Consider the following 55,794-nt stretch of genomic DNA (forward strand, 5'->3'; position numbering starts at 1 on the left):
GTCATCCGGGCGGCCAGGGCGTCGGTGGCCTCTGGCGTGCCGAGGGCCTGTGCGGCGTCCTTGATCGGACGGTATCCGGTGCAGCGGCAGAGGTTGCCCGAGAGCGCGTGGAGATCGAACTCCTCCCGTCCGGGGCGGTAGTATTCGGCGGCCATCGAGCAGATGAAGCCGGGTGTGCAGTAGCCGCACTGGGATCCCCCGCGCACGGCCATCTCCTCGGCGACGGGGTGGATGTGGTCACCGGCCGAGAGTCCCTCGGCCGTGATGACCTCCTGGCCGTCGAGGGCCGCGGCCGGCAGGAGACAGGAATTCACCGACGTCCAGCGGGTCGTGCCGTCGCCGTCGGGTCGCGCGATGAGGATCGCGCAGGCTCCGCATTCGCCTTCCGCGCAGCCTTCCTTGGCTGCGGTCAGGCCCTCGCCGCGGAGGAAGTCGAGGGCATTGGTATGGGTGGGGCCGTCGAAATCGTGATCGGTGCCGTTGACCGAGATCCGACAGGCCGGGCGTTCCGTGGTCGACGCTGACATCGCACTCACCTCCTGCGCCTCAGCGAGGAGGCGCACAGTGCATGGTTGGAACAGTTGCGCTGGCTCTCCGAGACTTCTGGTTATCCATGCGAACAGCAGCGGAGAGCGGTCGGCGGGGCATCATCGCCCCGCGGGCGTCAGTCGCCGTGGGCGATCTGCCCTTTCCCCCACGCGGTGTGCTCCGTCACAGTGCTCATCCTCCCAAGATAGCCGAAATGGGACCGCGAACGAAGTAGAGGACGAATCCGGCCGAGACGATCCACAGCAGCCAGTGGACGTGCTGTCCGCGACGGCTGAACGCGTGGATGAGGGCCCACGAGATGAAGCCGACGCCGATGCCGTTGGCGATCGAGTAGGTCAGCGGCATCGTCACCATGGTGAGGAAGACCGGCAGCGAGGTGCGGAAGTCGCTGAGGTCGATCTCCCGGATCTGCGTGACCATCATGGCGCCGACGACGACGAGGGCGGCGGCTCCGGCCTCCATCGGGATGACGCCGATGAGCGGGGCGAAGAACATCGAGAGGAGGAAGAGCACGCCGGTGACGATCGCTGCCAGTCCGGTTCTCGCGCCTTCGGCGATGCCGGCGGCGGAGTCGACGAACACCGTGTTCGACGAGGCGGACGCGCCACCGCCGGCGACGGCGCCGAGGCCCTCGATGACGAACGCGCTGCGGATGCGGGGGAACATGCCGTCCTTCGTCTGGAGTCCCGCGCTGCGGGCCAGACCCGTCATCGTGCCCATCGCATCGAAGAAGTTCGTGAACACGAGGGTGAAGACGAGCATCGTCGCAGCGAGCACGCCGATGCGCTCGAAGGCCCCGAAGAGGTCGAACGCGCCGATGAGCCCGAAGTCGGGCAGCGCGACGATCTGGTCGGGCAGCTGCGGGGCACTGAGGTTCCAGCCGGCCGGGTCGGGGTTGACCGGGTCGCCGACGGTGCCGAGCTTCGCGAACGCCTGGATGATGATCGCGGCGATCGTCGCGACGATCATGCCGATGAGGATGCCGCCGGGCACCTTCCTCGCGACGAGGACGCCGATGAGGATGAGGGCGCCGATGAACACGAGCGTCGGCAGCGAGGTGATCGACCCGTCCTGTCCCAGCTGGACGGGCGGACCGGCCGGGGTGCGGGTGACGAATCCGGAGTTGACGAACCCGATGAACGCGATGAAGAGGCCGATGCCGACGGTGATGGCGATCTTGAGCGCGTGGGGAACCGCGTTGAAGATCGCCGTGCGGATGCCGGTGGCGCCGAGGAGGACGATGATGATGCCGTTGATGATGACGAGCCCCATCGCCTCGGCCCAGGTCACCTCCTGGACGACGGAGACGGCGAGGAAGCTGTTCATCCCCAGGCCGGCGGCGAGCGCGAACGGCAGCCGGGCGACGACGCCGAAGAGGATCGTGATGAGTCCCGCGACGAGCCCGGTGACGGCCGTGAGCTGGGCGAAGTCGAGCGTGCCGCCGGCGACGTCGGCGGAGCCGCCGAGGATGAGCGGGTTGAGCACGACGATGTAGGCCATCGCGACGAAGGCGACGATGCCTCCGCGGATCTCCTGCTTGACCGAGGAACCGCGCTTGGTTATCTCGAAGAATCTGTCCAGTGCGCCTGAACTGCGGGCGGCGGCGTCCGTGTCCTGCCGCTGGTCATCGTCCGACACTTCTTTGTCTGCCATTGTCATGGACCACCTCACAATGTTCGATTTGGTCGACTGCGACATCGTCGTCGCAGTCCTGCGCCTTGAACGTGCGCAATGAAAGAGAAACACCCTTCCATGATGCGGAAAAGTATTTCTATTTCATCCCGACAGTCTCGCGTCTCACGGTCGGTGTGTCAATCGTCACAGGCGAAGTGCAACCCATTCGAGACCCCGGCCGTGACCGGCCCGGACACACGAAAACCCCCGGCTGACCAGGGGTTTTCATTGGCGGTGGCGGTGGGATTTGAACCCACGGTACGGGGTTACCGTACACAACATTTCGAGTGTTGCACCTTCGGCCGCTCGGACACGCCACCGCCGACAACAATACAGTCGGTGCCGGGAGCGGGCCAAATCGGATCGGGGTGAGTGCGGTCACGTCCCCCGCCTGGCGGTGAAGAAGTCGGTGAGCAGGGCCGCCGCTGCGCTCTCCTGCACTCCGGAGTAGACCTCGGGGTGGTGGAGGGCCGCCCGATCGCGCGGCAGGTCCCACACCGATCCGACAGCTCCGGCCTTCTCGTCGAAGGCGCCGAAGACGAGGCGCGCGACCCGGGCGCCGATGAGCGCCCCGGCGCACATCGCGCACGGCTCGAGGGTGACGACGAGAGTGCACCCGTCGAGGCGCCACCGCCCGGTCGTCGCGGCGGCCTGCCGCAGGGCCAGGAGCTCGGCATGGCCGAGCGGATCCTCATCGACCTCCCGCCGGTTGTGGCCGGTCCCGATGACCCGCCCGTCGGGGTCGAGGACGACGGCCCCGACGGGAACGTCGTCGTGCGCGGGCGCCCGGGCGGCCTCGGCGAGGGCGAGGGCCATCCACGCGGAGAAGTGGGCATGCCCGCCGAAGCCGAGCTCATCGGCACGGGTGACGTGGCTCAGCGGGCGGCCTCGAGCTGATCGGCGAAGCCGACGGTCTCCCCGACGTGGGCGACGACGCGCGCCGGATCCGAGGGGTACTTCTCGACCTGCTCGATGAGGTCGGCAGGGGCGAGTCCGCGGTCGGCGAAGATGTCGGCGTCGCCGCCCCATTCGCCGTCGCCGTCGAAGTCGAGCATCTCGACCTCGTCCTCGACGTCGTCGTCCTCGTCATCGGCGTCCGGCTCCTCCTCGTCGAGCCCGAACTCCTCCTCCGGTTCGGCTTCGTACGCGTCGTCCGGGGAGTCGAGGTAGTCGGCGAAGATCTCGGCGAACGGGCTGAGCTCGACGGCGCCGAGATCCGAGATGAAGACCTTGACCTCGTTGTCCGCGGCGAGGCGGACGAGTCCGAACCATTCGTCCTCGTGTTCGATGACGGCCACGGCCTCTCCGTCGTCGGTTCCCGCACTCCGCATCATGTCGACAAGGCTGTCGAGGTCCGTGGCGTCGCGGACGTCGACATCGAGAGCGCGGAATCCGTCGCTCGACTCGGCAAGGATCTCAGTGAAGTAGGACATGACTCCATTGTGGCCTCTTCCCCCGGCTTTCACCACAGCCGATTCCCGTACCATCTGAGTATGCGCCTTCACGTAGCCGACCACCCCCTCATCGCCCACAAGCTCAGCGTTCTCCGAGATGAGAACACCGACTCCGCGCGCTTCCGGCAGCTCACCGAGGAGCTCGTCATGCTGCTCGCCTACGAGGCGACCAGGTCCCTGGCCGTCGAGGACCGCGCGGTCACGACCCCGGTGGCGACGTTCACCGGGACCCGGATGGCCGAACCCCGTCCCGTCGTCGTCCCGATCCTGCGGGCGGGCCTCGGCATGCTCGACGGGATGCTGCGCATCCTCCCCACCGCCGAGGTGGGCTTCCTCGGGATGGTCCGCGACGAGGAGACCTTCGAGCCGACCGCGTACGCCGATCGCCTTCCCGATGACCTCAGCGGGCGGCAGATCTTCGTCGTCGACCCGATGCTCGCCACCGGGGGGACGCTGGCGATGGCCATCGACTTCCTCCTGGCCCGCGGTGCCCGCGACGTCACCGCCGTCTGCCTCGTCTCCGCACCGGAGGGCGTCGAGCGCATCGAACGCGACTACGGGGCCTCGGCGAACGTCGAGATCTACACCGCGGCCCTCGACGAGCGCCTCAACGAGCTCGGCTACATCGTGCCCGGCCTCGGCGACGCCGGCGACCGGATGTACGGCATCGTCGACTGAGCGGATTCGTCACAAACCGTCACATTCGTCTCAGAACCCGGCGATCCTTTGCCCGGGCGGACGCGTGTGACGAATAATGAAGGCATGACCTCTGCGAATCACGAAGCGCGAATGCGCACGGCATCGATGTGTATGCCCTGCGTTCGTCGTCGGTGATCGCCCTTCCGCTGTCCGGCTGCGAACGAGTGCAGACACGTCGCGCAGCGGACTCCATCGCATCACCCAGAGGACAGACATGCCGAATCCCGAACCGAACTACGTCCACCCCCGCAGCGCCGTCGCCGTGCGCCGCGCCGGAGCCAGGCTGAGCGCCGTGGACCCGCAGAACCCGCCGCACACCTTTGGGCCCTCCGGGGTCGTGCCCTCGCCGAAGGCGGCGCGCGGCATCATCGTCTACATCGGCCTCGACGAGTCGAAGGCCGCCGCGGACGGCACGAATCTCTCCGCGATCGCCGGTGAGCTCCAGGCGTACGCGAAGGAGCTCGCCTCCCAGGCCGAGACCCAGGCCGTCATCGCCCTGGCCCCGGAGGGCCGCGGCAGCGACATCGACGCCGTGCGCGCCGTCGCCAACGGCTCCCCCGCCGCGTCGGGAACCCCGGCCGGCACCCATGGCCCGGTGCGCTCGCGCATTCCCAACCGCATCCATCCGCCGGCCCTGCGCGAGACCGAGGCCGGTCCCGCCGAGCGTCTGCGCATCGACATCCCGCGCCGCGAGGTCCGCATCGACGGCGATCTCGTCGATGTCACGACGAAGGAGTTCGACCTCCTCGCCACCCTCGTCTCCCATGCCGATGAGACGCTGCCGCGCGAGGCCCTCATCGCCGCCGTGTGGTCGGGGGCCGAGGAACCGGACGAGCGCACCGTCGACGTCCACATCCGCCGTCTGCGCCGCCGCCTCGGCGAGCACTCCTCGGTCATCCGCACGATGCGCGGCGCCGGATACCGCTACGACACACATCCCGACGTCACCGTGTGGTCGGCCACCGCCCATCGGTGAGCCGGCCCATCGGTGAACGAGCACTGAGACGCACGTCGCACGACCCGCCCAGCAGGAGGCCAGGGTTCGCGGTTAAGATTCCTAATCGATGAATCAGGCATATCCCAGGCCCGGGCGCGCACGGAAGTCCGCGAAGGGCATCACCGCACTCGTCGTCGGCCTTCTCTACGCCGCGTTCCTCGTCCTCCACGAGCTGGTGCCCGCCCGCGGCGGCATCGCCCTGCTCGTCGAGAGCGTCCTGCCGTGGACGGGGCTGATCATCGGGCTCGTCCTGCTCACGATGCTCTTCCGGTTCTCCGTGCTCTCGGTCATCGGCGTGCTCGTCCCCGCGCTCGTGTGGGGCGTGATGTTCGGCGGACCGCTCCTGCCGGGCCGCGATGCCGGCACCCCGGACCTCACCGTCGCCACGCAGAACGTCGGGGCCAGGCTGCCGGAGCCGACGGCCACGGCGCAGAACATCGTCGCCGCCGATCCCGACATCGTCACGATGCAGGAGCTCGCGTCTTTGTCCGGGCAGATCATCCAGGACGAGCTCAACGCCTCGTTCGCCCACTCGGAGGTCGTCGACACCCTCGGGGTGTGGTCGAAGTGGCCGATGTCGACGCCGGAGGAGATCGACCTCGGGCTGCAGTGGCCGCGGGCCTTCGCGACGACGATCGCCACCGATCACGGCGACATCAGGTTCTACGCCGTCCACATGCCCTCGGTGAGGCCTGGCCAGGAGGGGATGCGCAACGCAGCCCTGCGCCGTCTCTCGACCGTCATCGAGGGCGATGACGCGGAGCAGATCATCGTCGCCGGCGACTTCAACACCGCCTCGACGGACCGGAACTTCGACGAGCTCGTCCCGCCGCTCAAGGACACCCGCGTCGAGGCGCGCGGGGGCTTCGGCTTCACGTGGCCGGCGCGGTTCCCCGTCACCCGCCTCGACCACATCCTCTACCGCGGGTTCACCGCGACCTCGGACAGGGTCCTCGGCGAGGGCACGAGCGACCACCGCGCGGTCATCGCCGGACTCGATCTCGCCTGAGACTCGATCTCGCCTCACCGGCGCGCGGGCTCAGCTCGTGCACTGTCCCGTCGGCACCGGGGTCGTGTTCGCCACGCCGGCCTGGAGTTCGTCGCGGATCTCGGCGCGGGTGAGCGCGTAGCCGGTCTCCTCATCCGTGGCCGAGCGGGCGAAGACCATGCCGACGACGTTGCCGCCGGAGTCGATGAGCGGTCCCCCGGAATTGCCCTCGCGGACGATGCCGCGCAGCGAGTAGACGTCACGCACGACGCTGCTCTGGTCGTAGATGTCGAGGCCGCGGGCGTTGATCTGCTCGCGCACGCGGGTCGGGGAGATCGTGTAGGGCCCGTTGGCGGGGAATCCGACGACGACGGAGTCGTCCCCGGGTCCGAGCGGACTGCCGAACTCGAGGGCGGGAGCATCGAGTTCGGGGACCCGGAGGACGGCGACGTCGGCTTCCGGATCGAATTCGACGACCTCGGCGGAATAGGGGCGCCCGGTCCCGCCGACCTGGACGGCGAGACTCGTCGATCCGGCGATGACGTGGGCGTTCGTCGCCACGAGGCCGTCGTCGTAGACGAAGCCGGAGCCCTCGGAGCCGGCCCGACACGTCGTCGTCGTGGTCGTGATCTTCACGACCGACTCCTCAACGCTGCGACCGACCTCGACCATGTCGGCGTCGGGTTCGCCGACCCCGCGGATCTCCTCGGTCTGCCCGGAGAAGACCTGCGGGAAGCCCGTGGCGCGCAGGGTCGAGGCGAGATCGCCGAGCGCGCTCTGCGAGGAGTACGGGATCGTCCGGTCGATCGCGGCGATGACCCCGGAATCGGCGACCCACTGGTTGGGCCCCACCAGCGGGGTGGCGCGGATGAAGCCGGCGGCGAGCCAGACGACGAGGACGTAGACGACGCCGGCGGTCACGGTGCCCCCGATCGCGTCGATGCCCCGTCCGAGCTCGGAGTCCATGGCGCGTTTGATCCACGTGCCGATCCCGTTGCCGGCGAAGGCGAAGAGGACGCTGAGCACGAGCGGCATCGCCGCGAGCAGCGCGACGACGCCGGGATTGCCCATCGCCGAGGTGCCGGCGGAGAGGTTCTCGACGAGCGGGGAGAGCAGTCGTCCGGCGATCCATCCGACGACGAAGCCGACGACCGTGCACAGCCCGACGACGAAGCCCTGCCGGAACCCGGCGAAGAGGGCGCCGATGCCGAGGAGGACGATGATGATGTCGACGATGATCACGACACGGCCTTCGCCTCGGCGCGGGAGGCGGACAGCAGCCGGTCGCGGGCACCGGCGAATTCGCGGAGCTCGAAGTTCTCGATCTCCTTCTCACGGCTGCCGCCGATGCCGGCGAGCAGGCGCATGCGCGTCGTCGACAGCTTCCCGGCGAGCCGGATCATCGTCGCCATCTCCGCCTTGCCGCCGGGGAACGAACCAGCCCACCGGCGGCCGTACTTCCGGCCCTTCCACGTGCCGAGCATGTCCGCCTCGGCGTGGGAGAGCCACCCGGAGTTCGCGTAGTCGCCGAGCATGTTGAGCGTGTGGAGGCGCTCGCTGCGGCGCAGCAGCAGCCCGAGGACGACCCAGCAGGTCGTGAGGATGAAGCTCAGGACGATGAGTCCGACGATCTGGGCGATCGGGCTGATGAGCTGGAGACCGGTCATCGACCCGTTCCAGATCGCGTGGAGGCACATGCCGATGAAGAGTCCGGGCAGCCACATGAGGACGACGGCCCACCACGGCCATTTGCGGGCGGCGAAGCCGATCGTCACCCCCGCCCAGCTCGAGAACGCGGTGTGGAGCAGCGGCGAGCACAGGCAGCGGAGGACGAAGGTGATCCACAGCCCCGAGGTGCTCTCCTGCCACGCGGTGCCGAGGTAGAGGACGTTCTCGGTGAAGGCGAAGCCCGCGCCGATGAGGGCACCGTAGACGAGGCCGTCGAGGGGGCCTTCGAAGTGCCGGCGGGCGGCGAGGACGAGGACGACGAGGAGCGAGGTCTTCATCGTCTCCTCGACGATCGGGGCCTGCACGACGGTGGCGAAGACGTCGGGCATCCCGCCGACCCCGACGAGGAAGAGGGCGACCTCGCTGACGAGGGAGACGAAGAGGGTGAGGATGACCGAGGCGACCGCACCCCAGAGGAGGCAGAGGCCGAGGAGGATCTTCGGCTGCGGCTTCCATCGGTCGAGCCACAGGACGTAGGCGATGATCGCGACGAGCGGGATCGCCGAGAGCCCGATGAGGGCGAAGAGCCTGGCCCCGAACTGGAAGCCGCCGGCGACGGCCATGACGAGGAGGCCGAAGACGAGGGCGCACACCGCGAAGATCGCGATCGCGAGGCGGATGACGTTCGTCGTCGATCCGGGTTCCTCGGGCGGCTGAGTGCGGCGGACCGCTCCCGTCCACGGGGTCTCCGACACCCGGTGATCGGGGGTCTGCATGGACGCGCGCACCCGCATCTCCTGTGTCACGGTCGGGGCGAAGCGCGGCTGTTCGTAGACTCGGCGGGGCCCCTGCCCCGGGTGCGGGATCCCCGGCTGCGAGTCGACCGGCCGTCCGTGGTGGACCGGGGGGCCGGGATAGACGGGTCGACCGGCAGGATCGCCGCGGCGCTGCTGCGGTCGTCGGGTCTGCTCCTCCTGCGGACGCGGGCGGAAGCGCTCATCGCTGCGCCGCGGATCGACCTGGGGAGGCCGGACGAACCCGGGTGGCCCTGCCATGGGCGGCCGTCCCGGGAACTGCTGCGGGCCCATCGCCTGCCGCGGTCCGGGCTGCGGGTTCCCGTGCGGGCCGGGGCCCTGGTTCGGGCCCGCCTGTCTTGGGCCGACCTGTTCCGACATAGTCCGTCCTTCTCCATGGGGCGCTCGAAGCCGCTGTTCAGAGCGTTGACTGCCCCATCAGTCTACGGTCGAACACTGACACGCACCCTAAAGCGACGTGTCCGTTCAGCAACAGCCGACACCGGCCACTTGCGTGCATCTGACTGTGGATTCCCGGCGCCGAGGCGGGGCGGCCGGGCCGTGGTCGCCGCCCGGTTCCGCGGGGCGAGGAGCCCGCGGGCCGCATCCTGCCGCGCCGCCGACTCGTGTCCCCAACTGTGAACGTGACTTGTCCGCTCGCGCTCGTTCTCCTGTGGACGCCGGCACCGGTTTCCACAGGGGCTTGCCGGGGTCTGGTCAGGACTCTGTCGTGCGGCGTCCAATCGGGGCATGAAAACTCGCAGACGACTCACGCCCCGATCCGCCCTCGTCCTCCTCATCGTCGCCGTCCTCTCGTGCGCCGGGCTCTCCCCCGGGCCCGCGCACGGGGCGACGGCCGAGCTCGGCGAGGTGCCGATGCTCAGCAGCGCCGACGCCTACGGTCCCGGAATCTGGCACGAAGCGCCCGAGGGGAAGACCTGGTACGGGGCGTATCGGACGTTCCCCGACACGTTCGCGTACTGCATCGACGCGGGAAAGCAGTCGCCGCTGCCGGAGTACTTCGCCGACGCGACGGCGCAGGAGGTCACGGCACCGGTCACGGCGTGGGCCCTGGCAACGTACGCGGATTCGCCGGATCCCGATGTGCAGGCGGCGCTGAGCGCGATCGCCCGGGCCGATGAGCGCATCGACCACGATCACACGGTCCCGCCGCAGGAGCCGGGCGAACTCGGTGCGGCGTTCGAGGGGGCCGCCGAGCAGTACGAGGCGATCACGGCCGAGGCGACGAGGCTGGCGGGACCCTACACGCTGACCGTCGCGCTCGAGCCGGTCCTCGACATCCCCGTCCTCGAACCCTATGCCGCGAACGAGGGCGACTTCGCTCGCGCCCCCGCAGACCCGACGCCGTCGTTCCCGACGACGAACCGGGTCACGCTCACCGCCGCCCTGACGACGGCGTCGGGGACCGCGGTGCCCGATGTGCCGATCACGCTCGAGGTCACCGGCGCCGATGGCCCGGCGAGTCTGACGAGCGGGACGGCTCCGGCGACGACGACGCTGACCGCCGAGGGTCCGGGCACGGTGAGGGTGAGCGCCTCGGCGAGCGTCGCCCCGGACACCGTCGCCCTCTGGGAGCCGACGTCGGGCACCCGGGTGCAGCGGGTCATCACGCCGGGCGAACCCGTCACGCTCACCGACTCCGCCGAGGTCGACCTCACCTCGCAGCCGCGGGTGGTCACGGAGATCTCGGAGGTCAACCCCTCCCCCGGGGACACGGTCACCGACACGTTCACCGTGTCCGGTCTCATCGGCGACCACACCGTCGACGTCGTCCATGAGCTGTGGGCGACGACGTCGAAGCCGGAGGTGGGGAAGCGGAACGACGACGCCGAGGTGGTCGGATCCGTGACCTCGAAGGATGTCGGCAACGGCACCCACGAGTCCCCCGGCATCCGGATCCCCGCGGACTTCCGCGGGTGGGTGTACTTCACCGAGACGATCGCCGCCGACGACTCGACGAGGGAGTGGACGGGCATCCACGGCCAGCCGAAGGAGACGGGCTTCACCCCGTGGACCCCGACGGCGCAGACGCAGGCCCGGCTCGACGGCGACACCGTCAGCGACGAGGTCGCGGTGAGCGGGCTGCGGCCTGGCGCCGAGGCGAGGCTGACGGTCACGGCCTATCGCACCGACGACGAACCGGAGCAGTCGGCGACGCCGTCGGGCACCGAGATCGCCGCCCAGGACATCACCGTCGTCGCCGATCAGGAGGGCAGCGCGACGGTGAGCACGGAGCCGATCGACATGCCCGTCGGCTGGGTGACGTTCGTGACGACGATCGCCGAGGACGACGTCCACCGGGGCTGGACGAGCGAATGGGGCATCCCCGCCGAGACCGTGGAACGGGTGGCGGAGGGCACCGCGAGTCCTCCCCCGACCGCGCCCTCGCCGCCGGAGCAGCCGGCGCCGCCGGAGGAACCCGCGCCTCCGGAGGAACCCGCGCCTCCGACTCCGGTCGCAGACCGGCCTCAGGCCCCAGGGCCAGCCTCAGAGCTGCCGCGCACGGGAGCGGCCGGCCACGGCATGCTCATCGGCGCCGGCATCGTCCTCATCGGGGTGGGAGCGGCGACGCTGCTCGTCACCGGTCGGCGGAGACGATGAGGCCACCGGCGCGGAAGAGGTCGCGGAGGCGAGCCTCGATCGAGGCGGTGCGCTCGTCCAGCGCGGTCAGGGATGCCCCGGCATCGCCGAGGTCGCGGAGGGCGCCCAGTGCCTGACGCACCTCGGGGATCCGGTAGCCCCCGGCGCGAAGGGCGGCGGTGATCCTCGCATCACGGATCGCGAGACTCCGATAGAGACGGGCCCGGACACCGCCGGAAACGACCCGCTCGGGGTCGATGAGGCCCTCGGACTCCCAGAACCGCAGCGTCGACGCCGGCACCCCCAGTGCCTGAGAGAGCTCGGTGATGGTCATCGGATCCTCGCCGCCCGTGTCCGCTGCCACTGTGAGGAGGGCGTCTCGAGCTGCGAGCACCTGCTTCCGCTCGGCGTCGAGTGACGCGGCGTGCTCGCCCAGTGCCGCGGCGATGTCCACCTCAGATGTCCGGTCGCGCCGCATCATCAGCGCGGCGGCGTCGACCGGTCCGATCGCTGCCGCAAGAAGCCGGTAGGCACCGAGCGCGCGCAGGTGAACCTCGGTGAAGGTCCGGTAGCCGTTGGGCCGGCGCTCAGCCGCTGGGATCACCCCGATCGTCTCGAGGCGACGCACCTGCTGGACGGAGCACCCCGAGATCTCGGCCACCTCGGCGGTGGAGAGCGGTCTGTCCATGGTCACCCCATTCGACCTCGCAAACCCGACATAAGCACTTCAAGGACACACTTCACCCATGAGTATGCACGATCTGCTTGAGACGATTCGCACGTTCGACGGAGTGCTCGAAGTGGCCCCCTCTGCCGGCGGCCCGTACCCCGAGATCTCGTGGGGCGATCACTACTTCTACTACGCCCCGGACGGCGTGATCCCCCACCGAGTCCAGCCCTACGCCACGGTCGTGACGAAGGACTATCCCGACGACACGGCGTCACAGCTGCAAGGTCCCGACCGGTGGAGGGTCAACATCCACATCGGTCGGGACCGCGCCAGGCGCCTCCTCGGCGACGGCGGCGACTGGGACTTCGCAGCGACCGACACGCTCCTCCCCCACCCGCTCTACGGCAGGCAGGGATGGATCGCCGTCGTGACTCCCGGTCAGCGCACGACGGCAGCGGTCGTCGAACTCCTCGACGCCGCTCACCGAGAGGCGAAGCACCGGTGGGATCGCCGCTGACTCAGTCCCGGCCGGACCACTCCTCAGCCCAGCGGCGGGCACCGGCGACGAGCAGGCTGACATCGGCGCCGACGAGGACGAAGGACGCCCCCGCATCGAGGTAGGCCCGCGCCTGCACCGGGTCGAAGGCGTTGACGCCGACGGGTTTGCCCGCCGCGCGCACCGCCTCGAAGGTCGCGCGCACCGCCGCGGTGACATCGGGGTGCGTCTGCTGACCGAGCAGCCCCATCGAGGCGGCGAGGTCGGAGGGCCCGACGAAGACGGCGTCGACGCCGTCGACGGCGGCGATCGCCGCGGCGTTCTCCACGGCCGTGGCCGACTCGATCTGCACGGTCAGGGACACGAGCTCGGCCGCCCGGGTGAGATAGTCGGGCACGGTGTTCCAGCGCGACGCCCGCGCCAGGGCGGAGCCGACCCCGCGGACCCCGGCAGGCGGGTAGCGCACGGCCCGGGCCGCCTCCTCGGCGTCGGCGACGGTGTCGACCATCGGCACGAGGAGGTTCTGGGCGCCGAGGTCGAGGTGCTGCTTGATGAGCACCCGATCGCACACGGGAACGCGGACGACGGGGGTGGCCGGATAGCCGTTCATCGCCTGGAGCAGGCGGGTCGTCGTCTCGAGCCCGATCGGCGAGTGCTCACCGTCGATGAGCACCCAGTCGAGCCCGGAGGACGCGGCGATCTCAGCGGCCACGGGCGACCCCGAGCTCACCCACATCCCCGCGAGGTGGTCACCGTCGGTGCGCCCGCGGAGCCGGTCGGCGAACGTCGGCGGCAGGTCTAGGCGAAACGGCATGTGATGACTCCCAGTTCTCCGTAGTCGGCGTGGACGGTGTCGCCGGGGTGGACCCACATCGGTCGCGTGAACGAGCCGGCGAGCACGGTCTCGCCCGCCCGCAGGCTCTCCCCGTGGTCGGCGAGCTTGTTCGCCAGCCACGCGATGCCGCGGCCCGGATGGTCGAGGACGGCAGCGGCGACACCGGAATCCTCGATCGTCTCGTTGCGGTAGAGCAGGGCGGACACCCAGCGCAGGTCGACGGCGTCGACGGCCACCGGCCGACCGCCGAGGACCATCGCGCCGAGGGCCGCATTGTCGGAGATCGTGTCGACGATCGTGCGCCCCTCCATCTCGATGCGCGAGGAGAGGACCTCGAGCGCCGGGACGACGTACTCGGTCGCCCGGAGCACGTCGATGAGCGTGACGTCGGGACCGGTGAGGTCGGCACCGAGGACGAACGCGAGCTCGACCTCGATGCGGACTCCCGAGTACTGCGCGTGGTCGATGACCGCACCGGTCTCGTAGACCTGGTCGGCGAAGATCGTCCCGTAGTCGGGTTCGGTGATGCCGGTGGCCTGCTGCATCGGCTTCGACGTCAGACCGATCTTGTGCCCGACCATCCGCCGTCCCGCGGCCTCGCCGCGCCGGCGCCACTCCCGCTGGACCGCGTACGAGTCCTCGACGGTCATGTCCGGGTGGGCGGCGGTGAGCAGACCGATCTTCGACCGCGTCCTCTCCGCTTCCGCGAGCTCATCGGCGATGCCCTCGATGACGGCGTCTTCGAGCATGTCCCCTCCTCAGAGCTGGTGGCCGAGCTTGAATTCCTCTTCGCCGTCCTCGGCGCCCGAGCGGGCTCCGAAGTCGGATTCGGCGTCCTCCCGGCGCGTGTAGGAGAACCCGTCGGCGCCGATCGTCACCTCCAGCTCGGAGTCGTCGGTGCGGGCGGTGAGCGGGACGGGGTTGCCCTCGAGGTCGAGGACCGTCGAGGCGTCGGTGTACCACGAGGGCACGACCGGGTTGCCCCACCAGTCACGACGCTGGTTGTCGTGGACGTCCCACGTCACCCGCGGGTTGTCGGGGTCGCCGGTGTAGTAGTCCTGGGTGTAGATCTCGATGCGGTGCCCGTCGGGATCGCGCAGGTAGAGGTAGAAGGCGTTCGACACCCCGTGCCGGCCGGGTCCCCGCTCGATCGAGTCGGACATCCGCAGCGCGCCGAGCTTGTCGCAGATCGCGAGGATGTTGTGCTTCTCGTGGGTGGCGAACGCGACGTGGTGCATGCGCGGTCCGTCGCCGCCGGTCATCGCGGTGTCGTGGACGGTGGGCTTGCGGCGCATCCACGCCGCGTAGACGGTGCCCTCGTCGTCCTGGATGTCCTCGGTGACGCGGAAGCCGAGGTCCTCCATGTAGTTCACGGCGCGCGGCACGTCCGGGGTGACCTGGTTGAAGTGGTCGAGGCGGACGAGCGCACCGGGCGAGTAGAGGTCGTAGCGCCAGGCCAGGCGCTCGACGTGGTCGACGTCGTAGAAGAACTCGTAGGGGAAGCCGAGCGGATCCTGCACGCGCACGGAGTCGCCGATGCCGCGGACGAAGCCGTCCTTGCGCCGCTCGACGGGGCAGCCGAGCTCACGGTAGAACGCCTCGGCGGCGTCGACCTCCTCCGGGCTGCGGACCCGGAACGAGAACGCGGCGACCGCGGGCACGGGTCCCTTGCGGAGGACGAGGTTGTGGTGGATGAACTCCTCCATCGACCGCAGGTAGACGGAGTTCTCGTCCTCCCAGGTGACCTGCAGGTCGAGGACGTCGACGTAGAAGTCGCGGGAGGCCTGGAGATCGGTGACGACGATCTCCATGTACGCGCAGCGCACGACGTCGGGCGCGGGAACGGTGGGGGTGGTGATGGGGTCGGACATGGGTTTTCCTCTCACTGCTTCCCGAAGACGGGATTGTGGACCTCGCCGAGGTTGATGTGCACGGCCTGCTGGTCGGTGTAGAAGTCGATCGAGCGGTAACCGCCCTCGTGGCCGAGGCCCGAGGCCTTGACGCCGCCGAAGGGGGTGCGCAGGTCACGGACGTTGTTCGAGTTCAGCCACACCATGCCGGATTCGACGGCCTGCGCGAAGTTGTGGGCGCGCTTGAGGTCCGAGGTCCAGATGTACGCGGCGAGCCCGTACTTCGTGTCGTTGGCGAGCTCGAGCGCCTCCTCGTCGGAGGAGAACTTCGTGATCGCGACGACGGGGCCGAAGATCTCCTCCTGGTAGATGCGCGCATCGGGGGTGACGTCGGCGAAGACGGTGGGCTGGACGAAGTTGCCGTCCTCGAAGCCCTCGGGGCGTCCGCCGCCGGCGACGAGGCGGCCCTCCTCCTTGCCGAGCTCGACGTAGGACATGACCTTCTCGTAGTGCTCGGGGTGGACGAGGGCGGCCACCTCGGTGTCGGGGTCCGAGGGCAGACCGACCTTGACCCGCTTCGCCTGGGCGGCGTAGCGCTCGACGAACTCGTCGTAGATCGAGTCCTCGACGAGGATGCGCGACCCGGCGGTGCAGCGCTCCCCGTTGAGGGAGAAGACCCCGAAGATCGTCGCGTTGACGGCGGCGTCGAGGTCCGCGTCGGCGAAGACGACGGCCGGGGACTTCCCGCCGAGCTCCATCGACAGGCCCTTGAGCCACGGGGCGGCGTTGGCGAAGATCGCCTGACCGGTCGAGGACTCACCGGTGAAGGAGATGAGCGGCACGTCGGGGTGCTTGACGAGGGAATCGCCGGCGAAGCCCTCTTCGCCGAAGCCGTTGACCATGTTGAACACGCCCGTGGGCAGGCCGGCCTCTTCGAAGATGCCCGGCCACAGAGACGCCGAGAGCGGGGTGAACTCGGCGGGCTTGAGCACGACGGTGTTGCCGGTCGCCAGCGCCGGGCCGAGCTTCCACGATTCGAGCATGAACGGGGTGTTCCACGGGGTGATGAGCCCGGCCACGCCCTTGGGCTTGCGGTTGACGTAGTTGGCCTGCCGTCCGGGCACCTTGTAGGCATCGTCGGTCTGGGCGACGATGAGGTCGGCGAAGAAGCGGAAGTTCTCCGCTGCCCGGCGGGCCTGGCCCTTGGCCTGGGTGATCGGCAGCCCGGAGTCGTAGGACTCCATGGCCGCGAGCTCGTCCTCGCGGGACTCGACGATGTCGGCGATGCGGTTGAGCACGCGGGCCCGTTCGCGCGGGAGCATCGTCGGCCACGGACCCTCTTCGAAGGCCTTCTTCGCCGCGGCGACGGCGCGATCGATGTCGGCCTTCTTGCCCGAGGCGGCCTTGATGTAGGGCTGGTTCGTCACAGGATTGATGACGTCGAACTCGTCGCCGTCGAGGGAGTCGACGAACTCGCCGTCGATGTAGTGGCGAATCTTCTCCGGCAGGTTGGCGGGAGCACTGGTGGACGCAGTCATGACTTGTCCCTCTCTGTTGCTGTGGTGGCTTCTTGGTAGCTGTGCAGGGTGGCGGTGCGGTGGGCGCGGACGACGCGTTCGACCTCATCCGCCGAGGCGGCCGCCCGGATGAGCGCGATGATCCGGGAGTGCTCGTCGACGGATTCCCGCGCGCGTTCGGGAACGAAGGAGAACGTCGAGTTGCGCAGGTGCGCGAGCCGGTCCCATTCGACGCCGACGAGCGTGCGGAGGCGATCGTTGGGGCAGCGGGCGAAGAGCGCGGCATGGAACTCGTGGTTGAGCCGCGTGAACTCGACCGGGTCGAAGTCGTCGAGCAGGGCGAGCATCTGCTCGTTGAGCGCCTCGGCGGCGGCGAGGTCACCGTCGGTGATGTGGGTGAGCGCCTGCGCCGTCGCCGCGCCCTCGAGGATCGCGACGGCCTCCATCGACTGGACGTACGACCCGTGGTCGACCATCGCCACCCGCGCCCCGACGTTGCGTTCGAAGGTGACGAGACCGTCGGCTTCGAGCCTGCGGATCGCCTCCCGCACGGGCACGACGGAGGTGTCGAGGTCGACGGCGATCTGCGAGAGCACGAGCTTGTCACCGGCGTCGAACGTGTGGTCCCCGATGCGCTCGCGGATCCAGTTGTACGCGAGCTCGGCCTTGCTCAGACGCTGGCCGAGCGGGGCGGCCTCGGCGGTCATCGTGAGCTCTTCCATTCCTCGAACTTCGCCTTCCACTCACCGGTCGGCGGGAAGAGACCGTCGACGGGGTTGCCGGCGGCGACCTGATCGGCGACCCAGCCGTCCTCGGTCTCTTTCTCCAGCGCTGCGTCGACGACCTCCTCGGCGAGGTCACGCGGGATGACGATGACCCCGTCGTCGTCGCCGACGATCACATCGCCGGGCAGGACGGTGGCGTTGCCGCAGGCCACGGCGACATCGGACTCCCACGGCACGTGCTTGCGGCCGAGCACCGCGGGGTTCTTCGCGGTCGCGAACACCGGGAGGATGCCGGCCACCTCCGCAGCGTCGCGGACGCCCCCGTCGGTGACGACCCCGGCGGCGCCGAGGGACTTCGCCCGGAGGGCGAGGATGTCACCGAGCGTGCCCGATCCGGACTCGCCGCGGGCCTCGATGACGATGACCTCACCGGGCTTGAGGGAGTCGAAGGCGCGCTTCTGCGCGTTGTAGCCTCCCCCGTGGGATTTGAAGAGGTCCTCCCGGTTGGGGACGAAGCGCAGGGTCTTGGCGACCCCGACGAGCGTCGTGCCCGGCTTCAGCGGACGGACCCCGTCGATGACGACGTTGTTGAGGCCGCGGGCGCGCAGCTGCGCGGACAGGCCCGCGGTCGGCGCCTTCTCCAGCTTCTCGCGCAGCCCAGCGGGCAGGGATCCGTCGTCCTCGGGCGGGAGGCCGGCCTCCTCGCGGGAGCCCCACGCATCGGCGGCGAGCGCCTCGGTGACGGCCGGAGTGCTGCCGAGCGCTGCGTCGAAGTCGCCGGGACCCTCGACGACCTCGGTGCGCAGGCGCCCCGAGCTCAGCTGCTCCCCCGACGCCGAGGAGGCGCCGGTGACCTCGACCTCGACGACATCGCCGGGGGCAACGACGGTCGACCCGGCCGGGGTGCCGGTGAGGATGACGTCCCCGGACTCGAGCGTGAAGTGCTGGCTGAGGTCGGCGATGATCTGGGTGAGCGGGAAGATGAGCTGGTCGGGGCCGGTGCCGTCGTCCTGGACGAGGGAGCCGTTGACCCACGTCCGGATCGTCAGCTCCTGCGGGTCGACCTCGGCGGCGGGGATGAGGTTCGGACCCAGCGGGGTGTAGCCGTCGCGGCTCTTCGAGCGCACGTTCGACCCCTTGTCGGGGGTCTTGAGGTCGTAGAGACCGAAGTCGTTGGAGGCGGTGACGCCGGCGACGTGATCCCACGCCTCATGCGCGGTGACCCGATGGGCGGGGCTGCCGATGACGACGGCGATCTCGCCTTCGAACGCGAGCAGCTTCGTGCCGGCGGGGCGCTCGATCGTCGCTCCGCTCGGGGCGACCGAGCTCGAGGCCTTGAGGAAGTACGAGGGTGCGGCGGGGCGCTTGCCGCGCTGGGCCGAACGGGACTCGTACGCCACGTGGACGGCGATGATCTTGCCGGGGCGGGAGGGCACTGCAGTCGACATCGAAACCTCGTTCTCTCGTCGTTGATTGATTGAATCGTATACGATGCCTTGCCGCTGGACAAGGGGTTGTCCTGATTTCCTGGATTCGCGTGCTTGATCGTATATGAACTGATACGATCTCAATCACAGTGTGCGTGATGGATCACTCGAGACGCACGAGGGTGTGTGAGAAACCGGAGGCTGATATGCACTTCCATCAGAACGGCTACGTGTCCGCGGATCCGCGGATCGAGGAGGCGGCGGGGTACGGCATCGACCGACCCGAATCCCTGCCCGACGAGGTCGACGTCCTCATCGTCGGCAGCGGACCGGCGGGCATGGTCGCCGCTGCACAGCTCGCCCAGTACCCCGAGGTCAACACCCGGATCATCGAGAAGCGCGACGGGCGCCTCGTCATCGGCCAGGCCGACGGCATCCAGGCGCGCTCGGTCGAGACGTTCCAGGCGTTCGGCTTCGCCGAGGAGATCATGCGCGAGGGCTACCACATCACGGAGATGGCCTTCTGGAATCCGGATCCCGAGAACCCCGATCACATCATCCGCACCGGCCGGCCCAAGGACGACGAGACCGGCGTCAGCGAGTTCCCGCACCTCATCGTCAACCAGGCCCGCGTCCTCGACTACTTCGCACAGTTCGCCAGGCAGTCCCCGGCCCGCATCGAACCCGACTACGGCATCGAGTTCGTCGACCTCTCCGTCGAGGATCCCGCCACCGCCGCCGATCCCCAGCACCCGGTGTCGGTGACCGTGCGCTACACCGCCGGCGAGCGCGCCGGCCAGCAGCGCACGATCCGCGCCGGCTTCGTCATCGGCAGCGACGGCGCCCGCTCCGGGGTGCGCTCGGCGATCGGCCGGACGATGTCCGGCGACCAGGCCAACCATGCGTGGGGCGTGATGGACGTCCTCGCCAACACCGACTTCCCCGACATCCGCACGAAGTGCGCGATCTCGTCGAAGCACGGCAACATCCTCCACATCCCCCGCGAGGGCGGACATCTCTTCCGGATGTACGTCGACCTCGGCGAGGTGCCCGTCGATGATGCGCGCAAGGTGCGCCAGACGAGCATCGAGGAGATCATCGCGAAGGCGAACGCCATCATCGCCCCCTACTCGCTCGACGTGAAGAACGTCGCGTGGCACAGCGTCTACGAGGTCGGCCACCGCCTCACCGACGCCTTCGACGACACCGACGAGTCGGTCCCGGACTCCCCGTGCCCGCGCGTGTTCATCACCGGCGACGCCTGTCACACGCACTCGGCGAAGGCCGGTCAGGGCATGAACGTCTCGATGCAGGACGGCTTCAACATCGCCTGGAAGCTCGGGCAGGTCGCCACCGGCCGGTCGTCGTCCGAGCTGCTGCGGACCTACTCGGCCGAGCGCCAGGTCACCGCGAAGAACCTCATCGACTTCGACAAGGAGTGGTCGACGCTCATGGCCACCCCGCAGGATCGGCTGCCGGACAAGGCCTACCTCGAGGACTTCTACGTCAAGACCGCGGAGTTCCCCGCCGGCTTCATGACCGAGTACACGGAGTCGATGATCACTGCCTCGACGGCCAACCAGGAGCTCGCGGCGGGCTTCCCCGTCGGCAAGCGCTTCAAGTCCGCGCGCGTCAACCGCGTCGTCGACGCCTACCCCCTCCACCTCGGGCACGAGGCGAAGGCCGACGGCCGCTGGCGGATCTACGTCTTCGCCGACGGGGCGACCCCGGGGCAGGAGACCGACGCCGAGGCGCTCAACGGGGTTCCCGGCCTCGCCGACTGGCTCGAATCCGATCCCGCCTCCCCGCTCGTGGCCTACCGTCGCACCGGCGAGGACGTCGACGCCCTCGTCGAGCTCAAGGTCATCTACCAGCAGCCGCACACGGAGTTCGACTTCACCGACGTGCCCCCGGTCTTCCGCCCCTTCGTCGGGAAGTACAGCCTCGAGTACCTCGAGAACATCTACGCGGCCCTGCCCGATGACGACATCTTCGACACCCGCGAGATCAGCCGTGACGGTGCCGTCGTCGTCGTGCGGCCCGACCAGTACGTCGCCGGCATCTACCCGCTGAGCGCCCGTGAGGAGATCGGGAAGTTCTTCGCCGGGGTGTTCCTCCCCGAGAGCTGATGCCGGCCTGTCTGAGAGCTGGCTGATGACCGGGGCGAAGGCCTCGGCATGGCACTGCGCCTGTGGCAGGGTGGTCGTATGGCTACGAATGAGAAGAGCATCACAGTCACCCGTGTCATCGACCACCCCACGCAGGAGATCTTCGACGTCCTCACCCTCCCGGAGAACCACGAGCAGTTCGACGGTTCGGGGATGGTGCGGGCGGCGGAGAGGTCCCAGCGCATCCAGGGCGTCGGCGACGTCTTCGTCATGAACATGTTCGCCGACGCGATGGGCGGCGACTACCGGATGCACAACCATGTCACCGCGTACGACGCGAACAAGATGGTCGGCTGGCAGCCGGCGCAGTCGGACAACCCGAAGGAGCCCGGCGGCTGGGAATGGGTCTACGAGCTCAATGCTGTCGGCCCCGACAGCACCGAGGTGACGCTGACCTACGACTGGTCGAAGGTCGATGACCCGAAGCTGCTCTCACTGTTCCCCGTCGTCAGCGAGGACCAGCTCGACGAGTCGCTCAACCGCTTGGCCGCCGCCGTCTCCGGGAGCTGACGCAGCCACCTTGAGCAGCGGGTGCCGCCGTCTCCGACCGCCGACCTCAGAAGCGCGAGCCCGAGTACTTCTCGGCGTGCCTGCGGTGACGGCAGTGCCGGCTGCCGTAGAGGCCGAAGATGCCGCCGACGATGAGGGCCGTGCTGCCGAGTGCCCACAGCACCGCCCCGGGCGCCGGATAGCCGATCTCCATCCCGCCGACCCAGCGACCCTGCTCGTCCATCCCGTCCCACATGAAGAACGGCGGGTCGAGCAGCATGAGGGTGAGCGCCACGAGGAGCACGAGCCCGAGGATCACCGCCGCCGGGGACCACATGACGAGTGACCGTGAGATCCATGCGGTGACCGCGCACGCGATGATCGCGATCCACGGCAGCAGGAACGCGACGTCGCTCGTCTCCGGGGCGATCGGCTGCTCGCCGAGCGAGGTGATGACGAGGCGGGGACCCTCATGGTTCCCGCTGTCGAGCACGGGCACCCAGATCATCGCCACCCAGGACGCGAGCGCGACGAGCGGCAGCCACCGCGCCACCCACCGCGACCGTCGACCGCGCGGCAGCAGCTGCGTGCCGACGGGTGCGGGGCGGTCCACGGTGTTCATGACCACCATCCTCGGTTTCCCCTGCCGCCGGCCGGTGACGACGATGTTGCAGAACTGTCACCCGGCTGCGTCACCCGGCCGCGTCATCCGGCGCGAGCGCGGATCTCCGCGCGGAGGACCTCCTCGGCGTGGGAGCGGGCGCGTCGCCGCGGCGGGCGCACCGGGTCTCTCACCGACCAGGCCGGGGCCGCGTCCGGCTCGAGCAGACCGGCGAAGACCCGACGCCAGTCACTCGCACCGCCGTCCGGAGGACCGGTGCCGGCCATTCCGCGGGTCGACCGCCGCGGATGCTTCATCCGTTTGAGGAACGGCGGGGTCGTCGTCGCGTACCTCCGCCCGGTCGGGGTCGTCACCGTCAGGCCCGTCGCGGTCGCCTCGTGCGACCACCCGGGGTGCTCCTTCGCGTAGTTGCAGGAGGCGCACAGTCCTGAGCCGTTCTCCCACGAGGTGTCACCGCCGGCGGCGAAGGGCTGAGCATGATCGGCATGCTTGATCGGGGCATCGCACCACGGGGTCCGGCACCGATCGTCACGGAAGATCACCATTTCCCGCAGCCGCCCGGTGAAGGCCCGCGAGCGCGATTCGGTGCCGACGAGCTGACCGTCGGTCACCCTCGTGAACATCCGCCTGATGAACACCTCCGCCTCGTTCGCGGCGAGGAACGTCCGCGCGGACTCCGCCGGCAGCGGCCCGAATCCGGGCATCCACGCAGGCACCATCCCGTCGGCGAAGAGCGACTCGGCGTCGATGACGACATGGACCTCCGTCGGCACCGCCGCGGCCCTCGTCTGCCCGGTCAGCCGCTCGACGAACCCGTCGGCCATGATCTGCGGGTGCCTCCGACCGTGCGCCTCCCCGGCGGCGATCACCGCATCCGCGCCGGCCTTCAGCCCCGTCCACACGGCCACGGCCTGCGGCAGCGGGAGGATCGCGCTCACCCGCCCCATGCCGTCGGCGAGCGTTGTCATCGACACCCGCCGGTGAGCGGCGGCACGCTCCGCCTTCTTCGCGGCATCCGCGGCGTCGACCTGCATCGCCAGTGCCCGCACCTCGGTGCGCAGACCGCGCGGTCCCGACTGGCCGAGGCTCTCCCGCATCCGCGTATCCACCCGGCGCCGGTCCCCCGGGTCGAGCGTCGCCGTCTCCTCGACCACGATCCGCGCCCGGTCCGCGGAGATCTCCCCGGCCGCCAGCGCCGCATAGGTGCCGGGCAGTTCGGTGACGAGCGCCTGGGCGGCGGTGAGGAATTTCCGCCCCGACCCCGGCGAGACCCGCTTGGCCAGTCCCACCTCGTCCCCGGCGCGCACACCCCACTCCTGGACGGGCAGACCGTTCAGCCGATCCCGGTCCCGGCGCAGCTCGGCGAAGGCGACGGCCTCAGCCGACTGGGCGGCGGCGATCGTCGCGGTGAGCTCCTCGAGCGCGGTGATCCGCGCGAGCGCGTCGTCCTCGGACTCCGCCACCGCGGCACCGCGCAGGAATCTGCCCAGCCGGGCCACCTCGGCGAGGTAGTCCGACGCCCCGTCCGGGGCAGGCGCCCCACCGGCGGGGGCAGGTTCGAAGTCCATGACCGCACCCTAGGACACGGTCCTGACATGGAATCGCCGACCCCGGTGACCTGGGACGACACTCCACCCGGGCGTCACGCCCCGGCTTTGATCCTCCGCATGATCATGTCCATCGCGACGATGTTGTGGCCGCCCTCGGGGACGATGAGATCGGCGTTGCGCTTCGAGGGCTCGACGTAGAGCTCGTGCATCGGCTTGACGGTGCCGAGGTACTGCTCCTCGACGGATTCGAGCGTCCGGCCGCGTTCGATGACGTCGCGTTTGATCCGCCGCAGGAGCCGGACGTCGGCATCGGTGTCGACGAAGAGCTTGATGTCGAGGAGTTCGCAGATGCGCGGCTCGGCGAGGATGAGGATGCCCTCGACGATGATGACCGGGGAGGGCTGGACGACGGTCGTGTCCGTGCTCCGGTTGTGGTTGGAGAAGTCGTAGATCGGGCTCTCGACCGACCGCTGGCTGCGCAGCGCGAGGAGATGGTCGACGAAGAGGTCGTTGTCGAAGGCGTCGAGGTCGTCGTAGTTGACGCGCTCGCGCTCGGCGAAGGTGAGATCGTCCTGCCGGCGGTAGTAGTTGTCGTGGTAGAGCACCGAGGACACGCCCACGCATTCGGCGAGCAGCGCCCGGGTCAGCGTCGTCTTCCCGCTGCCGGTGCCCCCGGCCACGCCCACAGTCAGAATCTCCACGGTCGCATATTCCCTCGTCTCGGCCGAATGTCTCCCCAAATCTACCCGATGCGGTTCGTGTCCGACCCCTCCGATAGGGTGGAGGAAAGCTGCCGGAGCCGCGTCAAGGAGGTGGTCGTCGATGGATTCCGACTCTCGATTGTGCCGCCCCTCCCCCATGCCCTGACGCCTGCCGTCCGATCTCTCCTCCGCAGGCGTCGATCGACGACTGCCCGGAGACGAATATGGACGCGTCCACCATCCGCACCCTGACCGCTGACCGTGACCTGCCGCGCCTGGCCGCAGCCGTGCGCCGCCTCGGCTCATCGGCGACCACCGACCTCATCGCACAGCTGCCCGCCACCGAGGCGGCTGTCGTCTTCCGACTCCTGCCGAAGACCGTCTCCGTCGACGTCTTCGACCGCCTCGACCGCGGCACGCGCTCCGACCTCATCACCGCGCTCGGCACCACGGAGCTGACGACGATCTTCGCCGACCTCGACCCCGAGGACCAGAGCCGCCTCGTCGACGAGCTCCCCGCCGGTGTCGCGACGAAGCTGCTCTCCGCGGTCGCCCCTGCCGACCTCGACGCGGTCATGGCCGTCGCCGGCTACGACCGGAACTCGATCGCCCGCCGGATGTCTCCGACGGCCGTCGTGGCCTGGGCAGACGACACCGTCGCCGAGGTGGCCGACCGGATCCGCGCCGCCGACGTCGATCTCGCCGACGTCCGCCTCCTCCCCGTCCTCACCGCCGACCGCACCCTCATCGGGACCCTCGACGCGCTCGCACTCCTCCGGTGCGACCCGCACGCCCCGGTCACCTCGGCGATGGACCCGCTCGAGACGGTCACGCACACGAGCGAGGACCAGGAGACGGCAGCCCGGGCGGCCCTGCGCGACGGCGTGCCCGTCCTGCCCGTGTGCGACAGCGAGAACCGCCTCGTCGGGATCGTGCCGATCGACGACGCGGCCCGGATCATCGCCGAGGCCGACGAAGCCGACTTCGCGCTCTCCGGCGGCACCCAGCCGCTCTACCGCCGGTACCTGCCGACCCCGTCACGATCGCCCGCACCCGCATCGTCTGGCTCCTCGTCCTCGCCGTGTCCGCCGTGCTCACCGTCCACGTCCTCGAGATCTTCGAATCGACACTCGCCGAGGTGGTCGCCCTTGCCCTCTTCATCCCCCTGCTCACCGGGATCGGCGGGAACACCGGCTCGCAGGCGGCGACGACCGTGACCCGGGCGCTGGCGATGGACGAGGTGGGGCTGCGGGACTTCGCGCGGGTCGCGGCCAAGGAGTTCACGACGGGCCTGACCCTCGGCGTCCTCCTCGCCGTCCCCGCGTTCGCGATCGCCTCCCCGCTCTACGGCCTCGACATCGGAACGATCATCGGTCTCACCCTCATCGTCAACTGTCCGATCGCCGCCCTCGTCGGCGGGTCGATCCCGCTGGCCGCCAAGGCGTGCCGCGTCGATCCGGCGGTCGTGTCGACCCCGTTCATCTCGACGTTCTGCGATGCCAGCGGACTGCTCGTCTACTTCACGATCGCCATCACGATCATGGGCCTGTGAGCGCTGCGCGACAGGCCGAGTCAGCCGAAGTGCTGGGTCAGCTGCGCCCACAGCTCGTGGTCGAAGCGACGGCGGGCGAGGAGTCCGGACATGTGGCGCACGGCGTTGTCGACCTTGCCGCGCCACACCTCGATGGCCTCCCGCGCATCCCCGCGGGAGAGTGCCCGGAAGATGCCGCGGTCGTCGGCGAGGATCCGGTCGCTGGCCGGGGAGTAGTCGAGCCTCAGGACGGAGATGAAGAGGCGCAGACGCAGGGTGAGCGATTCGAAGGCCCGCGCGCTCTGCCGCAGCCCCGAGGCGCGCGCGAGCTCCTGCTGGAAGTGGAGGTCGGCGTCCTCGACGTCGATGCCGCTGCGCGTCGCCGCCGAGGCCTCGACCTGCCGGAGGGCGAGCTGGACGGGGACGAGGAACCGCTGCGGGCGCAGGGCGAGGGACCGCAGCAGCACCTCGCCGACGGCCATCCGCGCCGCGTAGAGGTCGAGGACGTCGACGGTCGTGATGAGCGGGATCCTCGCCCCGCCGCGGGTGCCGTCGAGCAGTCCGTCGTCGACCATCCGCCGCAGTGCGGCATCGACCGAGGACCGCGGCACCTCCATGCGGCGGGAGAGCAGCTTCGGGCTGATCCGGTCCCCGGGTTCGTAGCCGGAGTCGATGATCTCCTCGCGCAGGGCGATCGCGAGGTGCTCGGTGATCGAGCGGGTCGCGCTCGGCAGCCATGAGGAGATCTCCATTGAGTCAGAACTCGTGGAAGTTTTCGGCGCCTCGGTCTGCCGCCCCGCCTGCCAGTTCACCCCTTCGAAGCCGTGGCGCACCCGCCCGGAGACGAGGTCGAGGAGCGAGCCGGGAATGTCCTGGCTGTGCGCGAACGCCTCCTTGAGGGCGGTGACGAAGGCATCGATGTCGCGGTGGAGGGAGAGGTGGCTGAGATGCGGAGCGTGCTCGAACGATGCGGCGACGACCTCGGCGGCCTCGCCGAGAGGGTCGAAGACGACGAGCCGCAGGGCGCTCGGGGCGACCCCGGGCACGCCGTCGCGGATGATCGTCATCGCCGCCTCATCGGTCTGCCGGTGCTCGCTGCCGAAGCGCTGGGACCACCGAGCGACCCCGGCCGAGCGCAGTGCGGCGACGAGCCCGGCGATGCGCCGCTGGATCCGCCTGGCCGGGACCCCCGGGCCGGGCTCGGCACCCTGACGCCGGCGGAAGCCGACGACGATGAGCGGGAAGCCGCCGACCGCGGCGACGACCTCGTCACCTCCGCCCCCGGCCGCGCGGACCTCGGCGAGGCGGGCCGAGGACACCGTGAGATCCTGCATCGCCCGGGTCACGATGCTCTGGCTCAGGCCCGTCGCCTCGGCGAGCGCCCGGGTCGAGAAGTCCGGTCCGGAGATGCGGGCGCCCGCGGTTCCCACGAGCGCTTCGACGACCTGGGCGGCGGTGCTCTGGATCTGCGGCCGGCCGCTGCGGGGACGGTCGCCGAGGTCGGAGCGGCGGACCCAGCGGCGCAGACTCGACTCGGACACCCCCGCCTCCGCGGCCGCCTCGGCGATCGAGGTCACCGCCGCGCGAACGACGGTCTGACGACGGAACTCGGGCGTGTACATGACCCGATTCTACCCGGATGATCACGACTTCTGACTCAAATTATTCTGCGGGCGGTCGCCAGCCATTCACCCCGCATTCGGGGCGGCGCATACTGAGGGAAATCCCGCTGGAACCCCGTCACAAAGGTAAGGACGACCCACGTTGCTGCACACAGACACCGACCTCGAACAGCTCACCGCGGCCTCGGTCGACACCGTCCGCAGATGGCTGCGAGTGGCCACGAACAAGACCGCTGCGAAGAACCCCGCGGCCGAACGCCTCTCGGCCGTCCTCTCCGACCCCAATGGGCTCGACTTCACCGTCGGGTTCGTCGACCGCGTCGTGCGCACCGATGACGTCCACGCCGCCGCCGATGCGCTCGCCGAGGTCGGCAGGCTCGCCCCGGAGACGATGTCGAAGCTCGACCGCGCGCAGATCAAGGCCGGCGCAGCCCTGGCGAAGGTGATGCCGCAGGTCGTCGTGCCCGCCGCCCGCACCCGCCTGCGCCAGATGGTCGGCCACATGGTCGTCGACGCCCGCGACAAGCCGTTCGGCTCGACCGTCGCCAAGCTCACCGGTGAGGGCCACCGCCTCAACATCAACCTCCTCGGCGAGGCCGTCCTCGGTGACGCCGAAGCCGACCACCACCTCGAGGAGACGCACCGCCTGCTCGCCCGCGACGACGTCGACTACGTCTCCGTCAAGGTCTCCTCGGTCGCCTCGCAGCTGTCGATGTGGGCCTTCGACGAGACCGTCGACTACGTCGTCGACCGTCTCCGCCCGCTCTACGCCCAGGCCGCGAAGGCCCCGACGGGTGCGAAGTTCGTCAACCTCGACATGGAGGAGTACCGGGACCTCGAGCTCACGCTCGCCGTGTTCACCCGCCTGCTCTCCGAACCGGAGTTCAAGAACCTCGAGGCAGGCATCGTCATCCAGGCCTACCAGCCCGACGCCCTCGGGGCGATCCAGCGGCTCAGCGAGTTCGCGAGCCGGCGCGTGGCCGCCGGCGGTGCAGGGATCAAGGTCCGCCTCGTCAAGGGTGCGAACCTCGCGATGGAGACCGTCCACGCCGAGGTCGCCGGCTGGCCGACGACGACGTGCGATTCGAAGCAGAGCACCGACGCGAACTACAAGCGCGTCCTCCACTGGCTCTTCACCCCCGAGCGCATGGAGGGCCTGCGCATCGGCGTGGCCGGCCACAACCTCTTCGACATCGCCTTCGCGCACCACCTCTCCGTCGCCCGCGAGGTCACCGACCGCGTCGAGTTCGAGATGCTCCAGGGCATGGCCACCGAACAGGCGGCCGCCGTGACCGAGGACGTCGGGGACCTCCTCCTCTACGTGCCCGCCGTGCACCCGAAGGAGTTCGACGTCGCGATCTCCTACCTCGTGCGTCGCCTCGAGGAGAACTCCGCGACGGAGAACTTCATGTCCGGCATCTTCGAGCTCGCCAACGGCAATGCGATCTTCGACCGCGAAGCCGACCGCTTCCGCGCCTCGGTCGCGCAGCTCGAGTCCGAGCTCGCCCGCGACGGCGAAGCCGCACCGCTGCCGAACCGCACCCAGGACCGCTCCGCCGCCCACGTCGCCGGGCCCGCCCAGGTCGTCTTCGCCAACGAACCCGACACCGACCCGTCGCTGCCGGCCAACCAGAAGTGGATCCGGTCGATCATCGCCGAGGCGACCGCACCGGGCTACCTCGACTCCCGTCCGGCCGCGCCGACGATCGAATCGACCGAGGAGATCGATGCGATGATCGCCCGCGGTCGCACCGCCGCCGCGGACTGGCGTGCCCTCGGCGCGGCAGCGCGTGGGGAGATCCTCCACCGCGCCGCCGAGATCTTCGCCGCCCGCCGCGGCGAGTTCATCGCCGTCGAGGCCGCCGAGGTCGGGAAGATGCCGTCCCAGTCGGATCCCGAGATCTCCGAGGCGATCGACTTCATCCGCTACTACGCGCTCCACGCCCTCGAGCTCGAGAAGCTCGAGGGGGCGACGTTCACGCCCGATGAGATGGTCGTCGTCACCCCGCCGTGGAACTTCCCCATCGCGATTCCGACCGGCGGCACCGTCGCGGCCCTCGCCGCCGGCTCCGCGGTCATCCACAAGCCCTCGGGCCCGACCCCGTACTGCTCGGCGCTCATCGTCGATGCCCTGTGGGAGGCCGGCGTCCCGCGCGACGTCCTCCAGCTCAGCGCGCCGATCGAGCGGGAGCTCGGTCAGCACCTCGTCTCCCACCCGGATGTCGACCGCGTCATCCTCACGGGCGCCTCGGAGACGGCCGCGCTGTTCAAGTCCTTCCGCCCCGAGCTCCACGTCAACGCCGAGACCTCGGGCAAGAACGCGCTCGTCATCACCCCGGCCGCCGACCGCGACCTCGCCGTCGCCGACCTCGTGTACTCCGCGTTCGGCCACGCCGGACAGAAGTGCTCGGCGGCGTCGCTCGGCATCATGGTCGGGTCGACGTACGACTCCGAGCGCTACCGCAAGCAGCTCATCGACGCCGCGTCCTCGATGGTCGTCGACTGGCCGGCCAACCTCTCGGCGACGGTGGGTCCGCTGACCGAGGACCCCTCGGACAAGCTGCGTCGCGCGCTGACGACGCTCGAGCCCGGCGAGTCGTGGCTGCTCGAGCCCAAGCAGCTCGACGACACCGGCCGCCTGTGGAGCCCGGGCATCAAGGACGGGGTCAAGCCAGGGTCGTTCTTCCACCTCACCGAGGTGTTCGGTCCGGTCCTCGGCCTCATGCACGCCCGCGACCTCGACGAGGCCATCGAGTTCCAGAACGCCGTGGACTTCGGCCTCACCGGCGGCATCCACTCGCTCGATCCCGACGAGGTCCGTCAGTGGCTCGACCGCGTCGAGGTGGGCAACGCCTACGTCAACCGCGGCATCACCGGCGCGATCGTCCAGCGCCAGTCCTTCGGCGGTTGGAAGCAGTCGTCTGTCGGTCTGGGGTCGAAGGCCGGCGGCCCGAACTACCTCATGCTCTTCGGCCACTACACCGACGATCCGGCGACCCTGCCCGGTTCGGTCGGCGACGGTCAGAGCCTCGAGCGCGCCCAGGCCGATGACCGCCGCTGGTTCGATGCCGAGTTCGGTGCCGCGAAGGACCACACGGGGCTGCGCTCGGAGGCGAACATCTTCCGCTACCGTCCGCGCCCGGTCACCCTGCGCGTCACCGCGGCGGCGACGGCGTTCGACCTCGAGCGCTCGCTCTCGGCAGCGCAGACCGTCGGTTCGACGGTGCAGCTGAGTGTGGCCACGGACATCTCCGCGGACGTGAAGATCGCGGTCGACCGCTCCGGTGCGGCCTCCCGCGTCGAATCGGCTGAGGCGTTCGCGTCGATGGTCGCCGAAGGCCGCTACGACGACACCGTGGGCGCGCGCATCCGCGTCCTCGGCACCTACGAGCCGGAGCTGCTCGCGGTCGCAGCAGAGCGCCCCGAGGTCGCCGTCATCGACGAGCCCGTCACCTCCTCGGGTCGCGTCGAGCTGCGCTACTACGTCCAGGAGCAGGCCGTGTCGATGACGCTGCACCGCTTCGGCAACCCGAGCCGTGACTTCCACGAGCTCGCCGCCGAGCTCAAGGCGTGATCATCCGAGCCTGATCTCCGCGGACACCCCAAGGGCGCTCAGCCACCTCTGACCCAGGTGGCTGAGCGCCCTTCGCCGTTCCCTCAGGCCCAGCCGACTCCCTCAGGCCCAGTCGACGTCGTCGGACGTCAGCCAGCTGAGGGGATTGACGTTGCGCCCGTTGGTGATCGCCACGGACAGGTTGTTCGCCAGGTAGCGGTCCTCGGAGACCTCGAGCGGGCGGCCTGCCGCGTCCCGGCTGCGACGGACGTGGCGCAGCAGCGGACGGCCGCGGGCGACGTCGAGCAGCGCCGCATCCTGGATGCCGCAGACGATGGCGGAGAAGACGTGGTCGGCTCCGGCGAAGACGATGCCGTGGACGTCGGCGAGGTGACGGGTGACCGATCCGAGGTCCGCGGGCAGCGCCTCGATGATCTGCCCGAGGCGCTCGGGGTAGCGGGTGCGCTCGACCATGACCTTCTCCCCGTCGAGCGTGCGCACGCGCAGCACCGCGAGCACCCGGGCGCGCGGATCGACGCCCAGCGCAGCAGCGGTCCGCTCGCCCGCGATCTCCCAGCTCTGCTCGATGACGAGTCCGCCGGGAGTCCGTCCGTGGGCGCTGGCCCATTGGGCGAAGCTGCGGAACTCCTCGGCGATCGCGGCGGGCCGGGGCACCCTGAGCACCGATTTGCGCACGCCGCGCCGACCGCTGATCGTGCCTTCGGCGACGAGCAGTCTCAGCGATTCGCGCACGGTGCCGGGAGCGACGCCGAACTCCTCGGCGAGCACCGTCTCGGCGGGCAGATTGTCCCCGACCGCCAGCCGTCCCTCGCGAATCGCGTCACGGATCTGCTCGGCGATCTGCTCGTAGCGCGCACCCGGCTGGCCGTTCGCCGCCGCCTGTCCCGTGGTCATGGGCCCCCTCTCCACTCCCGCCATCATTCCACTCTGCCAGAACGGGCCCGGAACCCGGGTCCGCGAATTCACCGAGTCGTCACCACGCTTCCACTCCACGGTCAATGTTCACTGGTGAAGTACAACCGTCGCACTTAAGTTCACCAGTGAACTCATGGTGCGATCCGCCCGACATCTTCTAGGGTGGGAATCGTTCCGCCCCTTCCGCACGACCCGAGTGCGCCCTGCGCACACAGTCCGAAAGGCGAGTTCAACCATGTCCAGAATCACGCGCACTCTCACAGCAGTCGCAGCCGCAGGAACCCTTGCCGTTCTCGCAGGATGCGGATCCGCCGCCGCCGAATCCGATGAGTCGGCCAACTGGCGCCAGGCCACTTCCGTCGCCGAGGGCGGGGGCATGGATGCCCTCGTGACCGCCGCACAGGCCGAAGGCACCCTCAACGTCATGGGCCTCTACCCCGACTGGGCGAACTACGGGGGCCTGCTCGACGCGTTCTCGGAGAAGTACGGCATCGAGATCAACAACGACACGTCCTCCGGCTCGAGCCAGGACCAGATCAACGCGGTGAAGAACCGCGTCGGCCAGGACACCTCGCTCGACTACCTCGACACCGGCGAGTCCTTCGCCGTGACCTCGACGAACGAGGAGCTGCTCGCGAACTACACCCCGGAGACCGCCGGTGACCTGCCGGAGACCATGAAGTCCGCCGACGGCACGTGGTACAACCACCTCGGCGGCACCGTGGGCATCGGCTGCGACGCCGCCGCCGTCGAGACCTGCCCGACGAGCTTCGCCGACCTCCTCGACCCGCAGTACGAGGGCCAGGTCGCGCTGCCGGGCGATCCCACCACCGGTGAGTCGGGCTTCATGATCGTCTATGCCGCGGCACTGGCCAACGGCGGCAGCCTCGATGACATCCAGCCCGGGATCGACTACTTCGCGCAGCTCTCCGACTCGGGCAACCTCATCCCGTCCGAAGCGGTCTCCGGCACGGTCGAGACCGGGGAGACGCCGATCGTCCTCAACTGGGATTACCTGCTCCTGCAGTGGGCCGACGACGTCCGGGACTCCGGCGTCGACCTCACGACGACGATCCCCTCCGATGGGACCGTCTCCTCCTACTATGCCGCTTCGGTCAACGCCGACGCCCCGCACCCGGCTGTCGCCCGCCTGTGGCAGGAGTTCGTCTTCAGCGACGAGGGGCAGAACCTCCTGCTCCAGGGCTACGTCAAGCCCGGCCGCCTCGACGCGATGGTCGATGCCGGCACCGTCGACGAGGAGGCGCTCGGCAAGCTGCCCGAAGCCGCGACGAGCGAACCGGCACCGCAGCCGAACGAGGAGCAGCGCGCCTCGCAGCAGCAGGTGCTCGCCGACAACTGGGCCCAGGCCGTCGGATGACCCTGCCGCCCGCAGCCCCCTCCCGTCCGGGTCGACGAGTCCTCTCGCCGGCCTGGGCGGCCCTCGCACCGCTGACGCTCATCCTCACGGTCTTCTTCGCCGTGCCCGTCATCGGCATGGTCGTCACCTCGCTGCTCGTCCCCGGTGACGCGGGGCAGGAGCCGAGCCTCGGGCTCGCGAACTTCGCCTCGCTCGGCTCGGGCTCACGGTCGCTGGCCCTGCAGAACAGCCTCGTCCTCTCCTTCGCCGCGGCGACGGTCGCGATGGTCGCCGGCGGGATCTGCGCATGGGCGCTCTCAGCTGTGCGGTCGAAGGTCGTCGGCGCGATCGCCGCGGTCGTCTCGAGCGTGCTCGCCAACGACGGCGGGGTGCCGCTGGCATTCTCCTTCATCGTCGCCGTCGGCAACACCGGCTACTTCGTCTCGCTGCTCACCGCGCTCGATCCGTCCTTCACCCTCTACAGCGTCAAGGGCCTCATCCTCATGTACCAGTACTTCCTCATCCCGACGATGATCCTGCTCACCCTCCCGAGCTTCATCGCCCTCAAGCGGGAGTGGCGGGAGGCGAGCGCGTCCCTCGGGGGCACGTCGTGGGTCTTCTGGCGCCGGGTCGGGATCCCGGTCCTCACGCCCGCCGTGCTCGGCGCATGGCTGCTGATGTTCGGGGCCGCCTTCGGCACCCACGCCTCGGCGGCGGTGCTCATCGGCACCGGAGCGTTCCCGCTCATCCCCCTCGAGATCGCCGGCCAGCTCGCGAGCTCCGCGGCCACCGGCGGCGAGGGCACGGCGATGGCGCTCGGCGTGACGACCGGAGTCGTCGCCGTCATCGTGCTCATCGCCTTCAACGCCCTGACGAAGAGGAGCGCCGCATGGCTCGATCGCTGAACCCCCGCCTCGGCGAGAGCAGGACCGCCCGCACCCTCACGTGGCTGCCGCTCATCGCCCTGGCGATCTTCGTGCTCACCCCGCAGCTGAGCTCGCTGACGTATGCGTTCTTCCGGACCGACGGCACGTTCACCACGGACGGGCTGACGGGACTGGCCGACTCCGGAGCGATCGTCGCCCCGCTCATCCGCAGCCTCCTCATCGCCGCGCTCACCTCCCTCGTGCTCATCGGCACGCTCGTCCCCGCCGTCGTCGCCGTCCATCTCTGGGCGCCCCGACTGCGGTCGCTGCTCTCCATCCTCTGCACCCTGCCGCTCGTCATCCCCGCGATCGCCATCGCCGCGGGCATGACGACGGTGCTGCGGGGACTCGCGTCGAACGGCCGGGGCAGTCTCGGCATGGAGATCAACCTCCTCCTCCAGGCGGAGAACCTGCCGCTCGTGCTCGTCGGCACCTACGTCATCCTCTGCCTGCCGTTCACCTACCGCTCGATCGACGCGGGACTCTCCTCCCTCGATCTGCGCACCCTCCACGAGGCCTCGGCCTCCCTCGGCGCGGGCCTGCGGACCACGCTGGCGCGCGTCGTCGTGCCCAACATCCGCGGGTCGGTGATGTTCTCCGCGTTCTACGCCTTCGCGCTCTCGATCGGGGAGTACACGATCGCGGCCACCCTCTCGATCAACACTCTGCCCGTCTACCTCAACACCCTCTCGGACGCGAACTTCCGCGGGTCGATCACCCTGTCCGTCCTGCTCAACCTCACCACCTGGCTGCTGCTCGCGACCGCGACCATCAGCGCCTCACGATTCGACCGACGCGGCCTCGGCGACGCGGCAGCCCCCGCCGCCCCGGCCGCCGCGCCGCAGAAGGAGACCCAGCCCGCATGATCCAGACGACCGCTCCGGAGCGTTCGCGCCCGGCCGCAGCGCTTGCCTCCGACCCGAAGTCCGTGACCTTCCGCGGCGTGGTCAAGTCCTTCGGGACCACCCGCGTACTCACCGACGTCGACATCGACATCGCCGCCGGGTCGATGGTGAGCTTCCTCGGGCCCTCCGGGTGCGGGAAGACGACGACCCTGCGCATCCTCGCCGGATTCGAGTCCGTCGACTCCGGCGATGTCCTCGTCGGCGGGCGGTCCGTCCTCGGTCTCCCACCCAACCGCCGCGACATGGGCATGGTCTTCCAGGGCTACAGCCTCTTCCCCAACCTCACGGTGAGCGAGAACATCGAATACGGTCTGCGCATCCGGAAGATCGACGCCGGGGCGCGCACTGCCCGCCGCGACGAACTCCTCGAGATCTGCGGCCTCGGCGATATGGGGCCCCGCTTCCCCCACCAGCTCTCCGGCGGTCAGCAGCAGCGCGTGGCACTCGCCCGGGCGCTGGCGACCCAGCCGCAGGTCCTCCTCCTCGACGAACCCCTCTCGGCACTCGACGCCACGGTCCGCGCCGCGCTGCGCGACGAGATCCGGCGGGTGCAGCAGTCCCTGGGCACGACGACGGTCTTCATCACCCATGACCAGGGCGAGGCGCTCGCGATCGCCGACCGCGTGGCCGTGATGAGCGCCGGACGCATCGCACAGCATTCGGCTCCCGAGACCGTCTACGCCCGCCCGGCCACGCCGTTCGTCGCCCGCTTCGTCGGCACCGTCAACGAGTTCGCCGTGCCTGCGACCTGGCGCCCGGACGATCGGCTGCCGGATGACCCCGACGGCACCGAGGTCGTCTTCGTCCGCCCCGAGCACCTCGCGATCACACCGTCGCCCGACGGGGCGCTCGAGGTCACCGGCACGACCTACACCGGCGAGCGCACGATGGTCCGGCTCGGCCGCCCCGACCGCCTCGGCGCCGGACCGGGCACCTGGTCGGCGTCGCTGTCCTCGGCCGATGCCGCGCAGCTGCGCCCCGGGGACCGCGTCAGCGCCCGAATCACCGCCGCTCCTGCGCTGCGGGTTCCGCGCGCCGAGGCGGGTGGGGCGTGGGCGTGATCGACACCGCTCTGCCCGTCCGCGCGGCGATCTTCGACTGCGACGGCATCCTCGTCGACTCGGAGCGGCCCTGGCTCGACCTCATGGCGTTCCATCTCGAGCGGCTCGGCGCCGACCGTACCGCCGCGGAGTCCTTCCGCGGTCTCACCGCCGCCGAGGCGGTGGCCCGTCTCGACGCAGTGCGCACCGGCACCGCCCCGGTCCCCGCCGTCGCCGAGGTCGACCGCGCCTACAGTGCGGCCCTGACCGCGGTGTCGGCCCCGATGCCGGGGGCGCCCGAGCTCGTGCGCGCGCTCTCCGGCGCCGTGCCGATCGCGGTGGCGAGCAACGGTCGCCGCGCGGACGTGCGCGGGCTGCTCGACCGGACGGGACTGCTGCCGCACTTCGACGAGGTCGTCACGATCGACGACGTCGACCGCGGGAAGCCGTTCCCCGACATCTACGAGCAGGCCGCCCGGGCGCTCGGCCTCACCCCCGCCGCGGCCGTCGCGTTCGAGGACTCGCGCGTCGGGTCGCAGGCCGCTCACACCGCCGGGTGCACCGTCATCGGCGTCAATGCCGATCCGTCCGTCGCCCTCGTCTCCGCCGTGCGCCTCGCGGACCTGAAGCAGCTGCGCTTCGATCCTGCGACCTCCACCCTCCACCTCGACTCCCGAAGGAGCGACGACCGATGACCTTCACCCTCCAGACCTGGAACGTGTGGTTCGGCGGCCGGGAGGTGAACTTCGGCCAGGACAAGCAGTATGCGATCGCCGCGCAGTTCCCCGCCGAGATCCTCGCCGTCCAGGAGTGCCGGGGAGCCGCGGCCGAAGCGCTCGCCCCCAAGCTCACCGCCGCCCTCGCCCAATCCGGCCCGGACGTCGCAGTGCTGAGCACCGGGGAGGCCACGGCCGTCGACACCGACACGATGCCCTTCGCGCAGGCCGCCCTCGTCCGACCGGTGCCCGAAGGCCCGCAGGTCCTCGTGTGGTCCGTCCACCTCGCGCCCTACCCGTACGGTCCCTATCAGGCGCTGGCCGGCCGGGGACAGGAGATCGCCGACGCCGAGGAGGCTGAGCGCCTCGCCCAGATCACCGCGGTGCTCGCAGAGACAGAGCGCATCCTCACCGCCGCGGGCGACCCGGAGATGCCCGTCGTCATCAGCGGCGACTTCAATGCCCCGGCGACGCTCGACTGGCACGCGCGAGCGGACCGGCCGAACACCCGGTGGGCGAGCACCGACGCCGTGCTCGCCGCCGGCTTCGTCGACACCTATCGGCACATCCACCCGGACCCGGCCGCGACCCCCGCCGACACGTGGTCCCCGATCGAACCGCTGCCCACAGGAGACGGCGGCGGCGAACCGCGGGACAGGATCGACTTCGTCTTCTCCCGCGGGCTCGACGTCCTCGACTCGGTGGTCCGCGGCTGCGTGGCCGCCGGCGAGGAGCACCCGCGCTCCGGGTTCGCCGATGTCGGCGGACGCTGCGCACTCATCCCCGGTCAGCGGGACAATCGGTTTCCCTCCGACCATCAGCTCGTCGAGACGCGGTTCGCGTTCCGTGTCGGTCCCGGAGTGTAGGCTCGGTCACAGTCAGCGCGTTCAGTGGACTGCCCGAGTGTTCACATCGCGTTCACATGGTTGCCGTCGGCGTCGACCAGTGGGCCGATAGGGTGCAAGGGATCCGTCCGTCGCGTCCGCGCGTGCCCACTGATCCCGAAAGGCCTCCATGAAAGCCTCGTCCTCCCTCGCCTCCGCCGCCGCTCTCGGCCTCGTCGCCGGCCTCGGACTCGTCCTGCCGACCGCCTCGGCGAGTGCTGCGACCGCCCCGCACATCAGCGAGATCGGCTACACCCTCGACACCGATTTCATCGAGATCGCCGCCGACCCCGGCACCGACCTCTCGGGATGGACCGTCGGCTCGGTGACCCGCGGCGGCAGCGTCCAGGCGGCGGAGAACGTCACCACGGTCCCCGACGGCACGACCGTCGGCGACTCCGGTGCCCTGGCCGTCGAGGTGCCGATCACGAACTCCGTGAACTCCGGATCCGCCGCCGACGGCAGCTACGGGGCCTCGGCGTTCGCGATCGATGACGCGGGCACGCTCATCTCCTTCGACCAGATCGGCGGCGTCACCGGCGGCAGAGGCGTGACGGGCAGGGCGAACACCCACACCCCCGACCCCGTCGTCGACGAGGAGGCGACCCCCACGGGAGCCACGGCCACCGGCGGTCAGTCGATCCAGCTCATCGACGGGGCCTGGAGCGCGGCCCCGCCGACCCCGGACGCCCTGCCCGACGACGGCGGTGACGGCGGCGACCCGGCCCCCGAGGACGTCACCCCGATCGCCGACATCCAGGGCACCGAGGACGCCAGCCCGATGCAGGGTGAGACGGTGAAGACCCGCGGAGTCGTCACGGCCGCGTATCCGACCGGCGGACTCGGCGGCTACTTCGTCCAGACCGCGGGCTCCGGCGGGGCCGACGACGCCACACCGGGCGCCTCCGACGGCATCTTCGTCTACTCCCCCGACACCGTGGCCGACGTCAGCATCGGCGACTTCCTCGAACTCACCGGCACCGCCTCGGAGCGCTACGGGCAGACGCAGCTGACCGTCTCCGCCTCCGGGATGACCCGCCTCGACGAACCCGCCGAGGCGGTCAAGGCCGTCGAGGGCGCCTTCCCCGACGATGCCGCCGAGCGCGAGGCCCTCGAAGGCATGCTCGTCCAGCCCTCCGGCGAGCTCACCGTCTCCGACAACTACAACGCGAACACGTACGGCGAGATCGCCCTCGCCACCGGCGACGGCGTCCTCCGCCAGCCCACCGACGTCGCCCGTCCCGGCAGCGCCGAGGCGACGGCGATCGAGGCCGAGAACCTCGCCCGCGAGGTCATCCTCGACGACGGGGCGAGCGTCGACTACCTCGACAGCGACCAGGACGTGCCCCTGCCCTACCTCAGTCAGGACGCCCCCGTGCGCGTCGGCGCGGCCGCGACCTTCACCTCACCGGTCGTCCTCGGCTTCGGGTTCGACAAGTGGCGGTTCCAGCCGACGACGCAGCTCACCGGCGACAACGCCGAGGCGGTCCAGCCGGCGGAGTTCTCCGACACCCGCAGCGCGGCACCCGAGGAGATCGGCGGGCAGGTCAGCCTCGCGAGCTTCAACGTCCTCAACTACTTCACGACGACCGGCGACCAGCTCTCCGGCTGCACCTACTACGAGGACCGCGAGGGCAACCCGATCACCGTCCGCGGCGGCTGCGATGCCCGCGGTGCGGCCAACGCGGAGAGCCTCGAACGGCAGGAGACGAAGATCGTCGAGGCGATCAACGACCTCGACGCCTCGGTCGTCTCCCTCATGGAGATCGAGAACTCGGCCCGCTTCGGCAAGGACCGCGACTCCGCCCTGCAGACGCTCGTCACCCGCCTCAACGAGGCGGCAGGCACGGAGAAGTGGGCGTTCGTCCCCTCCCCGACCGACCTCCCCGCTGAAGAGGACGTCATCCGCACCGCCCTCATCTATCAGATCGCCGAGGTGGCCCCGCAGGGCGAATCGGTCATCCTCGACGATGAGGACGCGTTCTCCAACGCCCGCGAACCCCTCTCCCAGGCGTTCGCGCCGAAGGACGACGCCGGCACCGCCGAGACGGAGAAGACGTTCGTCACCGTGTCCAACCACTTCAAGTCGAAGGGCTCGGGCGAGGGCCCGGGCAACGAGGACACCGGCGACGGTCAGGGCTTCTCGAACGCCGACCGCGTCAAGCAGGCCAACGCCCTCGTCGACTTCGCCGGCCAGCAGCAGACGGCGGCCGACACCGACTACGTCTACCTCCTCGGCGACTTCAACTCGTACACGCAGGAGGACCCGATGCAGGTCTTCTACGACGCCGGGTACAAGGACGTCGCCGCGGAGATGACCGACGGGTCGACGTACGTCTTCCAGGGCCGCACGGGCAGCCTCGACCACGTGCTCGCCCTCGACGCGGGCGACACCGAGACGGCGTTCGACGCCGTCACCGGTGCCGACATCTGGGACATCAACTCCGTCGAGCCGATCGCCTCGGAGTACAGCCGGTTCAACTACAACGTCACCGACCTCTACTCCCCCGACCGCTACCGCGCCTCCGACCACGATCCCGTCCTCGTCGGGATCTTCGACCCCGAGAGCGGCACCGGCGGTGAGGACGCGGAGGCCTCGGCGGATGCAGACGCGGGTGCGGGTGCGGCAGCAGCGGCTGACGGCGGCGCGGACGCAGGCGGCAGTGCCGACGCAGGTGCCGACGGCGGCCAGGATGACGCCGACGGAAGTCAGGACGACGGCGACGAGAACGGCTCCGGGTCGCAGAACGATGCCGACGAGAACGGCGGTTCCCAGGGCGCCGGCGACGAGAACGCGCAGAACGCCGCAGGACCCGGCGGGAACCTGCCGCGCACCGGTTCCGAGCTCGCTCTGCCCGTCTCGATCGCCGCGGGCCTCCTCCTCGTCGGGGCCGCCTCGGTGATCATCGCCCGGCGCCGCCGTGAGGGCGGTGCCGAGCACTGAGGATCGGCCGTCTGGTCAGTCCGCGACGGCCACCTGACCGCGCATGAGCACGCGCGCGGTGCGGTAGAGCGAGGTGGCGGTGACCTCTCCGGTGGTCGTATCGCGCACCGCCGAGGCGGTGACGACCCCGGAGGGAGTGCCGAGCCGCACCTCCGGCCCGGAGCGCGGGTGCTTACTGCGGGTGAGTATCCGGTGGGGAATCGTGTCGGGGACGAGCGCGGCCGCGGCCAGGCACATCGCCGCGGTGCCCGGCACCGCCTTGCGGGCCTGCCCCATGGAGATGACGCGCACGGGAAGGTCGGCGTCCGCGGCGGGGAGCCGCGTGCCGTCGAGGAGACGCGTGTCGGCCTGCGCGTTGACGACGGCGACCTTGGGCACGACCTGCGGTGCGGTCTCCGGGGTCGGGCACAGTCCCATCCGCACCGCGGCGGCGCGGCGCAGCTCCTCGATGAGTCCCAGCGCCCGGGAGTCGGCGTCGATCTGCTCGGGCAGCTCGGTGCCCGTGAGCCCCACCGCCGTGCAGGGAACGATGACGAGCGGCAGCGTCGAATCGATGAGGGTGGCGTCGATGAGGAACCCGCCGGCGACCAGGGAATCCGAGGTGTTTCCCGTCGGCAGGAGCGCACCCGTGCGGCTGCCGGCCGGATCGGGGTAGATGAGTTCGATGGGGGCGGCCTTCCCGCTCACCCCGGTGAGGACGAAGTCCCCGTCGACGGCGGCCTGTCCGCCCTCGACGGTGAGGCCGACATCGACGAGCTTTCCCGTGTTGACGTTGAACAGGCGGAAGACATGCCACCCGTCACCGGCGCTGATGAGCCCGGTGAGGAGAGCGAACGGGACGACCCCGGAGGAGAGATTGCCGCAGTTGCCCGAGTAGTCGACGGCCGCCTCGGCGATCTCCACCTGCGCGAACGTGTAGTCGAGGTCGACGCCGTCGCGGTCGGAGGCGGAGACGACCATGACCTTCGACAGGGAGGAGATACCCCCGCCCATCCCGTCGAGCTGCCGGCCGAAGGCATCGGGCGAGCCCATCGCCGAGGTGAAGATCCGGTCCCAGGCCGTCCGCTCCTCACCGTCGCCGACCGGTGGCAGGTCCGCGGCGCGGAAGAAGAGGCCCTTGCTCGTGCCTCCGCGGACGAAGGCGGCGTCGATCCAGCGTGTCATGCCCTCAGAGTAGCGTTCCTCGCATCGACCACCGCCGGCACGATCGCCATCGCGAGGAAGCCGAGGACGGCGACGAAGGCGAAGAGGTAGAAGCCCCAGGGGTAGGCGATGCCGGCGGCGACGAGGGTGCCGGTGATGAACGGTCCGACGATCGCGCCGATTCGGCCGACCGCCGAGGCCATGCCGAGCGCCGTGCCGCGCGCGGTCGCCGGGTAGATCGCCGAGACGAACGCGTAGATGAGGACCTGGGCGGAGAAGACGAAGACGCCGGTGATGAAGACGGCGAGGTTGAGCAGCACCTGGCTCGTCATCGGGATGCTGAGGATCGCGAGGAAGACCGCGGCGAGGACGAACCAGAGGAGCACCACGGGTTTCGTCCCGTGCCGGTCGGCGAGCCACCCGGCGACGACGAGGCCGACGACGGCGCCGAGGTTGAGGACGAAGAGCATGACGAGGGAGTCGGAGACCTCGTATCCGGCGTCGGCCATGAGCTGCGGCAGCCACGTGTTGAGACCGTAGACGAGGAGGAGTCCCATGAAGCTCGCGGCCCACACGCCGATCGTCACGAGCGCGAACCTGCCGGTGAAGAGACCGCGCATCCCCGTCTTCGGCGCCGCCGAAGCCTCCGTGCTCTGCCGCGAGCGGGCGGCGAGGAACGCCGTCGATTCCGGCAGCTTCCACCACAGCAGCGGCACCATGACGAGCCCCGCGACGCCACCGGCGATGAAGAGCAGATGCCAGTTGTGCGAGTAGAAGACCGCGAGCAGCGAGATCGCCACGGCACCGGCGTGGTAGCCGGTCATCGTCAGCGTCGTCGCCTTGCCGGTCTTGCCCGAGCGGTTGTGCTCGCTGATGTAGGCGAGGCAGCTGGGCATGACCGCGCCGAGCGCGAGACCGGCGATGAACCGGAACACCGTGAACAGCGCGACGTTCGGAGCGAAGGCGACGAGCAGGGTGAAGACGGAGAAGATGATCACGCACGCGATGATCGTCACCCGCCGGCCCACTCGGTCGACGATCGGCCCGACGACGGCCGCCCCGAGGCCGACGCCGACGAGGCTCATCGTCGCCACGAGCGTCGCCGCCTCGGGGGTGAAGCCGAGCGCCCGGGTGGCGAGCAGCTGCGGGATGACCGCCCCGAGGACGACGAGGTCGAAGCCCTCGAGGGCGACGGCGAGCCAGCAGAGGACGGCCGGCCAGCGGGTGTCCGCGGGAGTGGGGCGGGATGGTGCGGTGGGCGATGCGGACAACGCTGTCTCCGGTCTGTCTTGTCGGTGGTGAAGGTGTCGGTGGTCAGAAGGGGTACGGGGCGATCTGCGAGCGCATCGTGATCCACTGGACCTCGGTGAAGGATTCGATGTTGGCCTCGGCGCCGCCGATGCGGGAGCCGTTGCCCGAGTCCTTCGTGCCGCCGAAGGGGACGTCCCCTTCATCGGCGATGGTCTGCTCGTTGATGTGGATCTTGCCCGAGTCGATGTGATCGGCGAGATCGATCGCGGTGCCGAGATCGCCGAGGATGCTCACCGACAGCCCGTACTCGCTGTCGTTGACGATGTCCGCGGCCTCCTCGAGCGTCGAGAACCGTCCCACGGGGGCGACGGGGCCGAAGATCTCCTGCGTCCAAGCGGGGTTCGTCGGCGAGAGGTCGGCGAGCACCGTCGCCGGGACGAACGGACCCTCGCCGACGCCGCCGGTGACGAGGCGGGCGCCATCAGCCTGGGCCTTCTCGATGATGTCGCGCACATGCGTCTGCTGCTTCTCGTCGATGATCGGCCCCAGGGCGACCTCCTCGGTGCTCGGGTCGCCGACGGGCAGCTTCGCGGCGTGCTCGGCCAGCGCTGCGACGTAGTCGTCGTAGATGCTGTCGTGGACGAGATGCCGACCGGTGGTCATGCAGATCTGACCCTGGTGGAACCACGATCCGAAGGCGCCCGCCGAGGCGGCTGCCTCGAGATCGGCGCCGGGGAGGACGATGAGGGCGTTGTTGCCGCCGAGCTCGAGGTGGCAGCGCTTGAGGAGGCGACCGGCGTTCTCGCCGACGATCCGTCCCGCCGCGGTCGACCCGGTGAACGAGATGACCGAGACCTCGGGGGCCGCGACGAGGGCTTCGCCGACGTCACCGCCGCCGGGCAGGACCTGGAGGACGCCCTCGGGCAGCCCCGCCTCGGCGAAGATCTTCGCCAGGGTGACGCCTCCGGACACTGCGGTGCGCGGATCCGGCTTGAGGATCACGGCGTTGCCGAGGGCAAGCGCCGGGGCGACGGAGCGGATGGAGAGGATGAGCGGGAAGTTGAACGGGGCGATGACGGTGACCACGCCCGCGGGCACGCGGCGGGAGAACGACCAGTGGGGTTCGTCCGAGGGCAGGACCTGCCCCTTCGGGTGAGTCGGCAGCGCTGCGGAGTCGTAGCAGGTGGCCGCCGCATAGTCGGTCTCGAAGGTGGCCTTCGCCGCGATCGCACCGGATTCGCGCATGATCCACGTGTTGATCTCCGCGGCGTGCTGGGTCCACAGCTCACCGGCGCGGCGCATCACCGCCGCCCGTTCCGTCGGTTTCGTCTTCGCCCAGTCGCGCTGCGCGGCGGCCGCCCGTCGTGCCGCTTCAAGGGCATCGTCGGACGAGGCCATGCCGATCTGGGCGAGGGTCTCACCGGTGGCGGGTTCGACGACGGGGGTCGGGTCGGCCGCCCCGTCGACCCAGTCGCCGGTGAAGATCCGGCCGTTCCAGTCGGTGCCGAGGAAGGTCTCAGTGCTCATTGCGGTGTCTCCTTGGGGTTGTGGTGGGGGTTTCAAGGGGTGGTCTTCTCGGTGTCGATCTCGATGAGGGTGGGCCGGCCGGCACCGTGGGCTTCGGTGAGGAGCTCGGCGAGATGGGCGGTCGAGTCCGCGTGGACCGCGGTCATGCCGTAGCCCCGGGCGATCGAGACGAAGTCGACGTCGCCGAGGTCGAGCCCGGGCACCGTGCCCGCGTCGAGCATGTCCGCGAACCACACGAGCGCCCCGTACGTGGAGTTGCGGAGGACGACGATGGTCACGGGGATGCCCTCCTCGACGGCGGTGCGCAGGGCGGCGATCGAGTAGTGGGCGGAGCCGTCGCCGATGATCGCGACGACGGGTCGGCGAGCATCGGCGAGCGCGACGCCCATCGAAGCGGGCAGACCCCACCCGAGCCCGCCGGAGGCGGGGAAGAAGTACGACCCGGACTCGCGGAGGTCCATCTGCGACCAGAACGCGGAGTTCGTCGACGTCGATTCGACGACGTAGCGGGTGTCGACCGGCATCGTCTCCCGCAGGGTCGCGAAGACCTCCTCGGGGTGGAGGGTGCCCGGTGTCGCCGAGGCGGTCGCGGGCTCGATCTCCGGCTCCCACGTCCGCGGGGTGCCGGGGTCGGGGGCGGCGGCGTCAGCGAGCCCGACGAGAGCGGCGACGGGGTCGGTGACGAGGGCATCGCCGAAGGGGGCGCGCTCGGCGGCGTCCGGGTCGTCGCCGATCTGGACGAGTTGCGTCGTCTCCGGCAGGTACTCCCCCGGCTGCCACTGGTGGTAGCGGAAGACGGGGGCGCCGATGACGAGGGCGAGGTCGTGGGCGCCGAGGATCTCCCCGATCGGGCCGATCGCCGCCGGCAGCACCCCGCGGAAGAGCGGATGCTGGTTGGGGAAGGGCAGGCGCGGCAGGGACGGGGCGGCCCACACGGGCAGGTCGTGCGCCTCGGCGAGGGCGATGGCGGCCGCCCACGCCTCCGGGGTGTCGACGTCAGGGCCGAGGACGAGGACCGCGGCCTCGGCTGCGTCCAGCCGGTCGTGGAGGTCGGCGATGACGATCGGATCGGGGGCCGAACCGGGGGCCACGGTGCGCGAGAGCTGGCCGACGACGCTCTCCTCGACCTCGGCGTCCCAGTCGTCGTACGGCACGGAGAGGTAGACGGGACCGCGCTGGGAGGCGAGCACGGATTCGGAGAACGCGCGGGGCACGTCGGCGGCCGCGAGCGGTTCGAGGGAGCGGTGAACGAGGGGTTTCGGAAGCATCGTGGCGTCGACATTGGCGAGCATGACCTCGGGACCGACCATGTTGCGCACCTGCTGACCTGCAGTGACGACGAGCTTGGAACGGGAGATCGCAGCGTTCGTCAGGGCGCCGAGGCCGTTGCCCGACCCCGAGGCGGCGTGGAGGTTGACGAGCGTGGGACGGTCGGTGACCTGGGAGTAGCCGTCGGCCATGGCGACGACGGCGGCCTCCTGGAGCCCGAGGATGTAGCGGGCGGTGAGGTCTTTGAGGAACGGCAGCTCATTCGATCCGGGATTGCCGAAGAGGACGGTCATTCCGTGGAATGCCATGAGGTCGTGGACTGCCTGCCGGACCGTGATTGCTGCCATGGACGATGCTCTCCTTCGAGACGGACGGTGGGGACGACCCGCCGATAATCGCCACGCTAGTGAGCGGCGACACGTCTGGCTACGGTTATTCCATTCATTGGGACGCACAGGTTCGCGCGGCTACGATGCTGGTATGGCGAACTCACCTTCGGGCGACTCGATGATCGATCGGCTCGTTCGCGTCCTCGGGGCCTTCGACCCCGACCACCCGAGCCTGACCACCGAGGAGCTCGCCGGCCGCGCTCAGCTGCCGAAGTCGACGGCGTATCGCCTCATCAACGACATGATGTCCCACGACCTCCTGCAACGGGATCCGAGCGGGCGGGTGCGGATCGGGGTCGGGATGTGGGAGCTGTCGAACCGCGCCTCCGACGCCGTCGAGCTCGCGTCCCTGGCGCGGCCGCACATGATCGCCGTTCACGACTTCGTCGGGGAGAACACGCAGCTGGGCATCCTCCGGGAGCGGGAGGTCCTCTTCATCGAGCGGATGTCGAAGCCCATGGCCGTCATCAACCGCTCGCGCACGGCTGGTCGACTGCCCGCGCACGCCTCCTCGTGCGGACTCGTCCTCCTCGCGCATGCGCCCCGGCACGTGCGCGAGGCGTATCTGCGGGGTGCGCTCACGGCGTTCACGGAGCGCACGACGACGGATCCGACGGTGCTGCGGCGAATGCTCCAGACGATCCGGACCTATCACTGCGCCGAGCTCGTCGGTCACATCGACGACGGCACGACGGGTGTGGCCGTGCCCGTCTTCGACGGCAGCGGGCTGACGATCGCGGGCCTCGGCGTCGTCGTCGACTCCGAGCGCAATGTCGGGATGCCGGCGATCATGCAGGCGCTGCGGGCCGCCTCGGCGGGGATCACTCAGGATCTCATCAGCCAGGGACGGTCGGTCACGGACTAGCTCAGGCTCGCGCAGCGTAGCGAGCGCGGCGCTTCTCGGCCTCGACCTCGCGGTCCTTCGGCGGTGCGGTCGTCACGAGGGAGTCGAGGAGGTGCTGGGTGATGTGGGCGATCTCCTCGACGGCGGCGTCGAAGGCCTCGGCGTTGGCCTTCGAGGGCTTCGTCGTCCCCGCGATCTTGCGCACGTACTGCAGTGCTGCGGCGTGGACCTCCTCCGAGGTGGCCGCGGGCTCGAAGTTGTGGAGGGTTCGGATGTTCCGGCACATGGCTCAACGGTACGCCGTCACTCCCCCTTGAGTGCTTGCAGAATGCAATTGCTTGGTGTGCTCAGTCAACCACACATCCGGCGCCGGCAGAATCCCCGACGTAGACTGAGCCTGACCACCGCCGAGGTGGTTCCGAACCCCAGGAGAATCGATGGTCGTCCCCGGCGAGCCCGCCGAACCGCTCACCCCCGCCCAGGCGGAGAAGGTCCAGCGGCTGCGCACGGACTTCTCGCGCCTGCTCATGCATCACCGGTTCGCGATCGACGAGGTGCTCACGAAGGTCTCGATCCTCCGCGAGGAGTTCCTCACCCTGCACCGCTACAACCCGATCGAGCACATCAGCTCACGGGTGAAGACCCCGCGCAGCCTGCTCGAGAAGATCACGCGGCGCGGTCTGCCGCTCGACATCGACGTCATCCGCACGGCGATCACCGACATCGCCGGCATCCGCATCACGTGCAGCTTCATCGCCGACACCTACCGGGTGCTCGAGACGCTGACCTCGCAGAACGACATCCGGGTCATCGAGATCAAGGACTACATCGCCCATCCGAAGCCCAACGGCTACAAGAGCCTCCACGCGATCCTGGAGATCCCGATCTTCCTCTCCGACGGTCCGGTGCCGATCATCTGCGAGGTCCAGGTGAGGACGATCGCGATGGACTTCTGGGCGAGCCTCGAGCACAAGATCCACTACAAGTACGCTGGCGACGTGCCCGACCGCCTCGTCGCCGAACTCACCCGCGCCGCCGCCGTCGCCGGTGAGCTCGACCTCAAGATGGAGCAGCTCCACAACGAGGTCCGCGACGCCGATGCCACCGACCACGGCAACGACCTCGACGCCGAGCTCCTCCGTCTGCTGTGGAACCTCAGCCGCGACGAGGAGTGAGGTCAGAACCGGGCGGAGAATCCGCCGTCGGCGCTGATGAGCTGCCCGGAGACCCAGCGACCGGCAGGTGAGAGCAGGAACGCGACGATGCCGGCGATGTCGGCAGGCGTGCCGAGGCGACCGAGCGGCTGGGCAGGGAGCAGAGCGGCCCGCAGGTCCTCGTCCATCCACCCGGTGTCGATGGGACCGGGATTGACGACGTTCGCCGAGATCCCCCGCGGCCCCAGTTCTCTGGCTGCGGAGATGACGATGCGATCGAGCGCCCCCTTCGACGCCCCGTAGGGCAGGTTGCCGGTGACATGGTTGCTCGTGAACGCGACGACCGCTCCGCCGTCAGGGCCGATCTGCCGGGCGAAGGCGGCGATGAGGAGGAGGCTGGCCCGGGCGTTGACGGCGACATGTCGGTCGAAGCTCTCCGCGGTCGTGTCGAGGATGCCCGATTCGACGCCGTGGGCATGGCTGAGGACGAGGGCGTCGAGGGTGCCGTGCTCGGCGGTCACGGCCGCGATGAGCTCGTCGGGACCCGTCGGCGTCGACAGGTCGCAGGGCTGGTCGGCGCCGTCGAGGTCGCTGGTGACGACGTCCCAGCCGTCGGCTTCGAGCCGCGGCACGATGCCGGCGGCGATGCTGTCGGGTCGGGCGGCACCGGTGATGAGCGCAAGAGGCATGGTTCGAGGGTAGTGCCTACTCCCGGTGGGCGACGATGTTGAAGACGTTGCCGTCGGGTGCCCGGACGAAGAAGCGCCGCACGCCCCATTCCTCGTCGGTGAGCGGGTGGACGATCTCGAATCCGCGCTCGACCGCCTCGGCGTAGGCGGCGTCGACGTCGTCGACCTTGATCGAGGCGGCCGCATCGACCGGGGCGGTGGCATCCGCGGTGACGACCTGGAGGTGCGCACCCGTCTCGGGCGAGGTGAACCGGGCGACCCAGCCGAGGTTGAACTCCTCGGTCGCCAGCCCGAGGTAGGACGTGTAGAAGTCGCGCGCGGCGGCGATGTCGGCGACCGGCAGATCGGCGATGATGCTGTGGACTCTCATGGCTCCCCTTTCACCACTGGTCGTGGTCGAAGACCTGGCAGAAGACGCTCGTCATCGCGTCGCTGAAGAGGACGAACTGGACCTCGGTGATCGTCTCCCAGCGCCCGCGGGCCCGCCCGTCGACGATGACGGCATGCGCCGCCTCGGCGACGTCCCGCGGCGACCAGCCGTAGACCCCGCCGCCGATCGCCGGGAACGCCACCGAGGCGGCCCCGACCTCCTCGGCGACGTTGAGGCTCGATTCGAACGCCGACTCGAGGACCTCCGGGTCGGCCTCGCCGGCGTTCCGGTTGGGGCCGACGGTGTGGATGACCCACCGCGCCGGCAGCTCACCCGCCTCGGTGGCCACGGCCTGACCCGGGGGAAGACCGCGCGGCAGACTCGTGCGCCGCAGCTCTCTCGTCGCCTCGAGGAGAGCGGGTCCCGCCGCGCGGTGGATCGCCCCGTCGACGCCGCCTCCGCCGAGGAGACTCGAGTTCGCGGCGTTGACGATCGCGTCGACGCTCACCTCGGTGATATCGCCTTCGAGTACCGTGATCTTCATGGAGCGAGTCTAGTCAGGACGGTGGCGGATGTGCAGGCTTCTCGGATTCATCTCACCGACCCCGGTGAGCGCGGCGGGACTGATCGGCCGCGCCCAGTGCCGGCAGTGGCAGGACCTCGGCCGACTCCACGACGACGGGTGGGGCACGGCGTGGATCGATCCGGCCACCGAGGCGCTCGACCGGTTCCGCACGCCCCACGAGGGCACGAACGACCCCCGTCTCACCGCGGCGCTCGACGATGCGGCCGCGCGCGGGCGGATCGTCCACCTGCGGATGGCAACGACGGGGATGGCCGACCTCGTCGAGAACACGCACCCGTTCCTCGCCGACGGCGTCGCGCTCGCACACAACGGGTCGATCCACCCGGTCGAGCAGCTGCGGGCGCAGGTCACCGAAGCCGAGATCGCGCGCATCGGCGGCACGACGGATTCGGCCCTCCTCTTCGCCCTCATCCTCCGGCGGGTCGATGCGGGCGCCCCGCTCCTCGAGGCCGTCGTCGAGACGGTGCGCGAGATCCGCGCGGAGTTCGACCACCCGGGCATCAATCTGCTCGTCCTCACCCGGACCGAGCTCATCGTCGTCCATGCCACGCTCGGCACCGAGGTGCCCTACGCGAGCTTCGACACGTCCGAGACCGGCGGCCGGCTCCCGCTCGACCATCGCGATCACTACTACCGGATGAGCTGGCGGCGCTTCGCTGACGGGGCGACGATCGTCACGAGCTCGGGGCTCAGCCACGCCGGCTGGAGCCGGATCGAGCAGAACACCGCGATGCGCCTGACCGTCGCCGACGGCGCGGAGACGATCGTGCGGCTGTGAGCTACGCCTTCTGGACGGTGATCGTCCACGAGGCGTCGCCGGTGCGGTCGAAGTGCGTGACCGGGTAGCCGTTCTCCGCCGCCCGCTGGGGAATCGCCTCGGTGGCCTGGGTGCAGTCGAAGTTGATGACGAGTTCGTCACCGACGCTCAGATCGCTGATCGCGTCCTTGGCTTCGACGAGGGGGAAGGGGCAGACGAGCCCGTTGGTCTCAAGTGTCTGTTTCATGCTGTCCTGCTTCCTGCGGGCATCGGGGTGCCCGCTGCGCTGCGTGGTCTGATGGTGGCCTTCGCGGCGATGGCCGCGCCGACGATCATGAAGAACGTCGCGACCCAGCCCTGGTATTCGAACTGTGCGGTCGAGACCATGGCGTTGCCGACGGTGCAGCCGCCGGCGATCGCCGCGCCGATGCCCATCCCGACGCCCCCGGCGATCGCCTTGAGCAGCGTCTCACGGTCGGGCACGCGGATCCGGAACTCCCCGGAGGCCTTCGCGGCGATGAACGAGCCGACGAGGATGCCGATGACGAGCATGACTCCCCAGTCGACGAGGGTGACGTCCCCGGTGGCGAAGTAGGTGACGAGGTTCGCCGAGGGGGTCGTGATGCCGAGCCCGGAGTTGCGTCCCGTCGCCGCTGACAGCGGCCAGGCGAGGGTGGCGAGGACGCCGATGATCGCGGCCGTGGCGAACGGGTTCCACCGCTTCTCGAAGAGGAGGTGGGCCAGTCCGGTCCGCCGCGGGGGCAGCGTGGCCACCGGGGTGGTGAGCTTGCGGTTGTGGCGGATCGTCAGCCACACGGCGACGCCGGAGAGCGCGATCGCGAAGACCCACGGGCTCAGTCCGGTCGTCGCACTCAGAGTGCCGTCGGGGACGGTGATCGACCGCAGACCATCGGTGAGTCCCGCTGCCGGGCCGGTCTTCATGATCGCGGCGGTCAGCGCGAAGAAGATCAGCGCCATCCAGCTGCCGACGAGTCCTTCGCCGACCCGGTAGTACGTGCCCGTGGCACAGCCCCCGGCGAGGATCATCGAGGCCCCGAAGATCAGTCCGCCGAGGATGGAGGCCAGCCACGGGAACGCCGACTGCTCGAGGGTGATGATGCCGAGCGAGCTGAAGGCGGCGAGGCCGATCGCATGGACGGCGATGACGACGATGAGCGCGGAGAACCACCGGGTGTTGCCGGTGAGCGTGAGATCGCGGAAGGCGCCGGTGACGCAGAAGCGTCCGCGCTGCAGGACGAATCCGAGCAGCAGCCCGACGACGAGTCCGGTGATGATCATGGATGGCCTTCCTGCCGATGTGCACCCGGGACCGTCCTGCGATGACGGAGCCCAGGTGTTGAGCATTGCAGTGCAGAACAGGCGATCCCAACCCGAGCGAATTGAGCAAACACCCGCCTGCACCGCCCACTATTGTTGAGCAATCACGTTCGCTGCGTCAATGCCGCGTCATGTGTCGTCACCCACGGACGCCGTTGAATGAGAAAGTTGTCGCGCCGGTTTCGTGGTGCGGAGCACACTGAGGTGAACCCTGACAGGCAAGGAGGCCTCAGTGCCAGATCTCCACACCGATGTCGCGATCGTCGGCGCAGGACCCGCGGGCCTCATGCTCGCCCATCTCCTGCACGTCGCCGGCATCGATTCCGTCGTCGTCGACAATCGCAGCCATGACGACATCGCGACGACCCATCGCGCCGGCATCCTCGAGGCCGCCTCGGTGCGGATGCTCGAGACCCCGGGCATCGACTCCCGCGTCCACACCGCAGGCCATCGCCACGACGGCATCGACATCCGCGTCGACGGGGTCAGCCACCCTCTCGACTTCCCCGACCTCGTCGGCGAATCCGTGTGGCTCTACCCGCAGAACGAGATCTACGTCGACCTCGCCGCCGCCCGCGCCCGCACCGGACGACCGACGTTCCATGCGGTGACCGACACCCGCCTCGACGCCGTCGAATCGCAGTCCCCGCAGGTGCGCGCCGTCACCGACGACGGTGAGCCGCTCACCGTCACCGCCCGGTACGTCGTCGGCGCCGACGGCTCCCGCGGCCCCTCACGGGCATCGATCCCCGAGACCACGCGCAAGCGGTTCTTCCACGAGTACCCGTTCGCATGGTTCGGGATCCTCTGTGAGGCGCCGCCGAGCCACGAGGTCCTCATCTACTCCCGCTCCGCACGCGGCTTCGCCCTGATCTCCCAGCGCAGCGACACCGTCCAGCGGATGTACTTCCAGGCCCCACCCGACACCGAGGTCGCCGACTGGTCCGACGACCGCATCTGGACCGAACTCCAGGCCCGCGTCGAGGGCCCCGACGGCTTCGCGCTCCGGACCGGTCCGATCATCGACAAGACGGTTCTGCCGTTCCGCTCGGCCGTGACCGAGCCGATGCAGCACGGCTCGCTCTTCCTCGCCGGCGACAGCGCCCACACCGTCCCCCCGACCGGCGCGAAGGGCCTCAACCTCGCCTTCGCCGACGTCGCGGTGCTCGCCCCCGCCCTCGTGCGCGCCCTGCAGGACTCCGACGCCGAGGCGCTCGCCCGGTACTCGGCGACCGCGACGAAGCGCGTCTGGAAGGCCCAGAACTTCTCGTACCAGATGACGAGGATGCTCCACACCGACCCCACCGCGGATCCCTTCGAAGCCCGCCGCAGCCTCGGCGAGCTCGATTCGATCCTCACCTCCGACCACGGCCGCCGGTACCTCGCCGAGTGCTACACCGGCTGGCCGCACACCACCACCATCCCCTGAAGAAGAGAGGTCAGACCATGAGCGCACAGAAGCTCTCCGGTCCCGACGACGCCGCCGAATCCCAGGCGACGCTGAGCGCGGAGATCAATGAGATCGGCCGCGAGTTCCGAGACGCCGTGGCAGCCGGCGCCCCGGTCGAGACGCAGCCGCGACTCGACTACCCGCCCTACCGGTCCTCGCTGCTGCGGCACCCGACGAAGGATCCTCGCCACACCGATCCGGAGACGATCGAGCTCTACTCCCCGGCGTTCGGCCACCGGGACATCGGCACCCTCGAATCGGATCTCACGATCCAGGCCGGCGGGGAGCCGATCGGCGAGCGCATCCGCGTCACCGGCCGGGTCCTCGACGGCCAGGGCCGGCCGGTCGCCGGTCAGCTCGTCGAGATCTGGCAGGCGAACTCCGCCGGCCGCTACATCCACAAACGCGACCAGCACCCGGCCCCCATCGACCCGAACTTCACCGGGGTCGGGCGCACCCTGACGGGCCCGGACGGATCGTACTCGTTCACGACGATCAAACCCGGCCCCTACCCGTGGAAGAACCACCACAATGCATGGCGGCCGGCCCACATCCACTTCTCGCTCTTCGGCACCGAGTTCACGCAGCGGATGGTCACGCAGATGTACTTCCCCGGTGACCCGCTCTTCGCCCTCGACCCGATCTTCCAGTCGATCACCGACGAGAAGGCGCGCGAGCGCCTCGTGGCGGCCTACGACCACGACATCACCGAACACGAATTCCTCATGGGCTACACGTGGGACATCGTCCTCACGGGAGCCCAGCGGACCTGGATGGAAGAGGACGACGATGCCTGAGACCGAGTACACCGCCACCCCCGGTCAGACCGTGGGGCCCTTCTACGGCTACGCCCTGCCCTACCCGGGCGACAGCGCGCTCGTCCCGCCGGCAGCGGCCAACGCCGTGCAGCTGGCCGGGGTCGTCTACGACGGCGCGGGGGTGCCCGTGCCCGATGCGATCCTCGAGATCTGGCAGCCGGACGAGACCGGCACGGTCTCCCGGGCGACGGGGTCGCTGCGCCGTGACGGCTTCACGTTCACCGGGTTCGGGCGCGCCGCCTGCGACCCCGAGGGCCGGTTCAGCTTCTCCACCGTCGTCCCCGGCCCCACCGAGGCGGGCAAGGCCGCTTTCATCAGCGTCGTCGTCTTCGCCCGCGGCCTGCTCAACCGGCTCTTCACCCGGGTCTACATCCCCGGTGACGCCGAGGCGCTGGCGGCCGATCCGCTGCTGTCCTCCCTCGACCCGGCAGAGCGGGAGCGTCTCATCGCGACCCGGGAGGCTGACGGGACGCTGCGTTTCGACATACGGTTGCAGGGAGAGGACGAGACCCCGTTCCTCCGGTTCCCCGGCCACGCCGACTGAGACGACAGAGGAGACTGCATGAGCCGCACCCGACTGCTCTTCGCCCCCGGCGATCTCCGCGGCGCCGACAGCGTCGACGATGCGGCGCTCGTCGGGGCGATCGGCGAGGTCGAGAGCGCGTGGGTGACCGCGCAGGCATCAGCCGGTCTCGTCTCCGCGGACACGCGGACCGCGGCCACCGGGGCGGTCGATGCCGTGACGTGGGAGCTCCAGGCCGATGCGGAGGCGCTGGCAGGCCTGGCCGCGGACGCCGAATCCGGCGGCAATCCCGTCATCCCGTTCCTCACCCGGGTGCGCGCTCGCCTCACTCCCGAGGCGGGCCGCGCCCTCCACCGGGGGCTGACGAGCCAGGATGTCATGGACTCCGCGCTCGGGCTCCTCGTCACCCGCACGATCGCCGAGACCCGGGCCCGCCTCGACGTCATCACCGAGGCGCTCCGCTCCCTCTCCGAGGCCCATGCCGACACCCTGTGCCTGGCCCGCACCCTCACCCAGCCGGCGCTGCCGACGACGTTCGGTCTGCGGGTCGCGACGTGGGCGGCGGAGGTCGCCGAGGTCGCAGCGCTGACTCCCCGCAGCGACGCCGTCCAGGTCGGCGGGGCCGCCGGCACGCGTGCGGCGATCCGGGAGTTCGCCGGGGACCGCACCGAGGCGCTGCTGCGGGAGTTCGAGGTCCAGCTGCGCGGGCCCGACGCCGCCCTCTCCCCCACCCCCGTTCCCTGGCACACCGACCGGGTCCGCGTCCTGACCTGGGCGACCCATTTCACCCAGTGCGTG

The 55,794-nt window shown here is 69.9% G+C and carries 52 protein-coding genes and 1 tRNA gene (1 of these 53 only partly in view); 24 read left to right on the forward strand and 29 right to left on the reverse strand.

What is annotated here, in order from left to right; all coding sequences use genetic code 11:
* The 5 genes from FFS20_RS06625 to FFS20_RS06645 form a co-directional block, all read right to left on the reverse strand.
* The coding region (locus FFS20_RS06625; protein ID WP_137825132.1) for a 2Fe-2S iron-sulfur cluster-binding protein at window positions 1-527 on the reverse strand (527 nt) is incomplete at its 3' end.
* Window positions 528-720: 193 nt separating this feature from the next.
* Window positions 721-2,202: an NCS2 family permease gene (locus tag FFS20_RS06630; protein WP_137825133.1), complete on the reverse strand. Its 1,482-nt coding sequence runs from the start codon at window positions 2,200-2,202 to the stop codon at window positions 721-723.
* A 250-nt stretch (window positions 2,203-2,452) separates the two neighbouring features.
* Window positions 2,453-2,543, reverse strand: a tRNA-Ser gene (locus FFS20_RS06635).
* Between the two features lie 58 nt (window positions 2,544-2,601).
* On the reverse strand, window positions 2,602-3,039 hold the full coding sequence (locus tag FFS20_RS06640) for a nucleoside deaminase (RefSeq protein ID WP_137825134.1): 438 nt from the start codon (window positions 3,037-3,039) through the stop codon (window positions 2,602-2,604).
* Between the two features lie 59 nt (window positions 3,040-3,098).
* Window positions 3,099-3,656 (reverse strand): tRNA adenosine deaminase-associated protein, encoded by a 558-nt coding sequence (locus tag FFS20_RS06645; RefSeq protein ID WP_137825135.1) that lies wholly within the window; start codon window positions 3,654-3,656, stop codon window positions 3,099-3,101.
* Between the two features lie 60 nt (window positions 3,657-3,716).
* Here FFS20_RS06645 and upp point away from each other — a divergent pair, with 60 nt between their 5' ends.
* The 3 genes from upp to FFS20_RS06660 all read left to right on the forward strand — a co-directional run bounded on the left by upp (window position 3,717) and on the right by FFS20_RS06660 (window position 6,382).
* On the forward strand, window positions 3,717-4,355 hold the full coding sequence (gene upp, locus FFS20_RS06650) for a uracil phosphoribosyltransferase (RefSeq protein ID WP_137825136.1): 639 nt from the start codon (window positions 3,717-3,719) through the stop codon (window positions 4,353-4,355).
* 235 nt (window positions 4,356-4,590) lie between these two features.
* Complete coding sequence (locus FFS20_RS06655; protein ID WP_137825137.1) at window positions 4,591-5,352, forward strand: winged helix-turn-helix domain-containing protein; 762 nt, start codon at window positions 4,591-4,593, stop codon at window positions 5,350-5,352.
* A gap of 88 nt (window positions 5,353-5,440) precedes the next feature.
* Window positions 5,441-6,382 (forward strand): endonuclease/exonuclease/phosphatase family protein, encoded by a 942-nt coding sequence (locus FFS20_RS06660; RefSeq protein WP_137825138.1) that lies wholly within the window; start codon window positions 5,441-5,443, stop codon window positions 6,380-6,382.
* A gap of 30 nt (window positions 6,383-6,412) precedes the next feature.
* On the opposite strand, the gene FFS20_RS06665 is transcribed toward FFS20_RS06660, so the two are convergent.
* Complete coding sequence (locus FFS20_RS06665; RefSeq protein WP_171007018.1) at window positions 6,413-7,603, reverse strand: MarP family serine protease; 1,191 nt, start codon at window positions 7,601-7,603, stop codon at window positions 6,413-6,415.
* Window positions 7,600-9,084 (reverse strand): PrsW family glutamic-type intramembrane protease, encoded by a 1,485-nt coding sequence (locus tag FFS20_RS06670; RefSeq protein ID WP_249356710.1) that lies wholly within the window; start codon window positions 9,082-9,084, stop codon window positions 7,600-7,602. The genes FFS20_RS06665 and FFS20_RS06670 overlap by 4 nt, the downstream gene beginning before the upstream one ends.
* Window positions 9,085-9,573: 489 nt before the next feature.
* Here FFS20_RS06670 and FFS20_RS06675 point away from each other — a divergent pair, with 489 nt between their 5' ends.
* Window positions 9,574-11,445, forward strand: a complete 1,872-nt coding sequence (locus tag FFS20_RS06675; RefSeq protein WP_137825139.1) for an LPXTG cell wall anchor domain-containing protein — start codon at window positions 9,574-9,576, stop codon at window positions 11,443-11,445.
* Here the strand turns inward: FFS20_RS06675 and FFS20_RS06680 are convergent.
* Window positions 11,423-12,112: a MerR family transcriptional regulator gene (locus FFS20_RS06680; RefSeq protein ID WP_137825140.1), complete on the reverse strand. Its 690-nt coding sequence runs from the start codon at window positions 12,110-12,112 to the stop codon at window positions 11,423-11,425. The two genes, FFS20_RS06675 and FFS20_RS06680, sit on opposite strands and share 23 nt — an antisense overlap.
* A gap of 58 nt (window positions 12,113-12,170) precedes the next feature.
* Here FFS20_RS06680 and FFS20_RS06685 point away from each other — a divergent pair, with 58 nt between their 5' ends.
* Window positions 12,171-12,611, forward strand: coding sequence for a DUF6194 family protein (locus FFS20_RS06685; RefSeq protein WP_137825141.1), 441 nt, complete (start codon window positions 12,171-12,173; stop codon window positions 12,609-12,611).
* 1 nt (window position 12,612) lies between these two features.
* Here FFS20_RS06685 and FFS20_RS06690 read toward each other — a convergent pair whose 3' ends face one another.
* The 6 genes from FFS20_RS06690 to FFS20_RS06715 are packed head-to-tail and all read right to left on the reverse strand — an operon-like array spanning window position 12,613 to window position 18,965.
* Window positions 12,613-13,404 (reverse strand): HpcH/HpaI aldolase/citrate lyase family protein, encoded by a 792-nt coding sequence (locus FFS20_RS06690; protein WP_137825142.1) that lies wholly within the window; start codon window positions 13,402-13,404, stop codon window positions 12,613-12,615.
* The gene (locus FFS20_RS06695) at window positions 13,389-14,174 is read right to left on the reverse strand and encodes a fumarylacetoacetate hydrolase family protein (RefSeq protein WP_137825143.1); all 786 of its coding nucleotides are present in this window, start codon (window positions 14,172-14,174) and stop codon (window positions 13,389-13,391) included. Before FFS20_RS06695 ends, FFS20_RS06690 begins: the two co-directional genes overlap by 16 nt.
* 9 nt (window positions 14,175-14,183) lie before the next feature.
* On the reverse strand, window positions 14,184-15,296 hold the full coding sequence (hpaD, locus tag FFS20_RS06700; RefSeq protein WP_137825144.1) for a 3,4-dihydroxyphenylacetate 2,3-dioxygenase: 1,113 nt from the start codon (window positions 15,294-15,296) through the stop codon (window positions 14,184-14,186).
* An 11-nt stretch (window positions 15,297-15,307) separates the two neighbouring features.
* A complete protein-coding gene (gene hpaE / locus FFS20_RS06705; RefSeq protein ID WP_137825145.1) occupies window positions 15,308-16,813 on the reverse strand; it encodes a 5-carboxymethyl-2-hydroxymuconate semialdehyde dehydrogenase in 1,506 nt (501 codons plus the stop codon).
* Window positions 16,810-17,514: a GntR family transcriptional regulator gene (locus tag FFS20_RS06710; protein ID WP_249356711.1), complete on the reverse strand. Its 705-nt coding sequence runs from the start codon at window positions 17,512-17,514 to the stop codon at window positions 16,810-16,812. The genes hpaE and FFS20_RS06710 overlap by 4 nt, the downstream gene beginning before the upstream one ends.
* The gene (locus tag FFS20_RS06715; protein WP_137825146.1) at window positions 17,496-18,965 is read right to left on the reverse strand and encodes a fumarylacetoacetate hydrolase family protein; all 1,470 of its coding nucleotides are present in this window, start codon (window positions 18,963-18,965) and stop codon (window positions 17,496-17,498) included. The genes FFS20_RS06710 and FFS20_RS06715 overlap by 19 nt, the downstream gene beginning before the upstream one ends.
* A 185-nt stretch (window positions 18,966-19,150) precedes the next feature.
* Here FFS20_RS06715 and FFS20_RS06720 point away from each other — a divergent pair, with 185 nt between their 5' ends.
* Entirely contained in the window at window positions 19,151-21,073 is a 1,923-nt protein-coding gene (locus FFS20_RS06720; RefSeq protein ID WP_137825147.1) for an FAD-dependent monooxygenase, read from the forward strand.
* A gap of 78 nt (window positions 21,074-21,151) precedes the next feature.
* Window positions 21,152-21,622, forward strand: a complete 471-nt coding sequence (locus FFS20_RS06725; protein WP_137825148.1) for an SRPBCC family protein — start codon at window positions 21,152-21,154, stop codon at window positions 21,620-21,622.
* 46 nt (window positions 21,623-21,668) lie between these two features.
* Here FFS20_RS06725 and FFS20_RS06730 read toward each other — a convergent pair whose 3' ends face one another.
* The 3 genes from FFS20_RS06730 to udk form a co-directional block, all read right to left on the reverse strand.
* Window positions 21,669-22,223, reverse strand: a complete 555-nt coding sequence (locus FFS20_RS06730) for a hypothetical protein (RefSeq protein WP_137825149.1) — start codon at window positions 22,221-22,223, stop codon at window positions 21,669-21,671.
* 83 nt (window positions 22,224-22,306) lie between these two features.
* Entirely contained in the window at window positions 22,307-23,791 is a 1,485-nt protein-coding gene (locus tag FFS20_RS06735) for an HNH endonuclease signature motif containing protein (RefSeq protein ID WP_232623836.1), read from the reverse strand.
* Between the two features lie 74 nt (window positions 23,792-23,865).
* Window positions 23,866-24,474: a uridine kinase gene (udk, locus tag FFS20_RS06740; RefSeq protein WP_137825150.1), complete on the reverse strand. Its 609-nt coding sequence runs from the start codon at window positions 24,472-24,474 to the stop codon at window positions 23,866-23,868.
* 224 nt (window positions 24,475-24,698) lie between these two features.
* Between udk and FFS20_RS06745 the strand changes: the two genes are divergently transcribed.
* Together FFS20_RS06745 and FFS20_RS18255 are read left to right on the forward strand one after the other, a co-directional pair.
* Window positions 24,699-25,691, forward strand: a complete 993-nt coding sequence (locus FFS20_RS06745) for a CBS domain-containing protein (protein WP_249356712.1) — start codon at window positions 24,699-24,701, stop codon at window positions 25,689-25,691.
* Window positions 25,613-26,026: a magnesium transporter gene (locus FFS20_RS18255; RefSeq protein WP_249356713.1), complete on the forward strand. Its 414-nt coding sequence runs from the start codon at window positions 25,613-25,615 to the stop codon at window positions 26,024-26,026. Before FFS20_RS06745 ends, FFS20_RS18255 begins: the two co-directional genes overlap by 79 nt.
* Before the next feature lie 20 nt (window positions 26,027-26,046).
* On the opposite strand, the gene FFS20_RS06750 is transcribed toward FFS20_RS18255, so the two are convergent.
* Window positions 26,047-27,627 (reverse strand): GntR family transcriptional regulator, encoded by a 1,581-nt coding sequence (locus FFS20_RS06750; RefSeq protein ID WP_137825151.1) that lies wholly within the window; start codon window positions 27,625-27,627, stop codon window positions 26,047-26,049.
* Window positions 27,628-27,769: 142 nt separating this feature from the next.
* Here FFS20_RS06750 and FFS20_RS06755 point away from each other — a divergent pair, with 142 nt between their 5' ends.
* Window positions 27,770-31,201 (forward strand): bifunctional proline dehydrogenase/L-glutamate gamma-semialdehyde dehydrogenase, encoded by a 3,432-nt coding sequence (locus FFS20_RS06755; RefSeq protein WP_137825152.1) that lies wholly within the window; start codon window positions 27,770-27,772, stop codon window positions 31,199-31,201.
* A 102-nt stretch (window positions 31,202-31,303) separates the two neighbouring features.
* Here the strand turns inward: FFS20_RS06755 and FFS20_RS06760 are convergent, their stop codons facing one another.
* A complete protein-coding gene (locus FFS20_RS06760; protein ID WP_137825153.1) occupies window positions 31,304-32,095 on the reverse strand; it encodes a GntR family transcriptional regulator in 792 nt (263 codons plus the stop codon).
* Between the two features lie 256 nt (window positions 32,096-32,351).
* Between FFS20_RS06760 and FFS20_RS06765 the strand changes: the two genes are divergently transcribed.
* From FFS20_RS06765 to FFS20_RS06795, 7 genes are all read left to right on the forward strand, one after another.
* Window positions 32,352-33,494, forward strand: a complete 1,143-nt coding sequence (locus FFS20_RS06765; protein WP_137825154.1) for an extracellular solute-binding protein — start codon at window positions 32,352-32,354, stop codon at window positions 33,492-33,494.
* On the forward strand, window positions 33,491-34,378 hold the full coding sequence (locus FFS20_RS06770; protein ID WP_137825155.1) for a spermidine/putrescine ABC transporter permease: 888 nt from the start codon (window positions 33,491-33,493) through the stop codon (window positions 34,376-34,378). The genes FFS20_RS06765 and FFS20_RS06770 overlap by 4 nt, the downstream gene beginning before the upstream one ends.
* Complete coding sequence (locus FFS20_RS06775) at window positions 34,363-35,265, forward strand: ABC transporter permease subunit (protein ID WP_137825156.1); 903 nt, start codon at window positions 34,363-34,365, stop codon at window positions 35,263-35,265. The genes FFS20_RS06770 and FFS20_RS06775 overlap by 16 nt, the downstream gene beginning before the upstream one ends.
* Complete coding sequence (locus FFS20_RS06780) at window positions 35,262-36,365, forward strand: ABC transporter ATP-binding protein (protein ID WP_137825157.1); 1,104 nt, start codon at window positions 35,262-35,264, stop codon at window positions 36,363-36,365. The genes FFS20_RS06775 and FFS20_RS06780 overlap by 4 nt, the downstream gene beginning before the upstream one ends.
* Window positions 36,362-37,039 carry an HAD family phosphatase gene (locus FFS20_RS06785; protein ID WP_171007020.1) on the forward strand — a complete coding sequence of 226 codons (678 nt, stop codon included), beginning with the start codon at window positions 36,362-36,364 and terminating at the stop codon, window positions 37,037-37,039. Before FFS20_RS06780 ends, FFS20_RS06785 begins: the two co-directional genes overlap by 4 nt.
* On the forward strand, window positions 37,036-37,926 hold the full coding sequence (locus tag FFS20_RS06790; protein ID WP_137825159.1) for an endonuclease/exonuclease/phosphatase family protein: 891 nt from the start codon (window positions 37,036-37,038) through the stop codon (window positions 37,924-37,926). Before FFS20_RS06785 ends, FFS20_RS06790 begins: the two co-directional genes overlap by 4 nt.
* A 148-nt stretch (window positions 37,927-38,074) precedes the next feature.
* Entirely contained in the window at window positions 38,075-40,888 is a 2,814-nt protein-coding gene (locus tag FFS20_RS06795; protein WP_137825160.1) for an ExeM/NucH family extracellular endonuclease, read from the forward strand.
* 15 nt (window positions 40,889-40,903) lie between these two features.
* Here FFS20_RS06795 and FFS20_RS06800 read toward each other — a convergent pair whose 3' ends face one another.
* Genes FFS20_RS06800 through mdlC form a run of 4 tightly spaced genes read right to left on the reverse strand, consistent with a single transcriptional unit; the run spans window position 40,904 to window position 46,425 of the window.
* Window positions 40,904-42,052: a PrpF domain-containing protein gene (locus tag FFS20_RS06800; protein WP_137825161.1), complete on the reverse strand. Its 1,149-nt coding sequence runs from the start codon at window positions 42,050-42,052 to the stop codon at window positions 40,904-40,906.
* Window positions 42,049-43,302 (reverse strand): aromatic acid/H+ symport family MFS transporter, encoded by a 1,254-nt coding sequence (locus FFS20_RS06805; RefSeq protein WP_137825162.1) that lies wholly within the window; start codon window positions 43,300-43,302, stop codon window positions 42,049-42,051. The genes FFS20_RS06800 and FFS20_RS06805 overlap by 4 nt, the downstream gene beginning before the upstream one ends.
* Before the next feature lie 43 nt (window positions 43,303-43,345).
* Window positions 43,346-44,809: a benzaldehyde dehydrogenase gene (locus tag FFS20_RS06810; protein WP_137825163.1), complete on the reverse strand. Its 1,464-nt coding sequence runs from the start codon at window positions 44,807-44,809 to the stop codon at window positions 43,346-43,348.
* 32 nt (window positions 44,810-44,841) lie between these two features.
* The gene (gene mdlC, locus FFS20_RS06815; RefSeq protein WP_137825164.1) at window positions 44,842-46,425 is read right to left on the reverse strand and encodes a benzoylformate decarboxylase; all 1,584 of its coding nucleotides are present in this window, start codon (window positions 46,423-46,425) and stop codon (window positions 44,842-44,844) included.
* A gap of 133 nt (window positions 46,426-46,558) precedes the next feature.
* Between mdlC and FFS20_RS06820 the strand changes: the two genes are divergently transcribed.
* A complete protein-coding gene (locus tag FFS20_RS06820) occupies window positions 46,559-47,332 on the forward strand; it encodes an IclR family transcriptional regulator (protein ID WP_137825165.1) in 774 nt (257 codons plus the stop codon).
* A 1-nt stretch (window position 47,333) separates the two neighbouring features.
* On the opposite strand, the gene FFS20_RS06825 is transcribed toward FFS20_RS06820, so the two are convergent.
* Window positions 47,334-47,597 carry a DUF2277 domain-containing protein gene (locus FFS20_RS06825; protein ID WP_137825166.1) on the reverse strand — a complete coding sequence of 88 codons (264 nt, stop codon included), beginning with the start codon at window positions 47,595-47,597 and terminating at the stop codon, window positions 47,334-47,336.
* Window positions 47,598-47,748: 151 nt separating this feature from the next.
* Here FFS20_RS06825 and FFS20_RS06830 point away from each other — a divergent pair, with 151 nt between their 5' ends.
* Complete coding sequence (locus FFS20_RS06830; protein WP_137825167.1) at window positions 47,749-48,486, forward strand: GTP pyrophosphokinase family protein; 738 nt, start codon at window positions 47,749-47,751, stop codon at window positions 48,484-48,486.
* A 2-nt stretch (window positions 48,487-48,488) separates the two neighbouring features.
* Here FFS20_RS06830 and FFS20_RS06835 read toward each other — a convergent pair whose 3' ends face one another.
* From FFS20_RS06835 to FFS20_RS06845, 3 genes are read right to left on the reverse strand one after another with little or no spacing between them, the layout of a single operon-like run.
* Entirely contained in the window at window positions 48,489-49,154 is a 666-nt protein-coding gene (locus tag FFS20_RS06835; RefSeq protein WP_137825168.1) for an SDR family oxidoreductase, read from the reverse strand.
* 16 nt (window positions 49,155-49,170) lie between these two features.
* A complete protein-coding gene (locus FFS20_RS06840) occupies window positions 49,171-49,524 on the reverse strand; it encodes a VOC family protein (RefSeq protein WP_137825169.1) in 354 nt (117 codons plus the stop codon).
* A gap of 10 nt (window positions 49,525-49,534) precedes the next feature.
* Complete coding sequence (locus FFS20_RS06845; protein ID WP_137825170.1) at window positions 49,535-50,068, reverse strand: O-acetyl-ADP-ribose deacetylase; 534 nt, start codon at window positions 50,066-50,068, stop codon at window positions 49,535-49,537.
* 28 nt (window positions 50,069-50,096) lie between these two features.
* On the opposite strand from FFS20_RS06845, the gene FFS20_RS06850 reads away from it, so the two are divergent.
* Complete coding sequence (locus FFS20_RS06850) at window positions 50,097-50,888, forward strand: class II glutamine amidotransferase (protein WP_137825171.1); 792 nt, start codon at window positions 50,097-50,099, stop codon at window positions 50,886-50,888.
* Window position 50,889: 1 nt separating this feature from the next.
* Here FFS20_RS06850 and FFS20_RS06855 read toward each other — a convergent pair whose 3' ends face one another.
* Window positions 50,890-51,114: a sulfurtransferase TusA family protein gene (locus tag FFS20_RS06855; RefSeq protein WP_137825172.1), complete on the reverse strand. Its 225-nt coding sequence runs from the start codon at window positions 51,112-51,114 to the stop codon at window positions 50,890-50,892.
* The gene (locus FFS20_RS06860) at window positions 51,111-52,166 is read right to left on the reverse strand and encodes a YeeE/YedE family protein (protein WP_137825173.1); all 1,056 of its coding nucleotides are present in this window, start codon (window positions 52,164-52,166) and stop codon (window positions 51,111-51,113) included. Before FFS20_RS06860 ends, FFS20_RS06855 begins: the two co-directional genes overlap by 4 nt.
* Window positions 52,167-52,437: 271 nt before the next feature.
* Here FFS20_RS06860 and FFS20_RS06865 point away from each other — a divergent pair, with 271 nt between their 5' ends.
* The 4 genes in view from FFS20_RS06865 to FFS20_RS06880 are tightly spaced (at most 18 nt apart) and all read left to right on the forward strand, a layout consistent with a single transcriptional unit that may run on beyond the window.
* Window positions 52,438-53,634: a 4-hydroxybenzoate 3-monooxygenase gene (locus tag FFS20_RS06865; RefSeq protein ID WP_137825174.1), complete on the forward strand. Its 1,197-nt coding sequence runs from the start codon at window positions 52,438-52,440 to the stop codon at window positions 53,632-53,634.
* Between the two features lie 17 nt (window positions 53,635-53,651).
* Window positions 53,652-54,452, forward strand: coding sequence for a protocatechuate 3,4-dioxygenase subunit beta (gene pcaH / locus FFS20_RS06870; RefSeq protein ID WP_137825175.1), 801 nt, complete (start codon window positions 53,652-53,654; stop codon window positions 54,450-54,452).
* The gene (gene pcaG, locus FFS20_RS06875; RefSeq protein ID WP_137825176.1) at window positions 54,445-55,017 is read left to right on the forward strand and encodes a protocatechuate 3,4-dioxygenase subunit alpha; all 573 of its coding nucleotides are present in this window, start codon (window positions 54,445-54,447) and stop codon (window positions 55,015-55,017) included. The genes pcaH and pcaG overlap by 8 nt, the downstream gene beginning before the upstream one ends.
* 18 nt (window positions 55,018-55,035) lie before the next feature.
* Window positions 55,036-55,794: the 5' portion of a lyase family protein gene (locus FFS20_RS06880; protein WP_137825177.1), read on the forward strand. The gene runs 597 nt beyond the window's last position; the window shows 759 of its 1,356 coding nt (coding positions 1-759); its start codon is at window positions 55,036-55,038; its stop codon lies off the right edge, out of view.

This window comes from Brevibacterium sp. 2SA (genome assembly GCF_005502845.1).
Lineage (GTDB): Bacteria > Actinomycetota > Actinomycetes > Actinomycetales > Brevibacteriaceae > Brevibacterium.

Bases quoted from the DNA above. Each gene is read 5' to 3' on its own strand.
- pcaG (WP_137825176.1), top strand. From the start codon at position 54,445: ATGCCTGAGACCGAGTACACCGCCACCCCCGGTCAGACCGTGGGGCCC.
- mdlC (WP_137825164.1), bottom strand. From the start codon at position 46,425: ATGGCAGCAATCACGGTCCGGCAGGCAGTCCACGACCTCATGGCATTC.
- FFS20_RS06835 (WP_137825168.1), bottom strand. From the start codon at position 49,154: ATGCCTCTTGCGCTCATCACCGGTGCCGCCCGACCCGACAGCATCGCC.
- FFS20_RS06850 (WP_137825171.1), top strand. From the start codon at position 50,097: ATGTGCAGGCTTCTCGGATTCATCTCACCGACCCCGGTGAGCGCGGCG.
- FFS20_RS06780 (WP_137825157.1), top strand. From the start codon at position 35,262: ATGATCCAGACGACCGCTCCGGAGCGTTCGCGCCCGGCCGCAGCGCTT.
- FFS20_RS06685 (WP_137825141.1), top strand. From the start codon at position 12,171: ATGAGTATGCACGATCTGCTTGAGACGATTCGCACGTTCGACGGAGTG.
- FFS20_RS06820 (WP_137825165.1), top strand. From the start codon at position 46,559: ATGGCGAACTCACCTTCGGGCGACTCGATGATCGATCGGCTCGTTCGC.
- FFS20_RS06670 (WP_249356710.1), bottom strand. From the start codon at position 9,084: ATGGCAGGGCCACCCGGGTTCGTCCGGCCTCCCCAGGTCGATCCGCGG.
- FFS20_RS06825 (WP_137825166.1), bottom strand. From the start codon at position 47,597: ATGTGCCGGAACATCCGAACCCTCCACAACTTCGAGCCCGCGGCCACC.
- FFS20_RS06795 (WP_137825160.1), top strand. From the start codon at position 38,075: ATGAAAGCCTCGTCCTCCCTCGCCTCCGCCGCCGCTCTCGGCCTCGTC.
- pcaH (WP_137825175.1), top strand. From the start codon at position 53,652: ATGAGCGCACAGAAGCTCTCCGGTCCCGACGACGCCGCCGAATCCCAG.
- hpaD (WP_137825144.1), bottom strand. From the start codon at position 15,296: ATGTCCGACCCCATCACCACCCCCACCGTTCCCGCGCCCGACGTCGTG.
- FFS20_RS06725 (WP_137825148.1), top strand. From the start codon at position 21,152: ATGGCTACGAATGAGAAGAGCATCACAGTCACCCGTGTCATCGACCAC.
- FFS20_RS06830 (WP_137825167.1), top strand. From the start codon at position 47,749: ATGGTCGTCCCCGGCGAGCCCGCCGAACCGCTCACCCCCGCCCAGGCG.
- FFS20_RS06810 (WP_137825163.1), bottom strand. From the start codon at position 44,809: ATGAGCACTGAGACCTTCCTCGGCACCGACTGGAACGGCCGGATCTTC.
- FFS20_RS06790 (WP_137825159.1), top strand. From the start codon at position 37,036: ATGACCTTCACCCTCCAGACCTGGAACGTGTGGTTCGGCGGCCGGGAG.
- FFS20_RS06860 (WP_137825173.1), bottom strand. From the start codon at position 52,166: ATGATCATCACCGGACTCGTCGTCGGGCTGCTGCTCGGATTCGTCCTG.
- FFS20_RS06845 (WP_137825170.1), bottom strand. From the start codon at position 50,068: ATGAAGATCACGGTACTCGAAGGCGATATCACCGAGGTGAGCGTCGAC.
- FFS20_RS06750 (WP_137825151.1), bottom strand. From the start codon at position 27,627: ATGTACACGCCCGAGTTCCGTCGTCAGACCGTCGTTCGCGCGGCGGTG.
- FFS20_RS06680 (WP_137825140.1), bottom strand. From the start codon at position 12,112: ATGGACAGACCGCTCTCCACCGCCGAGGTGGCCGAGATCTCGGGGTGC.
- FFS20_RS06690 (WP_137825142.1), bottom strand. From the start codon at position 13,404: ATGCCGTTTCGCCTAGACCTGCCGCCGACGTTCGCCGACCGGCTCCGC.
- FFS20_RS06710 (WP_249356711.1), bottom strand. From the start codon at position 17,514: ATGGAAGAGCTCACGATGACCGCCGAGGCCGCCCCGCTCGGCCAGCGT.
- FFS20_RS06800 (WP_137825161.1), bottom strand. From the start codon at position 42,052: ATGACACGCTGGATCGACGCCGCCTTCGTCCGCGGAGGCACGAGCAAG.
- upp (WP_137825136.1), top strand. From the start codon at position 3,717: ATGCGCCTTCACGTAGCCGACCACCCCCTCATCGCCCACAAGCTCAGC.
- FFS20_RS06645 (WP_137825135.1), bottom strand. From the start codon at position 3,656: ATGTCCTACTTCACTGAGATCCTTGCCGAGTCGAGCGACGGATTCCGC.
- FFS20_RS06855 (WP_137825172.1), bottom strand. From the start codon at position 51,114: ATGAAACAGACACTTGAGACCAACGGGCTCGTCTGCCCCTTCCCCCTC.
- FFS20_RS06735 (WP_232623836.1), bottom strand. From the start codon at position 23,791: ATGGACTTCGAACCTGCCCCCGCCGGTGGGGCGCCTGCCCCGGACGGG.
- FFS20_RS06770 (WP_137825155.1), top strand. From the start codon at position 33,491: ATGACCCTGCCGCCCGCAGCCCCCTCCCGTCCGGGTCGACGAGTCCTC.
- FFS20_RS06655 (WP_137825137.1), top strand. From the start codon at position 4,591: ATGCCGAATCCCGAACCGAACTACGTCCACCCCCGCAGCGCCGTCGCC.
- FFS20_RS06720 (WP_137825147.1), top strand. From the start codon at position 19,151: ATGCACTTCCATCAGAACGGCTACGTGTCCGCGGATCCGCGGATCGAG.
- FFS20_RS06775 (WP_137825156.1), top strand. From the start codon at position 34,363: ATGGCTCGATCGCTGAACCCCCGCCTCGGCGAGAGCAGGACCGCCCGC.
- FFS20_RS06715 (WP_137825146.1), bottom strand. From the start codon at position 18,965: ATGTCGACTGCAGTGCCCTCCCGCCCCGGCAAGATCATCGCCGTCCAC.
- FFS20_RS06695 (WP_137825143.1), bottom strand. From the start codon at position 14,174: ATGCTCGAAGACGCCGTCATCGAGGGCATCGCCGATGAGCTCGCGGAA.
- FFS20_RS06630 (WP_137825133.1), bottom strand. From the start codon at position 2,202: ATGGCAGACAAAGAAGTGTCGGACGATGACCAGCGGCAGGACACGGAC.
- hpaE (WP_137825145.1), bottom strand. From the start codon at position 16,813: ATGACTGCGTCCACCAGTGCTCCCGCCAACCTGCCGGAGAAGATTCGC.
- FFS20_RS06840 (WP_137825169.1), bottom strand. From the start codon at position 49,524: ATGAGAGTCCACAGCATCATCGCCGATCTGCCGGTCGCCGACATCGCC.
- FFS20_RS06730 (WP_137825149.1), bottom strand. From the start codon at position 22,223: ATGAACACCGTGGACCGCCCCGCACCCGTCGGCACGCAGCTGCTGCCG.
- FFS20_RS06765 (WP_137825154.1), top strand. From the start codon at position 32,352: ATGTCCAGAATCACGCGCACTCTCACAGCAGTCGCAGCCGCAGGAACC.
- FFS20_RS06660 (WP_137825138.1), top strand. From the start codon at position 5,441: ATGAATCAGGCATATCCCAGGCCCGGGCGCGCACGGAAGTCCGCGAAG.
- FFS20_RS06745 (WP_249356712.1), top strand. From the start codon at position 24,699: ATGGACGCGTCCACCATCCGCACCCTGACCGCTGACCGTGACCTGCCG.
- FFS20_RS06640 (WP_137825134.1), bottom strand. From the start codon at position 3,039: ATGGCCCTCGCCCTCGCCGAGGCCGCCCGGGCGCCCGCGCACGACGAC.
- FFS20_RS06760 (WP_137825153.1), bottom strand. From the start codon at position 32,095: ATGACCACGGGACAGGCGGCGGCGAACGGCCAGCCGGGTGCGCGCTAC.
- FFS20_RS06675 (WP_137825139.1), top strand. From the start codon at position 9,574: ATGAAAACTCGCAGACGACTCACGCCCCGATCCGCCCTCGTCCTCCTC.